The following is a 46,755-nucleotide window of genomic DNA, read 5'->3' as shown; positions in this document are numbered from 1 at the left end:
CCCCGCGGCGGGTGGTGTCGTGGGCCGTCAGCCGTCAGCCGTCAGCCGTCAGCCGTCAGCCGTCAGCCGTCAGCCGTCAGCCGTCAGCCGTCAGGCCGCCCGGACCTCGTATGCCGTGATGTGCACCGTCTCGTCGTCCAGGCACTGGCCGCTCCGCAGGTCGAAGCGCTGCTTGAGGAGGGGCGAGGCGACGAAGGGACGGCCCTGGTGGGTGCCGGTGAGGCCGCGGGAGAGGACGGCGGCGCCGCCGAAGGGGTCGCGGTTGTCGATGGCGTACAGCTCGCCCTTGCGGTCGCGGAACAGGGCGACCTGGCGGCCGTCCGGCAGCAGGGCGGCCACGCCCCGGCCGGGGACGAGCTGGTGCAGGTCGCAGACCGTGAACCAGTCGTCTGCCGGGGAGTCCAGCTTCAGCTGGACCTTCAGGTCGGTCGTCTCGGGTGCCAGGGTCATCGCTGGGCGGTTCCTTCCAGGACGTCTTCCGTGGGTCGCATGCCGATGGAGAGCAGCGGCAGGTCGGGCTTGATCTGGTCGCGCTCGGGGACGAAGCCGACGACCGGGTCGGGGGTGTCGGGGGCGTTCACGAAGGAGACGAAGCGGGAGAGCTTCTCGGGGTCGTTGATGGTCTCCGCCCACTCGTCGCGGTAGTTCGCCACGTGGGCCGCCATCAGGGACTCCAGCTCCTCGCAGATGCCGAGGGAGTCCTCCACGACCACGTCGCGCACGTGGTCCAGGCCGCCGGGGATGCGCTCCAGCCAGGTCGAGGTGCGCTCCAGGCGGTCGGCGGTGCGGATGTAGAACATCAGGAAGCGGTCGATCAGGCGGATCAGCTCGGCGTCGGACAGGTCCTGGGCCAGCAGGTCCGCGTGGCGCGGGGTGGCGCCGCCGTTGCCGCCGACGTACAGGTTCCAGCCGTTGGCGGTGGCGATGACGCCGAAGTCCTTCGACTGGGCCTCCGCGCACTCGCGCTGGCAGCCGGAGACCGCCGACTTCAGCTTGTGCGGGGAGCGCAGGCCCCGGTAGCGCAGCTCCAGGTCGATCGCCATGCGGACGGAGTCCTGGACGCCGTAGCGGCACCAGGTCTGGCCGACGCAGGACTTCACCGTGCGCAGGGCCTTGCCGTAGGCGTGGCCGGACTCGAAGCCGGCGTCGACCAACCGGGCCCAGATCAGCGGGAGTTGCTCGACCCGCGCACCGAACAGGTCGATCCGCTGACCGCCGGTGATCTTCGTGTAGAGGCCGAAGTCGCGGGCGACCTCGCCGATCACGATCAGCTTCTCCGGGGTGATCTCACCGCCGGGGATGCGCGGCACGATCGAGTACGAGCCGTTCTTCTGCAGGTTGGCGAGGAAGTGGTCGTTGCTGTCCTGCAGAGCCGCCTGCTCGCCGTCCAGGACGTATCCGCTCGCGCCGATCGTGGGGGCGAGGGAGGCGATGATCGAGCCCACCGCCGGCTTGCAGATCTCGCAGCCGTCGCCGCCCTTGGCGCCGTCGCGGCCGTAGCGGTCGAGCAGGTCCTGGTAGGTGTTGATGCGCAGGGCGAGGACGATCTCGTACAGCTCCTCGCGGGTCTGCGAGAAGCAGCCGCACAGGCCCTTGTCGACCTCGACGCCGCTGGCCTCCAGCTCGGCGGTGACCAGCTGGCCGAGGACCTTGACGCAACTGCCGCACGTCGTGCCGGCCTTGGTGCACTTCTTCACCTCGGGCACGGTGGTGCACTGGTGGTCGGTGACCGCGGCGCGGATCGTGCCCTTGCGGACGTTGTTGCAGGAGCAGATGATCGCGTCGTCCGGCAGTGCGGCCGGGCCGAGCTGGGCGGGCGCGCCGGCGCCGGCCGGCAGGACGAGCGACTCGGGCGAGACCGGCGGGACCGAGCCGGTGAAGGCCTTCAGCGTGCCGTACGCCTCCGCGTCACCGACCAGGATGCCGCCGAGCAGCGTGCCGTCGCGGCCGATGACCAGCTTCTTGTACAGGCCCGAGCGGGAGTCGGAGTAGACGACGTCCAGGCAGTCCTCGGCGGTGCCGTGCGCGTCACCGAAGGAGGCCACGTCCACGCCGAGCAGCTTCAGCTTGGTGGACAGGTCGGCGCCGGTGAACGTCAACTGCTCGGCCTCGTCCGCGGCGATCGTGGCGGCGGCCGTCTCGGCCTGCTCGTAACCCGGCGCGACCAGGCCGTACACCCGGCCGTCCGCGGCCAGCGCGCACTCGCCGATCGCGAAGACGTGCGGGTCGGAGACCGTCCGGCACTGCTCGTCGACGCTGATGCCGCCGCGCTCGCCGACCGTCAGGCCGCAGTCGCGGGCCAGCTGGTCGCGGGGGCGGACACCGGCGGAGAACACCACCATGTCGGTGGCCAGTTCGGAACCGTCGGACAGCTTCATACCGGTGACCGCGCCGTCCTCGCCGACCACGATCTCCTGCGTGCCGACACCGGTGTGGACGGACAGGCCCATGTCCTCGATGGTGCGCAGCAGCGCCGCGCCACCGCCCTCGTCGACCTGGACGGGCATCAGCCGGGGCGCGAACTCCACGATGTGGGCGTCGAGTCCGAGACCCTTGAGCGCACCGGCCGCCTCGAGTCCCAGCAGACCGCCGCCGACCACCGCACCGGTGGTCGCCCTCGTCTTCGCGTACTCCTCGATCGCGAGCAGGTCCTCGATCGTGCGGTAGACGAAACAGCCGGCGGCGTCCTTGTTCGGGACCGGAGGGACGAAGGGGTACGAGCCGGTGGCGAGGACGAGGACGTCGTACTCGAAGACCTGGCCGGACCTGGCGGTGACCTTCTTCGCCTCGCGGTCGACGGTCTCCGCCGGGTCACCGATGTACAGCTCGATGCCGTGGTCCTTGATGAACTCCATGTCGGTCATCGAGAGGTCCTCGGGGGTCTTCCCCGAGAAGTACGAGGTGAGGGCGACGCGGTCGTACGCAGGGCGCGGCTCCTCGCACAGGACGACCACGCGGTGCGTGGCGGTCAGGCCGCGCTCGGCGAGCGCTTCGAGGAAGCGCTGGCCGACCATGCCGTGGCCGACGAGCACGATCGTGGGGGTGGCCCCCAGGGTGGCGGTCATCAGGAGCCTCCATCGTTGGTGAGCAGGTGGAGCAGCGGGCCGTTGTCGGGGAGCGGCTCTGCTCCCTCCCAGGCGCGGGCGAGCGCGCCGACGGTGCCGAGTTCGCCGACGAGCACGCCGCCGACCAGGCGGTCGTCGCGGACGACGACCTTGCGGTAGGTGCCGCGGGTGGCGTCGGCGAGCTGCACGACGTCGTCGCCGGGGCGTGCCTCGGTCTCGCCGAACGCGGCGAGGTCGAAGGCGGAGTGTCCGTTGAGCGTGAGCCGGGTCAGGGCCCTGGTGCCGCTGTACCGGGCGCTCGCGTTCCCGGTCAGCGCCTCGGCCAGCACGTCCGCCTGTTCGAGGGCGGGGGCGGCGAGGCCGTACACGGTGCCGTCGTGCTGGGCGCAGTCCCCGATCGCGCGGATGTGCGGGTCGGAGGTGCGCAGTTCGTCGTCGACGAGGACGCCCTTGTGGACGGCGAGCCCGGCGCTCTTGGCGAGACCGGCGCGCGGGGACACCCCGCAGGCCAGCACCACCAGGTCGGCGTCGAGGGCGTATCCGTCCGCCATCTCGACGGAGCGGACCGCGCCGCCGACGCAGCGCACGTCCCGCACCCGGCACTCGGTGTGCACCTCGACGCCGAGGTCCTTCAGGTGCCGCAGGACGAGCTGGGACGCCCCCGGGTCGAGCTGACGCTCCATGAGCCGCTCGGCCTGCTGGGCGAGGACGACCTGCGCGCCGCGCACCGCGAGGGCGCGGGCGGCGGAGACCCCGAGGAGCCCGCCGCCGATGACGACCGCCCGCACCCCCGGCCGGACCGCCTTGGACAGGCCCAGGCAGTCGTCCATGGTGCGGAACGCGTGGACGCCCTCGGGCAGCACGTGGTCCGGGGTGAACAGGCCGCGCAGCGGCGGCAGCACCGGGTTGGACCCGGTGGCCAGCACCAGCGTGTCGTATGCGATCTCCGAGCCGTCCGCGCAGGCCACGGTCCGCCGGTCGCGGTCGATGCCGGTGACCCGGGCCCGGACCAGCGCGGCGGGCGCGGGCAGCGCGATCACCTCGGGGGCGTACCGTCCGGCCAGCACCTCGGCGAGCAGGACCCGGTTGTACGGGAGGTGCTCCTCGTCGCCGATCAGTACCGCGGGCGCGCCGAGTTCACCGAGCCGCCGGGCGAGACGTACGCCCGCGAGGCCGGCGCCGATCACCACCACACGCGAATTCGAGGTCATGTCATCGAGCGTGCGGTGCGGACGTTACCCGGCAGCATCACGGTTGTTTCCCGCGAGGAACGCTGCCCTCAGCGGAGCCGGGGCGGGGATGTGAGGGTTTCCGGGGCCGGCGCCGGACGGCCTGTGAGGTGACGGGCGGGGACGTCCGGCGACGCCCCGCAACCTCAGAAGGGCCTCAGTTCGATGGACGGGGCATGTATCCGGTCCCGTACAGTCGCGATCATGCCCGACATATCGCTGACCATGGTCGCCGTCCTCTGTCTCGCCGCCCTCGCGGCCGGCTGGATCGACGCCGTGGTCGGCGGCGGCGGGCTCCTGCTGCTTCCGGCACTGCTGCTCGGACTGCCGGCCGGCACCCCGGCCGCGCACGCGCTCGGCACCAACAAGGCGGTGGCGATCGTCGGCACGGCCGGGGCGGCCGTGACCTACGCGCGCAAGGCGCCGGTCGATGTGGGTCTGGCCGTACGGATCGGACTCGCGGCACTCGCCGGCTCCTCGGCGGGGGCCTTCTTCGCGGCCGGGATGAGCACCGACGTCCTCAAGCCGGTGATCATGCTGGTGCTGCTCGGCGTGGCCGCCTTCGTCATCCTGCGCCCCGCCTTCGGCACCGCCCCCGCGACCGGCCCGGCGGGACCGCGCCGCGTCCTCGCCGCGATCGGCCTCGCCGGCCTCGGCATCGGCTTCTACGACGGCCTGATCGGCCCCGGCACCGGCACGTTCCTGGTCCTCGCCCTCACCGCCGTCCTCCACCTCGACCTCGTCACCGCCTCCGCCACCGCCAAGATCGTCAACTGCTGCACCAACGCCGGCGCGCTCGCCACCTTCGCCTGGCAGGGGGCGGTCCTGTGGCAACTGGCCGCCCTGATGGCGGTGTTCAACCTGGTGGGCGGCACCCTGGGCGCGCACACGGCCCTGAAGAAGGGCAGCGGTTTCGTGCGGGTGGTGCTGCTGACGGTGGTGTTCACACTGGTGGCGAAGCTGGCGTACGAGCAGTGGGTCGCCTGACCGGGTCTCACTCCCTGAGGGCCAGGGCGACCTGCCGTGCGTCGCCCGTCCGCTCAGCCCACGCGGCTCCCCGTGAGATGGGCGAACACCACCACGTTCCCCTGATATCCGGTCGCCCGCGAATACCCCCCGCCGCAGGTGATGACCCGCAACTCCGGCCGCTCGGCCGCTCCGTACACCTTGGCGTCGGGGAAGTTCCGTGCCTCGTACGTCTCGACCGCGTCCACCGTGAACACCGCGACGGTGCCGTCGCGCCGGTCCATCTCGATCGTTGCGCCCCGCTTCAGGGCGCCGAGGTCGTAGAAGACGGCGGGGCCGTCGGCGTTGTCGACGTGGCCGGCGACGATCGCGGTGCCGGTCTCACCGGGGGTCGTGCCGGCCTCGTACCAGCCGGCGAGGTTCTCGTTCTCGGGAGGCGGGACGTCGAGGCTGCCGGCCTCCGTCAGTCCCAGGCCCATCAGGGGGGCGTCCACATGGATCGACGGGATGCGGACGCGGTCGGGCGGGGAGGGCGGCAGCGCGGGGGCGGAGCGCGGGTCGGGGCGGCCCGGCCGGCCCTCGGCGGCGGCCGGCTGCGGCGGGGCGTGCGTCTCGGCGCCGCTGTGCAGCAGCCAGGCGCCGGAGCAGAGGGCTGTGACGGTGACGGCCGCTATCGCGGTGTTTCCGATCCTGCGCATCCAAGAACCCTCTCGGTCGGCGGAGCCCCGTGCCCCCCTCCGGGCCGCGAGGGGCGTCGGACCCGGAGGGGGAGGGGAGATGCGGTACCGGTGGACGGACAGCGGAGGGTGTCCGTCAGATCCCGTCGCCTCTCGCCCGGCGATGCAGGAGCCAGGTACCGCCCGCGGCGGCGACGGCGAGGGCCGCCACACCGGCCGCGGTCTGCACGGGATCGCGGCCCAGTGCGCCGCCGACCCCCGTCTTGACGCTTCCGTGCGGATACACCTGCTGCAGCTGGGAACTGAGCACCACCACCAGGTCCCCGGCGACCTTCCGCCCGTCCGCGGCGCACTCCGCGACGATCTCGTACGTCCCCGGCTGCGCGCTCGGCGGCACCCGGAACTGCCCGACCGCCTCGCCCCGGTGCGCGCTGGGCGCCAGTATGAAGCGGCCGGCGCCCACCGCCCCGGCGTCGCCCGCGGCCCCGCCGTTCGCGCACGCCGCCGTGTTCACGGTGACCTGGCCGCCCGGCACCGCGGTGGAGGGGTACACCTCCAGGCTGCCGGTCCCGCCGTCGGTGCCGTGCGCGGGTGCGGCCGCCCCGGCCGCGGCGGCGACGGCGAACGCGGTGCCGGTCAGCAGGCGCGCGGCGGTACGTCGCATCGGTGCTCCTCCGAGCTCGTCGAGGGCACGGCCCGCGGCACCCCCATGTGCCGCCGCCTCGGTCGCGTCCCTGCCCTTCCAGAGGTAAGTGGCAGCGGCGCGAGCGCGCTTCCTGAGGGCGCGTCAGGACTGGGACGAACGGGTGTCGGCGGCCCGGCGGAAGGGTTGCTCGTGCGGGCGTTTCGGCAGGTCATCGTCGTGCGCCGGATGCCCTGCGGAAAAGGGCCGTCAGGGGGTGTGAACGGGTGACCGCCCTCACGCACGGGCGTGCCCCGCTTCCGCGGGTGGCCCGGCTTGCACGGGTGACGCCGCTCTCGCCGTGCGGGTGACCCCGCTTCCGGGGGTGGCCCCGGCTGCCGGGGGTGGTCCCGCTTGCGCGGTGGCCCCGCTTTCGTGGACGTGCCTCGCTTGCGCGGGTGACCCCGCTTGCGCGGGTGACGCCGCTTGCGCGGGTGACGCCGCTTGCGCGGGTGGCCCCGCTCTCGCCGTGCGGGGATCCCGCTTCTGCCGCTCGGCTGCCCCGCTCCCGCGGGCGGCCGTCCGCGCCGTACGGCTCCCCGCCCCCGGGACGGCCGGCCTCGGGTCTTTCAGGGCGCGGGGCTGGCCCCCTGTGCGGCTTCGCCGCGTTGGGGGTCCCTCCCGCTCGAGCGAAGTCGAGAGTGGGGGAGCGACCAGCCCCTCGAACCCGCAGGCGCCGACGTCACCCGGGCAGCCGCCCCCTCACCGCACGCTCCCGCTGCGCCCCCGCCAGTCCCCGCCCTCGATCAGCTTCCCCCGTGCCCGCAGTCCCGCCGCCACCCCCGGCGCGGCGAGGTACACCCACGCCCGCACCGGCGGTTCGTCGCCGGCCCGGACCACCTCACGTGCCACCCGCTCGTACAGGTTGCGCGGGTCGCCCGGCCGGTACTCCTCCAGCTGGTCCAGCTCGGCGAGCAGGTGCCCGTACGTCTCCGGGAGCGCGGTGACGAGTTCCCCGGCCACGACTCCGCCGGGCTCCTCGACGACGTACGGATAGCCGGGGCCGTCGTAGAGCACCGCGTCCCGCAGCCGGGCGGGTTCCTCGGTGAGGGTGCGGCCGCGCAGGAAGAGGTCGTGGTTGACCTCGCCGGGGCGCAGGGTGCCGTAGACGAAGAAGGGGAGTTCCGGGGCGCTCACGGAAACGATTCTCTCCCCTCACCGCACCCGCACTCCTTCCGCACGCGGGGCTATGGACATGACATGTCATGCCCTCTTAAATCTCAGGACCAGGTCAGCGCCCCCACGCGCCCCCCGCACGCGCCCCCACGGCGCCTTCCCGAGGAGACCGATGAGCCGGATACGGCCGCACGTCCGAGGTTCCCGTCTCGCCACCGCCGGCATCGCCGCCACCACGGCCACCGTGCTGGCCGCCGTACTCACCCCCGCCGCCGAGGCGGCGGACCGTCCGAGCCGGGCCACCGCGCTGGACAACGCGGCCGCGGTCCTGGCCGAGCACGCCGTGAGCCTGGGGCTGACCGCAGCCCAGGGCACCACCGCCCGGGACGTCATCGTCGACGAGGACGGCACCCAGCACGTCCGCTACGACCGCACCTACCACCGACTGCCCGTCCTGGGCGGCGACTTCGTGGTCCACCTCGCCCCCGACGGCGCCTACCGCGGCGCGAACCGCGCGACGAGGACCGAGATATCGCTCCCCACGACCACCCCCGCCCTCTCCGCCCCCAAGGCCGCCGACGTCGCCGCGAACGCCCTGCGCGCCACGCACCTCGGCGAGACGCTGAAGAAGCTCACCGCCAAGCCCCGCCTGGTCGTCGACGCCCTGCACGGCGCACCCAGGCTGGCCTGGCAGACGAACGTCGCGGCCCTCGACTCCCTCGGCAACCCGGTCGCCCGCGCCGTCCTGACCGACGCCCGCACCGGCGCCCAGATCGACGCCTGGGACACCCTGGAGACGGCGACGGGCGACGGCAGGTCCCTCTACGGCGGCACGGTCCCGCTGGAGACGACCCTCTCGGGCTCGGCGTACCAGCTGAAAGACGCCACCCGGGGCAACACGTACACCGGCGACGCGGCCAACAAGACCGACCTGTGCTTCCTCGGCATCTGCGTCAGCCGCGCCCCCTCGACCGTCTTCACCGACGCCGACAACCACTGGGGCACCGGCACGACCGCCGACCGCGCCACCGCCGCCGTGGACGCCCAGTACGGCACGGACGTGACCTGGGACTACTACAAGAACGTCCACGGCCGCAACGGCATCGCGGGCGACGGCAAGGGCTCCTACAACCGCGTCCACTACGGCACCCGGTACAACAACGCCTTCTGGGACGACAGTTGCTTCTGCATGACCTACGGCGACGGTGACGGCACCCAGCTCGGCCCGCTGGTCTCCCTGGACGTCGCCGGCCACGAGATGACCCACGGCGTCACCTCGAAGACGGCCGCGCTGACCTACTCGGGGGAGTCCGGCGGCCTGAACGAGGCCACCTCCGACATCTTCGGCACGCTGGTGGAGTTCCACGCGAACAACGCCACCGACGCCGGCGACTACCTCATCGGCGAAAAGATCGTCCGCTCCGGCTTCGGCCGGGACGCCCTGCGCTACATGGACAAGCCCTCCAAGGACGGCAACTCCGCGGACTACTGGAGCAGCACGGTCGGCAACCTCGACGTCCACTACTCCTCGGGCGTCGCCAACCACTTCGCGTACCTCCTCGCGGAGGGCAGCGGCACGAGGACCGTCAACGGCGTCACCTACGACTCGCCGACCTTCAACGGCTCCACGGTGACCGGCATCGGCCGGGACAAGCTCGGCAGGATCTGGTACCGGGCCCTGACGGTCTACATGACGTCCTCGACGAACTACGCGGGAGCCCGGACGGCGACGCTGAACGCCGCCCGCGACCTCTACGGCGCCGGCAGCACCGAGTACGACGCGGTGGCCGCCGCGTGGAGCGCGGTGAACGTGAACTGACCGCCCGTACGGAACTTACGGGTGGGTAAACCTGCTTCCCCGTGAACCGATCACCCGTTAGGCTCCCCCGGCGCGCGCGTCCCGCGTGTGCTGGGGGACCAGGGTGACCAGGGGAAACCGGGGGTAACGGGGAAAATGACCGAGGAAGTCGCCGCGGCGGAGAAGAGCCCGAACGCGTGGGCGCAGGCCGTCGCGGCGTTGGCGCTGATCGGGGCGCTCGGGGGCGGGCTGTGGGCGCAGGACGAATTCGCCGGGGGAGCGGACCCGAACGCGCCGGCGGTCTGCTCGGCCGACGAGGACGCCGAGCCGTCGAAGCGGATCTCCGGAGCGCAGCTGTGCACGGCCCTGAACCGCACGGACCTGCCGACGCTCCTCGGCACCCCCAGGGAGCAGGCGAGGACGGCTTACGGCAGCGACAGCTCGGTCAAGACGGCGTCCGGAACCGAGACGGCCACCCCCGAGGCGACCGTCAAGTTCGACACCTACACCGTGCAGCTCTCGCGCTCCTACGACGACCTCCGGGTCGCGGGGACGGAGGACCTGCTGAACAGCGCGGCGGCGAAGACGGTCCTGGGCCGACCCGCGGTCCTCTACTCCAGCCAGACGATCGCCATCCGCTTCAACCTCGGCGGCGGCGAGTCCGAGACCGGCCCCGGTGGCATCGCCCGCAGCCTGCTGGTGGCCCCGGACGCGAAGGACAGCGGCGGCTCCTACGAGCTCGCGATCTGGCGCGAGGACGCCTTCCCGCCCGACGACGCGGCGCTGCTCCGCGTCGCCGAGAAGGTGCTGCCCACGATCCCCGGCTGGACGGCCGCCGGCTGACGCCGGGAACCTGCGAAACGGCCGCCCCGGCGCGGGGGGGGGGGGGGGGGGGGGCCGGGGGGCCCCCCCCCCCCCGCCCCCCGCCCCCCCGCGGGCCCCCCCCCTTCTCGGGAGCGAGAGCGGAAGCAGGAGCGGAACCGGTCAGGCGACCGTCACCGGAAGGGCTCCTCGAAGGGCTCCTCGCACATGTTCACAGCCCTGGTACGAGCCTGACCACCGTCACGGTCAGCACGGAGCCGGAGACGTAGTAGAGCACGATGGCGCCGAGGACGGTGGCCTCCCGGCGGTCCCGTTCGCCTCTGACCGCGGCTGACCCGTGCCCGTAGGGATCACGGCCGATCGTTCGCACCATGGCGTCCCGGAACGCCTCGGCGTTCCGCATCTTCGCCAGGGTGACGTCGGCCGGCGGTGCATAGGTGATGCGGTAGTTCAAGCGACGCCCCGCCTCTCGGCCTCCTCGGCGGCGAGACGCGTCAGCAGGGCTTCGGCCTCGGAGTCGGGGACGGCTTCCAGCATCCAGTGCCGCATGACGCCGTGGATCTCATGCACCCCGGCCTCGCTGATGGCCCGGTCGAAATCCTCACGCCTCCTCTCCGGGAGGGCGGCGCGGATGGCGGGGATGCTGTTGGGAACCTCGACCTCGACGCCGTCGACGAAGGTCTTCAATGGTTCGGCCATGGTCGTCCTCCTCGGTCGGGGTGGTTCGCTGCCGTCACGGTAGTGGGCCGGGGCCGCCCGGCGTACGACGTCCAGCTCACACCAGACGGCCTTGCCGACGGGCAGTTGGCGGATGCCCCAGCGGTCGGCGACCTGCCCGACGATCAGCAGCCCGCGCCCGAACATGTCGTCCGAGGTCGCCTCACGAAGGCTCGGCCGTAACTCACCCTTCGGGTCGGACACGGAGATCCGCAGGGCGCGCTCGGTGAGGGTGAGCTCGACTCGGAAGAGCCGGTCGCGGAGGCATCCGTGGAGTACGGCGTTGCCACCCAACTCGGACACCAACAGGGCGGTGTCAGCTGCGAGTTCGGGGTGACCCCACTCGGTGAGGAGACGGTGGGCTCTTCGACGGGCCAGGGTCACGCTCCTGGGGAGCGGGGTGTAGTCGAGGCGGTCGTGACGCAGGGGCTCTTCGGGGGCGGTCATGCCGCGCACCTCCACTGGTCTGTGATCGGTGCGTCACTGACGGTAGGAGATGGCTCGCGATGCGGGCAAGTTAACCCCGGAACAATTAATCCGAACGAGGTTTGCGGGGTGGATCCGGGTCACGCGAGACTGGCAGCGCACTGACGCCAGGAGGAGCGCAACGTGACCGCAAGTCAACCGATGCTGGGCAACAGCACATCCTCGGTGTTGGGGCGTCGACTGGGCGGTGAACTCGTCAAGTTGCGCACTGCGGCCGGACTGACGCAGAGCCATGCGGCCAAGGCCCTGACCTCGTCCATCACGAAGGTCACCAAGATGGAGCGCGGCTGGGTCCCCATGCGCGACCCGGACATCCGCGCATTGTGCGAGCTGTACGGAGTCCGTGACCCTGGGACAGTCGGCGGGCTCTTGGAACTGGCCGGAGTCGACCGTGAACGTCGTAAGGCGAAGGGGTGGTGGGACGACTACAGCATCCAAGGCGTGATGCAGGAGTACGTCGCACTGGAGAGCGCGGCGACAGTCATCAGAGCGTGGCAGCCCGCGTTCGTTCCAGGTCTACTCCAGACGCCAGAGTACGTAAGGGCGTTGAGGGAGGCCCCGGCGGCTGTGGTGACGAAGAGCGCGCTGCCGGATGACGAGTTCATCGAGGCTCGGCTCGCTCGTCGGCGCCGTCTGTTCGAGACTCCGCCGCTGTCGCTGCGGGTGTTGATCTATGAAGCGGTGCTTCGCAACTTCCCCGGCGGTGCGGCGACGGCCGGAGTCCAACTCGAAGAGTTGCGGCGGGTGGCCGACCTGCCCAACGTCAGCCTGCGAGTCTTTCCGTTCGCTGCCGGTACTCACGCGGGCCTCAACGGTTCGTTCAACATCATCTCGTTCGCCGCTCCGGGAGCCATGGACGTCGTTTATGTGGAGGCTCCCTTCGTGCAGCGATGGGTGGAGGGAGGAGAGGGCGCAGCTGCCTACGGTGCGTTGTTCGAGAGGATCGCAGAACATTCCCTGGACGAGGGGGAATCGGTGGCGTTCCTCGACAAGCTGCGCAAGGAGTTGTGAGTCATGCCTGATTTTGAGTACCGCAAGTCCAGCTACAGCGACGACGTGGCCGAGTGCGTAGAGATAGCCACTAACGTCCCCACCACCGTCGCCATCCGCGACTCCAAGAACCCCGCCGGCCCTTTCCTCTGCCTCAGAGCGACAGCATGGGATTCCTTCCGGGTGGCCATTCGCGAGGGAGTGCTGTGACCTGGCCTGTCACCCGCGGCCCTGGGCGCGCTCGTGGAGGGTGCGGCCGGTGCGGGTCTCGAGCAGGCGTTGCAGCGTGAGTTGGGGAACGTCGCCGACGGTTTGCTAGCCGTACCCGGCCAGCGTCGCGGCCGTCCTCGTACGAGGACGGCCATGTCCGGCCCTGACCCGCTGACCGCGGCACGCGTACCCGCGAGCGGGCCACGCTGTGGAGTGCGTCGCGTCAGAGTGAGCCGGATCACGCACTGGTCGCTGCATCCCTTTGTGTAACTGATGGGTCGGATCAGCGAACCGGAATGCTAAAGGAGATGTAAAGGTGACCAATCGTACCCTTCTGGCTGCGGCGGCCCTGTGCGCGACGGCAGTAGTGACGCTCACGGCGTGCGGAGGTGACAAGAAGGCCGACGCCAAGGAGGCGGGCACCCCTGCCCCTACCTCTGCCACGCCGTCGCCCGCGAAGCCGTTAGAGGGCCTGACCCCGGCCCAAATCGCCGAAGAGTCCCGGCTGGCCATGACGAAGCTGAAGTCGTTCAAGGTCAAGGGCGGCGTGTCCAGCGACGGCGAGGAGATGACCGTCGACTTCACTGTCGCCGCGAAGGGCAGCTGCCAGGGGACCTTCACCAGCGGGGGCGCGTCCGCCGATATCCGGAAGGTCGGTGGCGCGATGTACATGAAGGGCGACGAGAAGTTCTGGCAGCAGACAGGCAGCGAAGAGGGCTCGTCGTCCGAGGAGACGAATGCCCTCACCGAGTTGCTCAAGGGACGCTGGTTCAAGCTGCCGGCGGGGGATGCGAAGGCGGACGAGTTCCCCTTCTGTGACGTCACCATGCTGTTCGAGAAGGACACGGACGAAATCCCTATCACCAGAGGTGCGGAAGCCGAGGTCAACGGCACGCACGCCGTGACGCTCACGAGGAAGGACGGCGCCGAGACGATGACGCTCCTCGTATCCGCTGAGGAGGAGCCCTACGCGCTGAGGATGACCAACGAGGGCGGCAAACAGCCTGGCTCGCTCGAGTTCTCGGCATTCAATGAGCCGGTGACCGTCACGCCTCCGCCAGCCAGCGAGGTCATAGACTCGGAGAAGCTCAAGGGATGACCCCCGGCTCGCTGCCGTTGTTGGGCCCGACCGGCGCAACGGCCCGATTCAGGGCCTCAATTGCTGTGTCACCCTCTTGTCTCGGACACCGGCGGACTGCTTTGACACTGCCCCAACGGGGGCCGCATCTCATCCGTCGAATGGCATACGGCCTGTCTCAGACGCCTTCCGCTTACTGTTCGGCAGGCTTGATCAGTCGAAAAGGGTTCCTGTTGGGGTGATCTCCCGGTGGTCGGGGCATAGCGGCAGGGCCTCTTGGTAGCTCGGTTTTGCGATCCCAACCGAGCAGTGCCAGGAGGCCCTGTTGTCGCAACCTGTCGCGCTTGCGTCTGTGGAGTCCAACGCGCCGTCACGGCAGGCGTACGGGGCGCTGCCGGCGAACTCCCCACGGCCGGAAGGCCGGTGCCTTGGGAAGGCACCGGCCCGGGAGCGAAGGGGGAGCGTCAGGCGGCCAGCTCCCGCTCCTCCACCGGGGACTCGTCCTCCTGCCGTGCCGGCTTCTTGTCCCGCATCACCAGCGTCGCCAGCACCGCCGCCACGAGGACGCCGATCGCGCTGACCGTGAAGGTCGTCGCCATGGAGGTGGTGAAGGCCTCGCGGGCCGTCCGGACCAGGGCGGTGTCCTCGCCGGCCACCGCCAGGGCGCCGGCGAGGGACTGGCGGGCGGCCTCGGGGGCGTCGGCGGGCATCTCGGCGGCGAAGCCGCTGGTCAGCAGGGAGCCGAGGATCGCGATGCCGAGGGCGGTGCCGGCCTGCTGGATGGTGTCGTTCAGGGCCGAGCCGACGCCCGCCTTGTCCTCGGGGATGGTCCCCATCAGGGCCGCGACGGCCGCCGGCATGGCGAGGCCCGCGCCGAGGCCGAGCAGACCCAGCGCCACGGCCGGGACCGTGAAGCCGCTGTCCGCCGTGACCGTCGTCAGCAGGGCGAAGGAGGCCACCATCACCAGCATGCCGGTGAGGATCACGAAGCGGTTGCCGATCTTCGCGGCGAGCTTGACGCCGCTGCCGTTGCCGATGAGCGCGGTGATCGCCAGGGGAAGGAAGGCCAGGCCCGCCTTGACGGGGGAGTAGCCGAGGACGAACTGCAGGTACTGGGTGAGGACCAGCAGCAGGCCGCCGTTGCCGATCTGGACCAGGGCGAGGGAGAGCGAACCGCCGCTGAAGTTGCGCTGCTTGAACAGGACCAGCGGGACCATCGGGGACTTGGTGACGTTCTCCCAGACCACGAAGCCGACGAGGGCGACGACGGCCACGGTGAGGCTGATCGCGGAGCGTCCGCCGAACGCGCCGTGCTGCGGAATCTCGATGATCCACCAGACCAGGGCGGTCATACCGGCCGCGGACAGCACCGCGCCCAGCGGGTCCGGCTTCTGGTACGGGGCCTTCGACTCCGGCATCAGCAGGACACCGGCGAGCAGGGCCAGCGCGACGATCGGGACGTTGATCAGAAAGATCGACTGCCAGGAGAAGTGGTCGATCAGGACACCGCCGAGCACCGGGCTGCCGACCAGACCGAGCATCGACACCGAGCCCCAGGCCGCCATCGCCTTGCCGCGCTCCTCCTCGTCGAAGACGGTGATGAGGATCGAGAGCGTGGACGGCATGATCAGCGCCCCGCCGACACCCATCGCGACGCGCACGGCGATCACTTCACCGGGATCGGCGCAGAAGGTCGCCGCCATCGAGGCCGCTCCGAAGAGCAGGAGCCCGATCACCATCACCTTCCGCCGGCCGAAGCGGTCGCCCAGGCTGCCGGAGGTGAGCAGGAGACCCGCGAAGACCAGGATGTAGGAGTCCAGGATCCACTGCGTGTCCTGGGCGCTCGCGCCGAGGTCCTCGGTCATCGAGGGCACCGCGACGGTCAGCGCCATGCTGTCGACGACCAGCACCAGCGTGCTGAGGCAGAGCACGACGAGGATCCACCAGCGACGTGGATTGCGGGTTTCCATGGGGCTTCCCTTCGCTCCCTGAGCGGCCTGCGAACACCGTTCCTTCGTTGCGAACACTGTACGCAGAGCGGAACAGTGTGCGCAACCCTTGAACTCTGTACGCTGGATGCGAACGATGTACGCCGTCGTCCTGTCCCCGACCCCGAGGAGCCGCCGCCATGGCCACCAAGGCGAAGCCGAACCCCATCCCGTCCGTCTGGGCCCGCGAACGGCGCGAGCCCGACCAGCCCGCGCTGAGCAGGAACGCGATCGTGCGGGAGGCGGTCGCGATGCTGGACGCCGACGGCGTCGAGGCCCTGAGCATGCGCAAGCTCGGCGCCCGCCTGAACGCCGGCGCGACCTCCCTCTACCGGCACGTCGCCACCAAGGACGAGCTGATGGAGCTCGCCGTGGACGAGGTCGCCGCCGAGATCCACGTACCGGACGCGGACGCACCCGACTGGCGCGCCGCCGTCACCGAGGCCGCGAGCTCCTTCCGGGCGACCGCCCTGCGCCACCCCTGGCTGTCATCGGTGCTCGGCCAGGCGGGGCTCGCCTACCTGGGCCCCAACCTGATGTCGTACTCCGAGCGCCTGGCGGCCCTGTTCACCGCGGTCGGCTTCCCCGAGCCGGCCGGCGCGCTCGACACGGTCCTGTCGTACGTCATCGGCATGAGCACCACCGAGGCCGCCTGGCTCATCACGGTCGCCCGCTCCGGCGAGACCGAGGCCGACTTCATCGCCCGCCTCCTGCCCGCCGCCCAGGAGGCCGCCGCCGGCCACGACCACCTGGCCGCCTCCTACGCCGAGACGGAACCCGCCGCCACCACGGACCCGGCAGCCCTGCGCGAGGCCAAGTTCACCTACGGCCTGGAGGTCGTCCTGGACGGCCTGTCCCTGCGCCTGCCGCGCGAGACGTCCTAGGACGAGGCGTTCTCCACCCGCACCGCGCACACCTTGAACTCGGGCATGCGGGAGGTCGGGTCCAGGGCCGGGTTGGTCAGGGTGTTGGCGCGGCCCTCGCCCGGCCAGTGGAAGGGCATGAAGACGGTGTCGGGGCGGATGCCGGTGGTGATCCGGGCCGGGGCCACCGCCCGGCCCCGCCGCGACACGACGGCCACCGGGTCGCCCTCCGCCGCTCCGAGCCGGGCCGCGAGGCGGGGGTGCAGTTCGACGAACGGACCGGGCGCGGCGGCGTTGAGCTCGTCCACGCGGCGGGTCTGGGCGCCGGACTGGTACTGGGCGACGACCCGGCCGGTGGTGAGCAGCACGGGGTACTCGTCGTCGGGTTCCTCGGCGGCGGGCCGGTGCGCGACGGGGACGAAGCGGGCCCGGCCGTCGGGGGTGGCGAACCGGTCGAGGAAGAGGCGGGGCGTGCCGGGATGCACGGCCGGCACACGCGGGTCGTCGTCCCGCGCGGGATCGTCAGCGCCCGCGTCCAGCGAGGCGTCCTCACAGTCGTCCGTGGCGGCTGTGGCATCCGTGGCTGCTGCGGGACCTGTGGCAGTGGCACCTGCGGCACCTGCGGCAGTGGCATGCGCGGCGCCCCTGGCGCCTGTGGTCGGCGTGGCCCCTGTGATGCCCGCCATGGCGCCCGTGGCCTCCGCGGCGCCCGCGGCAGCCGTAGCGGCCGCCGGCTCCGCGGCCTCCGCGGCGCCCGTGGCCTGAGTGGTGGCCGTCGCATCAGTGCCCGTGGCGCCAACAGCCGCCGTGTCGTCGGTCGCCGGGCAGGGCCAGAACACCCCGTTCTCCTCGGCCAGCCGACGGTAGGTGATCCCGGAGTAGTCGGCGGGCCCGCCCGCGCTGGCGCGGCGCAGCTCCTCGAAGACCTCCTCGGGGTCGGTCGGGAAGCCCTTCTCCACGCCCAGCCGGGCGGCCAGCTCGTGCATGACCTCCAGGTCGCTGCGCACGCCCTCGGGCGGGGTGATCGCCCGCCGCCGCAGCAGCACCCGCCCCTCCAGGTTGGTCGTGGTCCCGGTCTCCTCCGCCCACTGGGTGACGGGCAGGACGACGTCCGCGAGCGCGGCCGTCTCGGACAGCACGACGTCACAGACGGCGAGGAACTCGAGGGACTTCAGCCGCTCCTCGATATGCGCCGCGCGCGGCGCGGACACCACCGGATTCGACGCCATCAGCAGCAGGGACCTGATGTCGGTCCCCAGCGCGTCCAGCAGCTCGTACGCGCTGCGTCCCGGCCCGGGCAGCGAGTCGGGGTCCACGCCCCACACCTCGGCCACGTGCCGCCGCGCCGCCGGGTCGTCCAGCTTGCGGTAGCCGGGCAGCTGGTCGGCCTTCTGGCCGTGCTCGCGTCCGCCCTGCCCGTTGCCCTGCCCGGTCAGACAGCCGTAGCCGCTCAGCGGCCGCCCGGCCCGGCCCGTCGCCAGGCACAGGTTGATCCAGGCGCCCACGGTGTCGGTGCCCTTGGACTGCTGCTCGGGCCCGCGCGCGGTGAGCACCATCGCGGACTCGGGCTCGCAGAACAGCCGTACCGTCTCCCGGAGCTGAGGAACGGACACCCCCGTGATCCGCTCCACGTACTCCGGCCAGTGGGCCATCGCCGCCGCCCGGGCGTCCTCCCAGCCGACGGTCCGCTCCCGGACGTACTCCTCGTCGACCCGCCCCTCGGCGACGACCAGGTGCAGCAGCCCGAGCGCCAGCGCGAGATCCGTCCCGGGCCGGGGCATCAGGTGCAGGTCGGCCTGCTCGGCGGTCTTCGTGCGGCGCGGGTCGACGACGATCAGGGTGCCGCCGTTCTCGCGCAGCTCGGTGAAGAAGCGGAGCGAGGGCGGCATCGTCTCCGCGGGATTGGACCCGACGAGGATCACGCACCCCGACTTCGGGATGTCCTCCAGCGGAAACGGCAGCCCGCGGTCGAGCCCGAACGCCTTGATGCCGCCGGCCGCGGCGGACGACATGCAGAAGCGGCCGTTGTAGTCGATCTGCGAGGTGCCGAGCACGACCCGCGCGAACTTGCCGAGCGTGTACGCCTTCTCGTTGGTCAGCCCGCCCCCGCCGAACACCCCGAGCGCGTCCGGCCCGTGCTCCGCGCGCACGCGCGTCAGCTCGGCGGCGATCCGGTCCAGTGCCTCGTCCCAGGTGGCCGGCACGAGCGTGCCGCCGGAGCGCACCAGCGGGGAGGTCAGCCGCACCCGGGACGACAGCACCTGCGGCGCCGTACGGCCCTTGCCGCACAGCGCGCCCCGGTTCACCGGGAAGTCGGCGCGCTCGGTCACCTCGACGCCCCCCTCCGGCGTGGGCGACAGGTTCATCCCGCACTGCAGGGCGCAGTACGGGCAGTGGGTGGGCGTCGAGGTGGTCCGCATACCGTTCAGCCTGCTTCGGCCGTGTTACGCGCCGTGCGGTGTCCTGTTACGGCGGTGTGCTGGTGACCTCCCCGACGCCGCCCGTCCGGCGTGAGGCACGGCACGGCCCACCCCCGAGTCGTCGCCGCATGCCACCCGAGTTGCCGTTGTTGTGCGAGCCGCCACATGTGGCTCATTCCGCTTCGTACTTGGCCGATCCGGCCTCGTTGAGAGTTGAAGCAGCGCTACTACAGTCGTTCAGCGCAAGGGCGTGTCCCCGACAGACGTGCCCCAGGCCCCGCACGGCGTTCGAACACCGGGCATGCCGCTGTCCCCCGGACATGTCACCCGACTCTCGAAGCAGCCTGGAGGTGCCCCACCCATGCCTCTGCGTCACCTCACCCCCCACGACCGGCGACTCTTCCACCGGTACGGCCGCGGTCCGACCGTTGCCGTCCCGGACCCGCTGATCCACCGTGCCGTCGAACGGCACGCCAGGGCCACCCCGCACGCCGTCGCCGCCGAGCACCAGGGCGCGACCCTCACCTACGGCGAGCTGAACCGCTACGCCGACGCCCTCGCCGCCCGCCTGGCTCGCGAGGGCGTCCGGCCCGGCGACCATGTCGGCCTCTTCGTCCGCCGCTCCCTGCCGATGCTGGTCGGCCTGCTCGGCATCCTGAAGGCGGGCGCCGCCTACGTCCCCCAGGACGTCGGCCTGGCGCCTCCCGCCCAGCTCACCCACGTCGTCCGCACCGCCGCCACCCGCGTCGTCCTCACCCAGGCCGAGTACGCGCTCCGGGTGCCGAGGGGCCCACGTGTGATCGCCCTCGACGAGCCGCTGCCGTACGAGCCCGCCGTACCGCTCCCGGCCCCCGCGCCCGACGACGGCTGCTACGTCCTGTTCACCTCGGGCACCACCGGCCGGCCCAACGGCGTGAAGGTCACCCACCGCAACGTCGCCAACGTCCTCCTCACCGAACCCGGCGCCCTCGGCATCCGCCCCGGCGACCGGGTGGCCCAGCTCCTCAACATCGCCTTCGACATGGCGGCCTGGGAGATCCTCGGCTGCCTCGCCCACGGCGCCACCCTGGTCGTCCGCGGCAAGGACATCCCCGCCGCCGCCCACACGGCCACCGTGCTCATCGCCACCCCGACCGTGCTGTCCGGCATCGTCCCGGCCGACTGCCCGCGGGTGCGCGCGGTCGCCGTCGCCGGCGAGCCCTGCCCGCGCCCCCTCGCGGACGCCTGGGCGCGCCGAGCCGCCTTCCACAACTGCTGCGGTCCGACGGAGACGACCATCGTCAACACGATGGCCCGCCACGACCCCTCCGCCCCGCTCCTCACCATCGGCCGCCCCACCCCCAACAACACCGTCTACGTCCTCGACGCCGACCGCCGCCCGCTGCCCGTCGGCGAGGTCGGCGAGATGTGGGCGGGCGGCGACTGCGTCTCGGCCGGCTATCTCGACAACGACGAGCTGAACGCCGAACGCTACGCCCCCGACCCGTTCCTCGGCGGCGGCCGCCGGATGTTCCGCACCCGCGACCTCGGCCGCTGGACCCCCGACGGACACCTGGAGCACCTCGGCCGCACCGACGACCAGGTCAAGGTGCGCGGCTTCCGGGTCGAACTCGACTCCGTCTCCGCCGTCCTCGAACGGCTGCCCGGCTGCGCCCGCGCGGTCACCCTCAAGCGGGACGACCGCAGCCTGGTCTCCTTCGTCTGCCCGGCCGACGTCGACCCCGGCGCGGCCCGGCAGGCGGTCGCCGAGGCGCTGCCGTACTACTGCGTGCCCGAGGATGTCATGCCCCTGACATCAATGCCGGAGACCGACCGAGGCAAGATCGACAAGGGGGCGCTGCTGCGACTGGCCCACGAGCGCGTGGCGGTGGCCCGGTGACCACCTCCCTCGATCGCGCGGCGGCCGTGGAACTCCCCCCGCCCACCTCCGTGGCGCGGCGCCTGCTCAAGCACCCCCGCCTCATGCACTACAACCGCCTGGCGGCCCTGGTGCTCCTCGCCAACGCGGCCTTCGCGTGGGCCGCCTGGCCCCTCGCCGACCGCACCCTGGCCCACACGGCCCTCGCCAACCTCGCGCTCGCCGTCGTCGTCCGTCAGCAGTACGTCATCAACCTCCTCTTCCGGCTGGCGACCTCGGCCCCCACGAACTGGCCGCTGCGGCTGCGCTGGACGCTCGGCAAGGTCTACCACTTCGGCGGTCTGCACGTGGGCGGGGCGCTGGCGGGAGCGGGCTGGTTCCTGGCACTGACGATCAGGTCGACCGCCGACGGCTCGCACGCACCGGCCACCTGCGTGGGATGGACCCTGACGGCCCTCCTCGCCCTCATCGTCGCCACCGCCCTCCCACCGTTCCGCACCCGCCACCACGACCACTTCGAGAAGATCCACCGCTTCGGCGGCTGGAGCGCCCTCGCCCTCTTCTGGACCCACACCCTGTTGTCCGCCCCCGGCCCGGTGCCGGTGACCGTCCTGGCGGTCGTCACCTTCAGCGTCGCCCTGCCCTGGATGCGGCTGCGCAAGGTCGACGTACGTGTCGAACGCCCCTCCCCGCACGTCGTGCTGGCCCGCTTCGACCACGGCGAGACTCCCTTCGCCGGCTCCTCCACCGCGATCAGCCGCAGCCCCCTCAAGGAGTGGCACTCCTTCGCCAACGTCCCCGCACCCGGCGAGCCCGGCTTCCGGCTCACCATCTCGCGGGCCGGTGACTGGACGGGCTCCTTCATCGACGACCTGCCGTCCCGGGTGTGGGTGAAGGGCATCACCACCGCCGGAGTCGCCAACATCGAGGTCCTGTTCAAGAAGGTGGTGTACGTGGCGACCGGCAGCGGCATCGGCCCGTGCCTGCCGCATCTGCTCGCCGCCGAGGTCCCCTCCCGCCTGGTCTGGGCGACCCGCGACCCCCGCGCCACCTACGGCGACGCCCTCGTCGACGAGATCCTCGCCGTCCAGCCGCACGCCGTCGTCTGGGACACCTCCCGCCACGGCAAACCCGACATGGTGCGCCTCGCGTACGCGGCGTACCGCGACTTCGGGGCGGAGGCGGTGATCTGCATCTCCAACAAGAAGCTGACCTGGCAGGTGGTGCACGGACTGGAACGACGGGGGATTCCGGCGTACGGCGCCATCTGGGACTCGTAGACCTCGGAGGGGAGAACGATGAACCACCTGAAGCTGGACCGCCAGGGCGCGGTCGTGACCGTCCGCCTGCACCGCCCGCAGGTCCTCAACGCGCTGAACTCCGAACTGCTGGCCGAACTCCTCGAGGTGCTGGCCCCGTTGGACCTGGATCCGGACGTCGGCTGCGTGGTCGTCACCGGCTCCGAGCGGGCCTTCGCCGCCGGCGCCGACATCAGGGAGATGGCCGGGAAGTCGGCCGTGGAGATGGCGGCGGAGGACTACTTCTCCGCCTGGGAGGACTTCGCCGACCTGCGCACCCCGAAGATCGCGGCCGTGGGCGGCCTCGCGCTGGGCGGCGGTTGCGAACTGGCGATGATGTGCGACCTGGTGATCGCGGGGGAGTCCGCGGTCTTCGGCCAGCCGGAGATCAAGCTCGGCGTGATCCCGGGCATCGGCGGCACCCAGCGCCTGACCCGCCTGATCGGCAGGGCGAAGGCGATGGACCTGATTCTCACGGGCCGCACGATGGACGCACGGGAGGCTGAGGCAGCCGGACTCGTCTCCCGGGTCGTCCCCGACGACCGGGTCCTGGCCGAGGCCCTGGCGGCGGCCGAGACCGTCGCCTCCTACGGCCGTACGGCCGTCAGGGCGGCCCGCGAGTGCGTCGACCGTGCCCTGGAGACCGGCCTGCGGGACGGCATCCGTTACGAACGCCGGATCTTCCACGCCCTGTTCGCGACCGAGGACCAGAAGGAGGGCATGACCGCGTTCCTGGAGAAACGGAAGGCCGCTTTCACGGGCCGCTGACCCGGACCGGGGCGGTGGAGTCCGGCGAAGACCCCGCAACCACCGCCCCGCCCGCCCGGGAGCCTGCGTCGCCGAGTCCGCACCAGTAGGCGGGCCGGCGGCTACCTGCCGGACGCCAACGCCCTCGCGATGCCCGGTTCCTCGGGCCCCAGGAACCGCGGATCCGGCTCGAACACCGCGTCCAGCGCCGCCTTGCCCGCCGCGAAGATCTCCCGGGCGCCGCCGTAGTACCAGGTCACGTCATGCACGGCGTCCACCCCGACGCCGTACGACTCCACACCCGCCGCCTGGCACAGCGCGACCGCCCGCCGGATGTGGAAGCCCTGGCTGATGAGGACGGCCCGGTCCACCCCGAAGATCTTCTTGGCGCGCACACAGGAGTCCCAGGTGTCGAAGCCCGCGTAGTCGCTGACGATGCGTGCGTCGGGCACCCCGTGTCGGGTCAGGTAGGCCCGCATGGCGTCGGGCTCGTCGTAGTCCTCCCGGCTGTTGTCGCCGGTGACGAGCACGACCTCGACGCGCCCCTCCTTGTACAGCTCGGCCGCCGCGTCCAGCCGGTGCGCGAGATACGGCGACGGCTCGCCGGCCCACAGACCGGCGCCGAAGACGACGGCGACCTCGGTGCGCGGCGCGTCGTCCGTCGTGCCCAGCCGGTCCGCCGTCGACACGAACAGCCACGTCGCCGGCAACAGCCCGAGCACACACCCGGCCATCACGCCCTGCACCAGCCGCCGCCACCCCGCACGGGTGCGCGGCAGCCGCGGTCGACGCATCTTCATGTGTCCCCCCGGTTCGCTGCCCCTCCGGCCCGGGAAGACGCGCGTCAGGAAGATCCGGTTCTCCGCGCCGCTCCTCACACCGCCCCCACGCTCGCGGTGAACGACCGGAAAAAATACTCGTGACGGCCACGCAACGGGGGTGCAACGTCCCGCCGCCAGGATCGATTCATGACGGCTTCGACAGGACGGCGCACCTCATGAACCGGATCAGCACCCAGCTCGCCGGCCGGCCCGGCCTCGTCCAGCTCGACGGCCGCCGGCGCCCCGGCCCGCCCGCCCTGGTCGTCGTCGCCCACGGCAGCCGCGACCCGCGCGCCCTGAGCACCGTCCGCACACTCCTCGACGGCGTCCGCGAGCTGCGCCCGGGCCTGCCCGTGCACCTCGGGCACATCGAGCTCAACGAGCCCCTACTCAGCGACACGCTCGCCGGCCTGGAAGCCCGCGGCACCGCGCAGGCCGTCCTCGTCCCGCTCCTCCTCAGCCGCGGCTACCACGTCAAGCGCGACATCCCCGAGATGGCGGACGCCGTGTCGGTGCGCACACGCGTGGCGGCCCCGCTCGGTCCCCACCCCCTCCTCGTGGACACCCTGTACGCCCGCCTGGTCGAGGCCGGCTGGCGCACCGGCATGACGGAGTCCGAGCGCCGCGAGAGCGCGGTGGTCCTCGCGGCGGCCGGCTCCCGCGACCCCGACTCCGCCGTCGACACCCGCCGCACGGCCCAGCTCCTCGCCGGTCGCCTCGGCGTCCCGGTCGTCCCCGCCTACGCCACCACGGCCACCCCGACGGTCCCCACGGCCGTCCGCGCCCTGACCGCCCGAGGCCGCCACCGCATCGCCGTGGCCTCCTGTTTCACAGCCCCCGGCCGCTTCGCGACGGAGTGCGCGCAAGCGGCCCCGTGGATCGCCTCGGCCCCACTGGGCACGCACGAGGCGATGGCCCGCCTGGTACTGCACCGCTACGACCAGGCGGCGGCGACTCCGGCGACCACGGCCCCGGAACTGGCGTCGGCCTAGAACGAGGGGACGGACCGCACCCCAAGGGGCGCGGGGCCGTATCGGCATGCGGCTCCGCCGCGTGGGCGCGAGAAACCACATATGACCCGCACCCGCGCAATCACGGAACAAGACAGACGCACAGGCGCATTGTCACCCCATGCCTTTACTGTCGAGACATGGAAGGCACCCGCACCCCCCACCCCCACGCGAACCACATCCCACCCCCCGCCTACGACCCCACGTCAGTGGCCCGCTGGGCCCCGGAGCCCGACAAGCGCCCCGGCCGCACCGCCTTCCAGAGGGACCGCGCCCGCATACTCCACTCCTCCGCCCTGAGGCGCCTCGCCGGCAAGACCCAGGTGGTCACCCCGGGCGCCAGCGACCAGGCCTGGGACGCCACCCCCCGCACCCGCCTCACCCACTCGCTCGAATGCGCCCAGGTCGGCCGCGAACTCGGCGCGGCCCTCGGCTGCGACCCCGACCTCGTCGAAGCCGCCTGCCTCGCCCACGACCTCGGCCATCCCCCCTTCGGCCACAACGGCGAAGAGGCCCTGAACGCCTTCGCGCAGGACTGCGGCGGCTTCGAGGGCAACGCCCAGTCCCTCCGCCTCCTCACCCGCATCGAACCCAAACGGTTCGTCACGGACCCGGAGACCGGCGGAGTCGTCAGCGTGGGCCTCAACCTCACCCGCGCCACCCTCGACGCCGCCACCAAGTACCCCTGGCCCCGAGGCGCCCACCCCACCGACCCCACGTCACGGAAGTTCGGTGTCTACGAGGACGACCGCCCCGTCTTCGACTGGGTCCGAGAGGAGGCCCCCGGCACCCGCACCTGCTTCGAGGCACAGGTCATGGACTGGTCCGACGACGTGGCGTACTCCGTGCACGACGTGGAGGACGGCCTGCACGCCGGCCACATCGACCCCAACTGCCTGCACGCCGAGCCGGAACGCCAGGAGATCTTCCGGGTGGCCGTCGGCCGGTACGTCCCCGCCGGCACCGACCCGGCCGAACTCGCCGCCGCCCTCGACCGTCTCCAGGACCAGGAGTGGTGGCCGCACGGCTACGACGGCACGGCCGTGGCCCAGGCCCGGCTGAAGGACGCCACGAGCCAGCTCATCGGCCGCTTCTGCCTCGCCGCCGAGACCGCCACGCGCGCGCGATGGGGGTACCTCCCAGGCCGTTCAGGTCCTGGGGGAGGCTCCGGTCCCCTCACCCGGTACGCCGCCGAACTCGTCGTACCCCACGAGACACGCCTGGAGTGCGCGGTCCTCAAGGCCGTCGCCGACCGGTACGTCATGCAGCGCGCCGAGCAGGCACGGCTCCGCGCAGACCAGCGTGTCGTCATCACCGAGCTGGCCGAGGCGCTCACCGCCCGCGCCCCCGACGGCCTCGACCCCCAGTTCCGCGCGCTGTTCGACCGGGCCGCCGACGACCGGGCCCGCAAACGGGTGGTCGTCGACCAGATCGCCTCCCTCACCGACGCCTCGGCCCGCTCACTCCACGCCCGGCTGACGGGGCGCACGTGAGGTGACGGGGGGATCCGGTGTCGCAAGAGAGGTCGGAGTCGGGGCACGAGGTCAGAGTCGGGGCACGAGGTCAGAGTCGGGGCGGGAGAGGTCGGAGTCGGGGCGGGAGAGGTCAGAGTTACATAAGGGACCAGAGTTGAGATAAGAGACCAGTGCGCCCAAACGGGCCCGAACGTGACGCTGCGTGGCCTGATCGGGTCACGTCCTCTTCCCCCCTCACGCTGCGTGCGGGACGCTCATGTGGCGGCACCCGCAGCGTTCACTGGGGGGACACCCCCCAGACCCCCGTAGGAGGCATCACGTGGTCGACGCGGATCAGACATTCGTCATCGTCGGAGGAGGCCTGGCCGGCGCCAAGGCGGCCGAGACGCTGCGCGCGGAGGGCTTCACCGGCCGCGTGATACTGATCGGCGACGAACGCGACCACCCCTACGAACGCCCACCGCTCTCCAAGGGCTACCTGCTCGGCAAGGAGACCCGCGAGAGCGTCTTCGTGCACGAGCCCGCCTGGTACGCGCAGAACGACATCGAGCTGCACCTCGGCCAGGCCGTCGACGCCATCGACCGTACGGCGAAGACGGTCCGCTTCGGCGACGACGGCACGCTCGTCCACTACGACAAGCTGCTCCTGGCCACCGGCGCCGAACCCCGCCGCCTGGACATCCCCGGCACCGACCTCGCCGGCGTCCACCATCTGCGCCGCCTGGCCCACGCCGAGCGCCTCAAGAACGTCCTGACCGCCCTGGGCCGCGACAACGGCCACATCGTCATCGCCGGCGCCGGCTGGATCGGCCTGGAGGTCGCGGCGGCGGCCCGCGAGTACGGCGCGGAGGTCACCGTCGTGGAGCCCGAACCCACGCCGCTCCACGGCGTCCTCGGGCCCGAGCTCGGCAACGTCTTCGCCGAACTCCACCGCGAGCACGGCGTCCGCTTCCACTTCGGCGTCCGGCTCACCGAGATCGTCGGCCAGGACGGCATGGTCCTCGCCGCCCGCACGGACGACGGCGAGGAACACCCGGCGCACGACGTCCTCGCCGCGATCGGGGCGGCCCCCCGTACCGGGCTGGCGGAGGCCGCGGGGCTGCGGCTGGCCGACCGGGCGCACGGCGGCGGTGTCGCGGTGGACGAGCGGTTGCGGACGTCCGACCCGGACATCCACGCCGCGGGCGACGTCGCGTCCTTCCCGCTCCCGCTGTTCGACACGTCGCTGCGCGTCGAACACTGGGCCAACGCCCTGAACGGCGGGCCCGCCGCCGCCCGCGCGATGCTAGGCCAGGACGTCACCTACGACCGGGTGCCCTACTTCTTCACCGACCAGTACGACCTGGGGATGGAGTACAGCGGGTGGGCGCCGCCGGGGTCGTACGACGAGGTGGTGATCCGCGGCGACGCGGGCAAGCGGGAGTTCATCGCGTTCTGGGTGAAGGAGGGGAGGGTGCTGGCGGGGATGAACGTGAACGTGTGGGACGTCACAGAGCCGATCCAGCAGCTGATCCGCGCGGGCGTTCCGGTCGACACCGAGGCACTGGCCGATCCTCATGTGCCGCTCACGGGACTGGTCGCCTAGAACCTCTCCCCCCGGGGATGTCGGTCCACCCCCGTGCTGCGATCCCCCGGGGGCGACCGCCGGACCCCCGGCCGAGGGTCGGCTCGACTCAGGAGTGTCGGTCCGCCCCCGTAGAATCTCCTCGTGGCTGGACGGATCAACGACGAGGACGTGAAGGCGGTACGGGACGCCGTCCCGATCGACGCCGTGGTGTCCGAGTACCTCCAGCTGCGCAACGCGGGCGGCGGCAACCTCAAGGGCCTGTGCCCGTTCCACGACGAGAAGTCGCCGTCCTTCCAGGTCAGCCCCAGCAAGGGCCTCTTCCACTGCTTCGGCTGCCAGGAGGGTGGCGACACCATCACGTTCGTGATGAAGGTCGACCACCTCACCTTCTCCGAGGCGGTCGAGCGCCTGGCCGCCCAGGCCGGCATCACCCTGCGCTACGAGGAGGGCGGCTACAACCCCTCCCACCAGCGCGGCGAGCGCATCCGCCTGGTCGAGGCCCACAAGATCGCCGCCGAGTGGTACGCGGAACAGCTCGCCGTCAGCCCCGAGGCCGACACCGGCCGGATCTTCCTCGCCGAGCGCGGCTTCGACCAGGCCGCCGCCGTCCACTTCGGCGTCGGCTACAGCCCCCAGGGCTGGGACCACCTCACCCGCTATCTGCGCGGCAAGGGCTTCTCCGACAAGGAGCTGCTCCTGTCCGGCCTCGCCCAGGAGGGCCGCCGCGGCCCCATCGACCGCTTCCGCGGCCGCCTGATGTGGCCCATCCGCGACATCGGCGGGGACGTCGTCGGCTTCGGCGCCCGCAAGCTCTACGAGGCCGACACCGGACCCAAGTACCTCAACACCCCCGACACGGCGATCTACCGCAAGTCCCAGGTCCTCTACGGCATCGACCTCGCGAAGAAGGAGATCGCCAAGACGTCCCGCGCGGTCGTCGTCGAGGGCTACACGGACGTCATGGCCTGCCATCTCGCCGGCGTCACCACCGCCATCGCCACCTGCGGCACGGCCTTCGGCGGCGACCACATCAAGATCCTCCGCCGGCTGCTGATGGACAACGGCAGCGCGCGCGTCATCTTCACCTTCGACGGCGACGCCGCCGGCCAGAAGGCGGCCCTGCGCGCCTTCGAGGACGACCAGAAGTTCGCCGCCGAGACCTACATCGCGATCGCGCCCGACGGCATGGACCCCTGCGACCTGCGCCTGACCAAGGGCGACGACGCCGTCGCCGACCTGGTCCAACCCCGCACCCCGCTCTTCGAGTTCGCGCTCCGCCAGATCGTGCGCCGCTACGACCTGGACACCCCGGCAGGGCGCGCCGCCGCCCTGGACGAGGCCGCTCCCGTCGTCGCCCGCATCAAGAACAGCGGCGCCCAGCACGAGGTCGCCGTCCAGCTCGCCGGCATGCTCGGCATCCTCGACACGCAGTTCGTCGTCAAGCGGGTGGCGCAGCTCGCCCGTTGGGCCCGCGAACGCGGCGGCAAGGCCCCCGCCCCGGCCCGCCCCGGCCACGCCCAGCCGTACGAGGCGGCCCCCCGCCCCACCACCGCCGGCCCCGCCCTCACCCTCCGCAACCCCGTCTACGCCACCGAACGAGAACTCCTCAAACTCGCCCTCCAGCGCCCCGAGTTGGTCTCCCCGGCCTTCGACGCGTACGGCGTCGACGAGTTCACCGCCGCGCCCTACGCCGCCGTACGCCAGGCGATCCTGGACGCGGGCGGCGCCGAGTACGGCACTCAGGACCCGCAGGACTACCTCGTCCGCGTCCGCGAGGCCGCCCCCGACGACACCGTCCGAGCGATGGTGACGGAGCTGGCGGTCGAGGCGATCATGCGCAAGACGGTGGACGAGGTGTACGCCGGCGCCCAGCTGGTCACCGTCCGCCGCCGCGCCGTCGAACGCCGGGTCCGTGACGTCCAGTCCCAGCTGGCCCGCCTCGCCGCGGGCGGCGACCCGGCCCAACTGGCCGCCGTGCAGAACGAACTGTGGGTCCTTCAGCAGTACGACCAGGCGCTGCGGGAGCACGGAGCCGCCGCCCTCTGAGGCTGCCGTGACCAGCACGGTCACCACGCGGTCACGGGCCGGACGCAAAAAGTCATCGCACGCCCCTCGTGGCGGCCATGTGTCGTACTCCACACTGGGTTCCGGTGCCTGAGTCCTCGGAGCGCGGCCGATCCGTCCCCAGCGGGTCCCACACCCCCGCGGTTCCGCTCATCGCGTACGGGACGGACAGCGGCGAGGCCGCCGACTCCGCTCCCGAAGCAGCGCTGCCGCACACCTCAGCAGCGATCATCCTGGAGGTCGCCCCCGTGCAGACCCAGACCCTCACCCAGACCGACACGCGTACCGACGGCACGGAACCGGACGCCGACACGGACGTCCTGGTCGCGGTCCCGCCGCAGAACCGTGCCGTGCACCACCCCGAAACGCACACCGAGGCGGAGCCGGCGCCCGGCGCCGAGCCGGAGGGCCCGCCCGCCGAGGCCCTGGAGGAGGCCCCCGAGCCGGTGGAGACGCCCGCCCCGCGCGCCACCGAGACGGCCGGCCCCTCCTCGGACCTGTTCCGCCAGTACCTGCGCGAGATCGGCCGGATCCCGCTCCTCACCGCGGCCGAGGAGGTGGAACTGGCCCGCCGTGTCGAGGCCGGCCTCTTCGCCGAGGAGAAGCTGAGCAACACCCCCGACCTCGACAGCGACCTCGCCTTCGACCTCGACCGGCTCGTCGTCATGGGCCGCATGGCCAAACGCCGCCTCATCGAGGCCAACCTGCGGCTCGTGGTGTCGGTGGCCAAGCGGTACGTGGGCCGCGGGCTCACCATGCTCGACCTCGTCCAGGAGGGCAATCTGGGGCTGATCAGGGCGGTCGAGAAGTTCGACTACGCCCGCGGCTACAAGTTCTCCACCTACGCCACCTGGTGGATCCGCCAGGCCATGTCCCGCGCCCTCGCCGACCAGGCCCGCACCATCCGCGTCCCCGTCCATGTCGTCGAGCTGATCAACCGGGTCGTCCGCGTCCAGCGCCGCATGCTCCAGGAACGCGGCTACGAACCGACCGCCGACGACGTCGCCGCCCAGCTGGACCTCCCCCCGGAGCGCGTCGGCGAGGTCCTCCGCCTCGCCCAGGAGCCGGTCTCCCTCCACGCCCCGGTGGGCGAGGAGGACGACGTGGCCCTCGGCGACCTCATCGAGGACGGCGACGCGGCCAGCCCGGTCGAGTCGGCGGCGTTCCTCCTGCTCAGGGAGCACCTGGAGGCGGTCCTGTCGACCCTCGGCGAACGCGAACGCAAGGTCGTCCAACTCCGCTACGGCCTCGCCGACGGCCGCCCCCGCACCCTGGAGGAGATCGGCCGCATCTTCGGCGTCACCCGGGAACGGATAAGGCAGATCGAGTCCAAGACCCTCAACAAACTCAGGGACCACGCCTTCGCGGACCAGTTGAGGGGCTACCTGGACTGAGCGGGGCCGCCCTCCGGGGCGGCCCCGGCCTGCCTAGTCCACCTCGGCCACCGCCTGCGCGAACTGCGCCTTGTACAGGCGCGCGTACGCCCCGTCGGCCGCCAGCAGATCGCCGTGCGCCCCCTGCTCCACGATCGACCCGTTCTCCATCACCAGAATCGTGTCGGCGTCCCGGATCGTCGACAGCCGGTGCGCGATCACGAACGACGTCCGCCCGTGCGCCAGCTTCGCCATCGCCTTCTGGATGAGCACCTCGGTCCGGGTGTCGACGGAGCTGGTCGCCTCGTCGAGGACGAGGATCACCGGGTCGGACAGGAACGCCCGCGCGATGGTGATCAGCTGCTTCTCACCGGCGCTGACCCCACTGCCCTCGTCGTCGATCACGGTGTCGTAGCCGTCGGGCAGCGTCCGGATGAACCGGTCCGCGTGGGCCGCCCGCGCCGCCTCCTCGATCTCGCCCCGGGTGACCTCCCGGGACGCCCCGTACGCGATGTTCTCCGCGATGGTGCCGCCGAACAGCCAGGTGTCCTGGAGGACCATGCCGATCCCGGCGCGCAGCTCGTCGCGGGACATCTCGGCGACGTCGACGCCGTCGAGGGTGATGCGCCCGCCGGAGACGTCGTAGAACCGCATGAGCAGGTTGACCAGTGTGGTCTTGCCCGCGCCCGTGGGACCGACGATCGCGACCGTGTGGCCGGGCTCGACGACCAGCGACAGGTCCTCGATCAGCGGCTTGTCGGGGTCGTAGCGGAACGAGACGTGCTCCAGCGCCACCCGCCCGCGCAGTTCCTCGGGCCGTACGCCCGCCACTGGGTCGGGCTCCTGCTCCTCCGCGTCGAGCAGCTCGAAGATCCGCTCGGCGGAGGCGACACCCGACTGCACGAGGTTCGCCATCGACGCGACCTGCGTCAGCGGCATGGAGAACTGGCGCGAGTACTGGATGAAGGCCTGCACGTCACCGATCGACAGCGAGCCGGACGCCACCCGCAGACCGCCGACGACGGCCACCAGCACGTAGTTGATGTTCGACACGAACATCATCAGCGGCTGCATGATCCCGCTGTTGAACTGCGCCTTGAACCCGGCCTCGTACAGCGCCTCGTTCTGCTCGGCGAACTGCTTCGCCGACTCCTCCTGCCGGCCGAACACCTTCACCAGCGTGTGGCCGGTGTACATCTCCTCGATGTGCGCGTTCAGCTTGCCGGTGGAGCGCCACTGCTGCACGAAGTGCGGCTGCGACCGCTTGCCGACCCGGGTGGCCACGACCGCCGACAGCGGCACGGTGACCAGCGCCACCAGAGCGAGGATCCAGGACACCCAGAACATCATCGCCAGCACGCCGACGATGGTCAGCAGCGAGTTGATGAGCTGGCCCATCGACTGCTGGAGCGTCTGCCCGATGTTGTCGATGTCGTTCGTCGCCCGCGACAGCACCTCACCGCGCTGCCGCTTGTCGAAGTACGACAGCGGCAGCCGGGACATCTTCGTCTGCACGTCCTCGCGCATCCGGTACATGGTGCGGTTGACGGTCGCGTTGACCAGCCGGGTCGCCACCGCCATCAGCAGACCGGCGACGAGGAACACCACGAGCGCGAACAGCAGGACGTTCCCGACCGAGCCGAAGTCGATGCCCTTTCCGGGAGTGAAGTCCGTACCGCGGAGCATGTCGGCGACCTCGCCGTCGCCGCGCTCGCGCATCGAGTCGAGGACCTGCTCCTTGCTCGCCCCCTCCGGCATCTCCCTCCCGATGATGCCGGCGAAGACCAGGTCGGTGGCCTTGCCGAGGATCTTCGGCCCGATCACGTTGAGGCCGACGCTCATGACCACGCAGAACAGCATCGCGCAGAGGGTGAGCCGCTCCGGTTCGAACCGGGCGAGCAGCCGCCGCCCGGACACCTTGAAGTCCAGCGAGCGGTTCTCCGGGCCGGTCCCGGCCATCATCCGCCCCATGGGCCCCGCCATCAGGCAGCCTCCGCTTCCGTCAGCTGGGAGAGCACGATCTCCCGGTAGGTCTCGTTGTCCGCCATCAGTTCCTGGTGCGTGCCCGTGCCGACGACCCGGCCCTCGTCGAGGACGACGATCCGGTCGGCGTCCCGGATGGTGGCGACACGCTGGGCGACGATGACGACGGTCGCCTCCGCGGTCTCCCGCGCGAGCGCCGCCCGCAGCGCCGCGTCCGTGGCGTAGTCGAGGGCGGAGAAGGAGTCGTCGAAGAGGTAGATCTCCGGCCGCTGCACCAGGGTGCGGGCGATGGCGAGCCGCTGCCGCTGACCGCCGGAGACGTTGGTGCCGCCCTGCGCGATCGGCGAGTCCAGCCCGTTCTCGAGATTCCGGACGAACTCCTTGGCCTGCGCCACCTCCAGCGCGTGCCACAGCTCCTCGTCGGTGGCGTCGGGATTGCCGTAGCGCAGGTTGGTGGCGACCGTCCCCGCGAACAGATACGGCTTCTGCGGTACGAGCCCGACGGTCCGTGCCAGCAGCTCCGGGTCGAGGTCGGCCACCGGCACCCCGTCGACGAGCACCTCGCCGTCGGTGGCGTCGAACAGCCGGGGGACCAGCCCGAGCAGCGTGGACTTGCCGCTGCCGGTCGAGCCGATGACGGCGGTCGTCTCACCGGGCCGCGCCACCAGGTCGATGGCCTTCAGCACCGGCTCCTCGGCACCCGGATAGCGGAAGCCGGCCCCGCGGATCTCCAACTGTCCGTGCCGGCGCAGCTCGCGCACCGGCGACACCGGCGGCACGACGCTCGACTCGGTGTCCAGGACCTCCTGGACGCGCTCGGCGCACACCTCCGCGCGCGGCACCATCATGAACATGAAGGTGGCCATCATCACGGACATGACGATCTGCATGAGGTAGGCGAGGAAGGCGGTCAGATCACCGATCTGCATGCCACCGCTGTCGATCCGGTGGGCGCCGAACCACACCACCGCGATCGACGACAGGTTCACCGTCGTCATGACCACCGGGAACATCAGCGCGAGCAGGTTGCCGGTCTTCAGCGAGATGCCGGTGAGGTCCGCGTTGGCCTTCCGGAAGCGCTGCTCCTCGTACTCGTCCCGGACGAAGGCGCGGATGACCCGGTTGCCGGTGATCTGCTCGCGCAGCACCCGGTTCACCGTGTCCAGACGCGTCTGCATGGACCGGAACAACGGCCGCAGCCGCCGTACGATCAGCGTCACGCAGATGCCCAGCACCGGCACCACGGCGACCAGCACGCCGGACAGCGGCACGTCCAGGCCGAGCGCCAGCACGACACCGCCCACGCACATGATCGGCGCCGACACCATCAGCGTGAACGTCATCAGGGCCAGCATCTGGATCTGCTGGACGTCGTTCGTCGTCCGTGTGATCAGTGAGGGCGCGCCGAAGTGAGCGACCTCCCGCGCGGAGAAGGACTGCACCCGGTCGAAGACGGCCGCCCGTACGTCCCGGCCGAGCGCCGACGCGGTCCTCGCGCCGTAGTACACGGCGCCGACATTGCACACGACCTGCGCCAGCGAGATGCCGATCATCAGGCCGCCGTAGGACAGGATGTATCCCGTGTCCCCGTTCACCACACCGTCGTCGATGATGTCGGCGTTCAGCGTGGGCAGGTAGAGGGTGGCGCAGGTCTGCAGGAACTGCAGCAGCACCAGCAGGGTGATGGGTTTCTTGTAGGGCCTGAGGTAGGTCCGCAGAAGTCGTATGAGCACGCTACGTCTCTCGGAGTCGGCGGTAGGGGCATTGGTTGCCCGTGGCCCCTATCGTCGAACACTCCACCCGCGTTACCTCAACTGATTAACCCGACAGGGGCGTGCTATGGAGCCGCCCTCACCGGAACGCCGCCGGATGCGTCTGCTCCCGCACCGACACGAACTGCTGCCGCACCGCCTGCCCCACGGCCAGCTCCTCACCCGGCTCCAGCACCTGCGCCGCCGCCCCGTGCCAGGCCGGCGGCGTCCGCGGATCGAGCGTCCCCTGCGACACCCCGAGCGCCCAGGCGGCCTGCCGCGCCGCCCCGATCGCCGCGTAGTCGGCCGGCTGCGGTACGACGACCTGCGCCCCGAAGAGCGCGGGCGCGGCCGCCTGCACGGCCGGCAGCTCGGCCGCCGCCCCGAGCAGGAAGATCCGCCGCACCTCCACGCCCCGCCCGCGCAGCACGTCGAGCGCGTCCGCGAGCCCGCACAGCATGCCCTCGAACGCGGCCCGCGCGAAGTGCTCCGGCTTCATCGACTCCCGCCGCAGCCCGGCCAGCGTGCCCGCCGTGTGCGGCAGGTTCGGTGTGCGCTCACCTTCCAGATAGGGCAGCAGCACCAGCCCGTGCGATCCCGGCGTCGACTTCATCGCCAGCTCGGACAGACTCTCCAGATCCGGCACCCCGAGCAGCTCGGCGGCCCCGCGCAGGGTCCGTACGGCGTTCAGGGTGGTGACGACCGGCAGGTGCATGCCCGTCGCGTCCGCCAGGGAGGTGATCATCCCGCTCTGGTCGAGGAGCGCCTCGGGATGCACGGCCATCACGGAACCGGAGGCCCCGAGCGACACGACGGCGTCGCCGACGCCGAGCCCCAGCCCGAGCGCGGCCGCCATGGTCTCACCGGTCCCGGCGGAGATCAGCAGGCCCTCAGGGGTCGTACCGGCCGCGTCGGAGGGGCCGATCACCTCGGGCAGCATCGCCTGATGGCCGAGCGCCAGCTCGACCAGGTCGGGCCGGTAGCCGCCGGTGGCGGCCGACCAGTATCCGGTCCCGGAGGCCCCGCCCCGGTCGGTGGTTCTGCGCACCGGCCGCCCGAGCAACTGCCACACCAGCCAGTCGTGGGCCTGCATCAGCACGGCGGTCCGCAGTGCCGCGTCCGGCTCGTTCTTCGCCAGCCAGCGCAGCTTGGTCACCGGCTGCGCGGCCTGCGGCACGCACCCCACCGCCTGCGCCCAGGCCTCGCGCCCTCCGAGGGCGTCGATCAGATCGGCCGCCGCGACCTGCGCCCGCTTGTCCCCGCCGACCAGCGCGGGCCGCACGGTGTTGCCCTGCGCGTCCAGCGGCACGACCGCGTTCTGCTGCGAGGACACACCGATGGCCTGCACCCCTTCGAGCAGCCCGCCGCCGGCGGCCTCCCCGAGGGACAGCAGCCAGGCCTGAGGATCGACGTCGCTGGGCCGCCCCCCACCCTGAGAACCTTCCACCGGATGCGGCGCATACCCCTGCCTGAGCACGGCCCCCGTGTCCGTGTCGCAGACGACGATACGAGTGAAATCGGGTGAACTGTCCAACCCGGCGACTATCCCCATGTCGAAAATTCTGCCGCACGCTCCGCCGGGGTTGGGCCGCGGAGACCGCGGGGGTGGGCTCGGGGGCGCGGGCCCGGGAGCGTCGTGGCTGGTCGCACACTCCCGCGCGCCCCCGGGGTGGGATTCCGCACCCCTCCCCACGTCCTGCCCAGGTCATGTCCACGTGACCGTCCACGCGACGGGTCATGCCCGCGTGACCGTCCTCGCGATGTCCACGAGACGTCTACGGGTTGTTCGTGCCCCAGTCGTCCTGGCCGCCGTCGTGGGCGCTGCGCTCCCGCAGCGAGCGTACGCGGCTCGCGACCGACTCGGGCATCCGCTCGCCGACCCTGTCGCTCACCACGTGGTACGCCCTGCCCGCGAACTGGCGGCCCTGTTGGGCGGCCGTCTCCGCGGTGTTGCGGACGGCGGGGTTCTGCGCGACCTGCCGCGCGGACTTCTTCAACTGCTCGTAGCGTTCGCGCCCGGCCCGTGTGCCCAGCACGTAACCCAGGGCGAGTCCGACGACGAACGTGAGCCGGTAGCGCATGACGGCCACCCTTCCCTCGTATAGGTCTCTGGTGCGGCATCGGTGCTGGAGGGAACCGATTGGCGGAGCACCCCCCTGCTTGCGCTAATGTATGTGTCGCAGCGAGCGCCCGCCCTCTGGCGAATACCCAGGTAGGTGCGTTCGATGCAACGAGGCATTCCTCCGTAGCTCAATTGGCAGAGCAGCCGGCTGTTAACCGGCAGGTTACTGGTTCGAGTCCAGTCGGGGGAGCTCGGTCCTCCGTAGCTCAATTGGCAGAGCAGCCGGCTGTTAACCGGCAGGTTACTGGTTCGAGTCCAGTCGGGGGAGCATCGTGATCGAGGACCCCGTAGGGGTCCTTTTTCATGTCCGCGGGAACCACGCAGGTCGCGGCAGGGGTCCTCAGGGGCGTGCGACGTCGGACCAGGCGGAGCGTGAGATCGTATGAGCGGCTATGCTGCGGCAGACGGCGCGCACACATGTACGCGACACGCCGCTATGGGGCGGTAGCTCAGCCGGTTAGAGCAGCGGACTCATAATCCGTCGGCCGTGGGTTCGAGTCCCACCCGCCCCACCACTCGCTACGCGAGAAGAATCGATCTGACCAGCAGCTATGCGAACTGGGCAGCGAGTTGAGGGACGCTCGTAGAGTGTCTCGATGCGTGTTTCATGATCGACAGGACAGATTCGGGACGCCGATTACGGTCAAGTCGGTCATAGGCCCCATGGGGTGATTCGTGTCGGGGTGCAGCAGGCCCCGCTGATCCGTCCTGCGTCGGGAAGCAGTCCGAATGGAAACGCCTCGGCATCCTGCCCGCCTCCCCTGAGCGGTCTTTTGCGGTCGGTCGTCGCATGCGATGTTGGCGATGTATCTTGAATGCATACATTGCGTATGTTGGAGGTGTCTCCGGTGTCTGTGACTCAGATTGATCTCGACGACGAGGCGCTGGCCGAGGCCATGCGGCTCATGGGTGCCACGACGAAGAAGGAGACCGTCAACGCGGCGCTTCGGGACTACGTGGCGCGGATCAAGAGGCTTGAGGCCGCGGAGAAGCTGGCCGCGCGAGGTGAGCGCGGCGAGTTCGAGCAGGCCGCAGCGGCGCATGAAGCCGAGAAGCGTGCGCGGCGCGAGGCCTTCGAGTGATCACGTACCTGGTGGACACCTCGGCTCTGTGGCATCTGTTCCGTACCCCAGGTGCGCTGCGCCCCTGGGAGGGACACATCGCCGCCGGGGTGTTCCACATCTGCGAGCCGACACGTGCCGAATTCCTCTACTCGGCGACCAGCCCGTCTCACCGAGATGAGCTGGCCGAGGAACTGGACGCGCTCTGTCTGCTCTCCCCGGTTCCGAAGAACGCCTGGCGGTGGGTCGACACCGCCCAGTACAAACTGACCCAGAGGGGCCAGCATCGGGCGGCGGGAGCGATCGACCTGTTGGTGTGTGCGACAGCTGTACACCATGGGCACACCGTCCTCCACGTGGACAATGACTTCGCGACGGTGGCCGGAGTCCTCAAGGAAGTCCAGCAGCGAGACGCACGAGCCTGATCTCCGGAGGCAGGAACACGTCTGTCGGCTTCTGACCTCGGTGATTGATGTCTCCGGGGCGCATCACTACGACCTAGCCCTGCATGCGCGAGGCCGACAGCTTCGGCGCACCGAACGCGCCCGCCACCTTGGAGCTATCCCCACGTGCGCGGGGCCGACTGGCGGGCATTCGGAGGCGGCAGGAAGAACATGGAGCTATCCCCGCCTACGTGGGGCCGACCTGCAGTTCAACCAACCGGGCAAGGCGGACAAGGAGCTATCCCCGCGTGCGCGGGGTCCACTACGTGCGCGCAGTGACGGTGACGACGGGCGGAGAGCTATTCCCGCGTGTGCGGGGCCAACGCCGTTCAGACCGCGTACGACAAGCAGTTCGAGGAGCTATCCCCGCGGGTGGCGGGCCCATGGCCACGAGGCGGTCGGCAGCACGGTCGTGGGGGAGCCATTCCCGCGTGTGCGAGGCCTACGTGTGCAGGTCGTCCAGCGTCGTGGCGACGTAGGAGTTATCCCCGCGTACGCGGGGCCGAAGGTCAGAATGGACGCGCTCTTGACCTATGCCCGTGTGGGGCCAGGGAAGCACCCTAGCCGTTGCGGGTCCGCTGGCTGAACTACTTGTCGTGGTCACCTGGTCAAGCCGGTGACGGGATTGCAGGTGATGCCGGTGGGGCCGCTGATGCAAACCCCAGTGCTGGGGTTCAACAGGGCGACGTAGCGGTTTCTCAGTGCCGGGCGGGGGACTGTCGGCCAGGTCTCGGGCGGAGGGAGGGCGTTGATTCCGGTGAACCAGTGTGCGGGCAGGGACGCGGTGTTGAGGAGGAGGTCTTGTTGTTGTCGGCGGCGGGCGGGGGAGTCGGCGCTATGGCGGGTGAGGTCAGCGCGTCGCTGTCCGGATGGGTCGTAGGTGAGGGTGCCGTTTGGCTGCTTGTACAGGAGGATGGCGTCGATCGGAGGCTCACTGAGGCGCGAGATGCCGCGGATGCCGGCGATGCCGTCGCTGTCGCCGGAACCGTGGCTCTTGCCGGATGCGAGGTCGGTCACGGGAATTGACCTGCCGCGGCGGGTGAAGGGGCGGAACGCACGGCTGAGGGACTGGCCCTCCTCGTTGCCGTAGTCGGTTTGCAGGCGGCGAGATGTGCGGTCGAGAAGCTCGCCGAGGGCGCCGACGGCGGTGGGTTTTGGGCCGTAGACCTCTTCGATAAATGGGGTGGTGTCTGCGGGCGTGATGAGATGCACGGTGCCGTCCTGACCGGCGCGTTGGATGAGGGCGTACCAGGTGGCGGCCAAGAGGTAGGGGGAATACACGTGGCCGTCGGGGTTGCCCTGAGACTGTGCTTCGCCTGGGTTCGGGGGTTCGACCATGGGCAGTTCGTCGGAGCCGGGCTGGGTGAGGATGGTCATGCGCGGCTTGCGGAACGCGTCGGGCCGTGAGGAGTCGTTGACTTGGTGCCGGTGGATACGGCCGCGACGCTGGATGAGGACGTCGATCGGCGCGAGGTCGGTGTAGATCCGGTCGAAGTCGATGTCGAGGGACTGCTCAGCAACTTGCGTGGCGATGACCAGAAGACGGTCTGGCCGCTCGGGGTTGCGGTGGGTACGGTCCTTGCCCGGGCCGAGGCGTCTGGTCAGTAGATCTTCACCAGGGAGGCGGTAGCGGGGCAGGTTCTGGCCGTGCAGGAGCACGATATCTCTCGGTGACCATCCGTGTGTCTGGGCGCAGTGTGTGGCGACCCTGTACAAGTCGACGGCTGTGGCCACGCGGTTGCGGATCACCACGGTGATCCCGCCTTTTCCGGCCTCGTGCATGAGGCGGGCAGCGAGGGCGGCGGCGCCGGGATCGGGCAGGAAATCGATGAAGGTGTGCAGTTCTGCGGGGGCGGTCCGGTCGCTTTGGCTGCTTTGGTCGGTGTTGTTGGTTTGGCCGGTGTGCGTGATGGTGCCGTGTTGGTCAACGACGGTGATGGGGCCGGTCTGATCCGTGTGTGCCGTGGGGACGCGGTGGCCGTCGCACCACGCGCGGACGAGGGCGGTGCGTACGGCGCTGGGCAGGGTCGCGGATAGGACGACGACGGAGGCGCCGGCGTCGGCGAGCCATGCGATGGCGGCTTCGAGAAGTCCTTGCTGGAAGAGCTCGTATGCGTGGGCCTCGTCGATGATGAGTGTCTTGGCGGCGAGGCCGAACATGCGCAGCATCCAGTGATGACTGGGCTGGGCGGCGAGGGCCACTTGGTCGATGGTGCCGATGGCGAAGGGGGCGATCAGGCCCAGGCAGCGGCGCAGGTACCAGGGGCTGAGGACGGCCCGGCGCTGTAGGGGGTCGTCGGGCGCGGGAGTGGAGATGAAATCTTCGAGCCCTTCGAGTGCCGCCTGAGTCCGGGTGCGCCCGGCATCGAGGAGCTGGTGGACGAAGTCGGTGGCCTCCGCCGTGCTGTGGACGACGGCGAGGTTGGCCGTGTTCTGCTCGCCGAGGGCCCGGTCCATGAAGGCGGCGATCTCGCGGGCCGTTTGGTTGGCGGCGGCCCGGGTCGGCATGGCCATGTATAGGCCCTGGTATCCGCAGGTAACGGCGAGGTGGTGGGCGCACCACAGGGCGAGGCGGGTCTTTCCCGATCCGGTGTCGGATTCGACGATGACGAGCGCGGGACCGGTAGCGGGCAGGGCGGCCATGGCGGCGGACTGGAAGGGGCGCGGTGCGGTGTTGGGGAACAGGTCGCTCCAGTCGGCGGCGGGCTCGGGCTGCCAGGCGTCCAGCCGTAGTCGCGTGACCGCGTCGCGTGCCTGCTTGCTGGAGGCGTGCCACCACTGGGACGGGCTGGTGGTGAGGGTGCGGTAGGTGAAGTGGGATTCATCGGAGGCGATCCAGTCGGCGAGGATCACCAGCCCGGCGAACAGCACAAGTGCGCTGGGGCGTTCGGGCGTCACCAACTGGGGGAGGGTGGTGAGATCGACTCCGATCAGGTCGGCTGTGTCCTGGATGAGTTCTGAGTAGATCGGTAGCCAGTCAGTGATGTCGGCAGCCATGGCCGCGCGGCCGATGGTGTCGGGGCTGGGGATATCTCCGTGGTGGCCGCCGAGGAGGGCAGCGGTGGTGTGGAGTCCGGCTGATGGCGAGCCGGTCCCGCCGCAGCCCTCGCAGATGCAGCCGAGGAGCCGTGGCAGATGTACGGCGGTGATGTGCTCATGTCGCGCGCCAGGCTGGGCGTCGAGATCCTTACCCAGGGGAAGACCGGCAGCGCGGGCCTGACGCTCCCATTCAGTACGGGCCTGCCGCAGATAGGGGCCGTCCCAGCGGCTGGCGCCGAACATGTGAAGGAAGCACCCGGAGCCCTTCCCGAGGTCGTGCAGGGCGGCCAGGAACATCACCACTCGGCGGGCCGTGTCCTCACGGCCGCCGCCGAACGCGTCGGCGAGCCGGGCCCAGGCCGTGAGGGGGAGATACCGGTCCCACAGCTGAGCGACGCAGGCAGCTGTGTCGAGAGCGTGAGCGAGCAGCGGATTCCACGCCGGGCCGCCCCCACGATGACTGATTCTGTACCGGTCTGTCTTGGCCCAGATGAACAAGTGCCGTCGTACTGACCAATTATGACTAGTCGTCATATCCCTCCCCAGATAGTGCTACTGTCCCCATCCGCAACGGTGCTGCCCAACAGAGCGCGTTCTTTTTGAAGCCAACTCCGTCTGGAAGGAGGTGGAAGCACGATGCGGTGGGAACCGCGAGCCCAAGCATGCATCCCGGTACTGACAACCGGCCCTGACCTGCGGCGAGTCAAGATGAACCTGGTCGATGTGTTCCGCCGGGCCGATGAACTGGCCGCTGTCTGCGGTGACACCCCAGGTGAAACAGCCGCGCTGATCGACTGGCTAGTCGGCCTGATCTACGCGGCGGATCAGCATCCCGAGACCTCCGACGAGTGGCTGTCGTGGGTTACCGACCGCACACCGCTGAACAAGGTGGCCGACTGGATCGCAAGTCACTCCGGATGCTGGGACCTCTTCGACCCCGAGCGGCCCCTCGGCCAGAACCCCGCCCTCCGCCCTCACCTCGACGACTACGGTGTCGGGCCCGCACAGCTCTTCCTGGAACGGGTCGGGGACTACAACCAGTTCTTCAACCTCCACCATCTCCACCACCCGGAGCCCGTACCGGCGGATGCCGCATGGCGTGCGATGCTCACCCAGCACGCGTACGGGATCGGGATGCGCGGCAGGATCAAGGCCAAGGACATGGGACTGCCGGGGACCTTCACCAACCTCGGCACCAACCGGCTGGCCACCCGCCTGAAGGTCATCGCCCGCCCGGCCTGGCCAGGAGCCACCCTCGGTGACCTGCTGCGCCTCAACACCGCCCCGTGGCCGGACGAACCTGGGCCGCTCAACCTGACGTGGAACCAAGGCGAGCCCTCCCGACGAGACTTCACACGCCCGGGACCACAGCAAACCCGCACTCCGCGGGGACCGGCTGATCTCCACACCGTGCTCGGCCGCTCGATCGCATTGCGCCCAACCGTCCTTCCCGACGGCTGCGTTGGAGTCGACCGGGTACTTATCGGCGCCGGTGAAACCCTTGCCGAGTTGCCCGCAACGTACCTACAGGACGCCGTCACCTTCGAAAGTCCGGGCGGGAAGAAGACCCTGCTCAAGCCGTCCCCCACGAGGGAGCTATGGCGGGAGTCCCACGCTCTGTACGCGGCCGTCGCCGAGCGCGACAAGGGCACCGATCTGTACGGCCGCATCGCAATGCTGCACGGCCGCCGCGTACACCTGTGGGCCATCGGCCTGCTCGCCACCCAGGGCAAGCTCACTACATGGTTGTCTGACGAGTTCCCGTACGTGCCCGGCCGGGAGACCCAGCTGCGTCACGCCGCCGAGCAGGGCTCGGCGATCTGCGAGTACACCGCGCGCTCCCTCTATCTGGTGGCCGCGGTCGCACGCGAGATCGCCTATCCCAATCCCAAGCCGGACGACAAGGCTGCCCAACTCGCCCGCTTCAACGGCGAACCGGAGATGTGGGCCGGGGCTGGCGACTTGTTCCACCACCTGCTGGACCAGGTTGCCGACACCGGCGCCGCCATCGAGGCCCTGGCAACCTTCGGCCGCGACATCCGCGCCCTGGCCATCACGTCCCTCGACGGGCGCCTGACCAGCCTGCCCCCAGGAGGCACCGGACTGCAGGCCCGCATCACCGCGCGCGCCCGGCTCCGCGCCCTTCTCCGCCACAGCAAAGCGCCTGTCCAGTTGAAGGAACCCGCAGATGTCTGACCTTGCCCCGACAGCCGACGCCAAGCCGCCCGGCACCCAGCTCACGGACTGGCTGTGCGGCCTGGTCCGCACGCACAATCTCGGTGCTCTCGCAGCCCTGCGCAGACCAGACCCACCCCGCCGTACCGAGGCCCACCACCTTGCCGTGGCGTTCGCCCCGTCCGAGGAAGAGCAGCAGATCTACCAGTTCACCGCGTTCCTCTTCGCTCGCTACCATGCCGGAGCCCTCCGCCCGCACTACGGATACGGCGACATGGGCACAGCCATGCGGAAGATCGGCAGCGGTGCCGGCCGCGGCCCCGCCGACCCTGGGGCCAAGCGGCTGCTGGACCGGATCACCGCATCCCGCGAGATCCCCTGGCGGCATCTGCAGCACGCCATCGAACGGGCCCGCGCCTGCGACACCACCCCGCCGTCCTGGGCCCAGCTCCCCGAGGACCTGGCCCGCTGGAAGAGCCGCGACCGGTTGAAGAGCCGAGACAGGTCCGTCGCCGATACCTGGGGCGCCTCCTTCTACACGCCCACCTACACGAAGAGGACAACCACGTGACCGCCCTCCCCACCCCGGCCGCAGAGCTTCTCACCGGTGACCAGTACCTCTCCCTGCACCTGCTGGAGACATTCACTGCCGCGCTTCCCGTACGCGACGAGAACGGCATGCCCAAGCAGTTCGTCTTCGGCGGCGACGCCCGTACGATGATCACCGCACAAGCACGGCGACGTGCCGAACGCACCCACAGCCGCGAGCGCGCCAACGCCGGCCAGGGACCACTCGCCGGATACACCATGGGCATCCGCACCCGCGAATGGGCCAAACTCACCGCCAAGGCGCTCGCCGACCGGTACGGATGGGACCGGGCCGATGCGCTGGCCACCGCCAAGGCCCTACTCGAAGGCGTCGGCCTGAAGTTCGGTGCCAAGCCCACCACTCGCGACCTGACCCAGGTGCTGCTGTTCGCGCCCGAGGACGCCGGACAAGTCATCGCCGACTGGATCCAGGAACACCGTGCCGAAGTGACCGCCTGGACCAGCGACTACCTCACGGCCAAGGAAGCGGGGGCCGCCGCCGAGGCCGCGAAGAAAGCCGCGGCCGCGGCCGCCAGAAAGGCGAAGAAGAACGGCACAGATGCCCCCGCCCCAGCTGCCGATGACAACCAGCCCAACAACGAGGAGCAGCTCCCGTCCGTACCCCGAAAGATCCGCGAAGCGATCCTGTCGGCGCTCGCTCCCCGCGACGCCATCGACATCGCCCTCTACGGCCGGTTCCTCGCCGAGATCGCCGACTCGCCCAACGTGGACGGCGCCATCCAGACCGCGCACGCTTTCACCGTCCATGCCGCCGAGCACATCGACGACTTCTACGCCGCCGCCGATGACGCCAAGCTCCACCGCAAGGCCCACGCCCTGGACTACATCGACGCCGCCGACGACTCCGGCGCAGGCATGACCGGCTACCAGTCGCTCATCTCCGGCACCTTCTACCGCCACGCGGTCCTCGACCGCTACAAGCTGCGGATCAACCTGCTCGCCTCCGGCATGAAGCCCGACCAGGTACAGGCCGCCGCCGAAGCCGCCGAACTCGAATTCGTCGAGGCGTTCGCCAACGCCATCCCCCAGGCCAAGAAGAACACCACGGCTGCAACCGGCGTCCTGCCCAAGCTGGTCATGGCCTTCACTGGGGCCCGGCCCTTCAACTACGCCGGGATTTTCGAGAAGCCGATCGCCGAAGAGACCGATGGCGTGGCATCCGTCGCAGCCGCCGACCGCCTCCTGAACCAGCACGCTCTCGTTCTGCGAAAGCGCACGGACATCTCACCCGCCCAGGTGCTCACCTACGACCTCGACGTACAGGAACTCATCGACTCCCGTACGGCCGCCGGCACCCTGCCCGGAGTGGAAGCCAACAGCATCGAGGAGCTGACCAGCCGGTGACCTCCGTGCTTCTGCTACGCCTGGCCGGTCCCCTCCAGTCGTGGGGAGCCCTGGCCCGGTTCGACCGTCGCGACACCCTCAACCGGCCGACGAAGTCCGGCGTGACCGGACTCATCGCCGCCGCCCTCGGCCTGGACCGAGCAGACGACCTCGGCGCGCTCACCGACCTGCGCTTCGCCGTAAGGGCCGACCGTCCCGGCACCGCCGTCCGAGACTTCCACATCGTCGGGAGCGGCACTTACCCGCTACGCCCCCGCGACTTGATCACCGACCACCGTCGGGCCGAAAAGGCCGCTGCCGCTCTCGAAACCAGCACCGGTCCCGTGTTCGGACACCTCGCCGCCCGCTCCGTCACCAAGTGGTACGGCGCCCCGAAGGAAATCGCCCCGGACCCGAAGACCGGCGTTCTGCTGGCAGGCAACATCACGCGCGATGCAATGATGACGACCCGCTGGTACCTGGCGGACGCAGCATTCGTCGCGGCTGTCGAGCACCCGGACCAGGATCTCCTGCACCGCATCAGCCACGCCGTGGAGCGCCCCAAACGCCTCCTCTGGCTCGGCCGCAAGTCCTGCCCCCCGAGCGGCACCATCTCCGGCGGAGTCCATTCAGGAACTGCCGAGACGATTCTCACCGCGACCGCGCTCCTGCCCAACGCCACCAGTCCACAGCCATGGGCCTGGATCGAAGCCGCCCCCGGCACCCCCGGCGCCGCACAGAGAACAGACCAGCCCGTCACCTACCACCCCGAACACCGCACCCACACGGCACGGTGGGAGACCCGCACCCGGATCAGCCCCGAGCCGACCATCGGATGGGACATCATCCCGTGAGCACCTCCCGACTGATCACCTGTCAGAGCATCATCCAACTCGATCTCAACCACACCTATGCCGCGCCCGCGCTCA

At 70.8% G+C, this 46,755-nt stretch carries 38 protein-coding genes, 3 tRNA genes and 1 pseudogene (1 of these 42 running past the window's edge); 25 read left to right on the top strand and 17 right to left on the bottom strand.

Annotated elements, in window-relative coordinates; genetic code table 11:
* Nucleotides 1–90: 90 nt before the first annotated feature.
* The 3 genes from nirD to ACPT94_RS33360 are packed head-to-tail and all read right to left on the bottom strand — an operon-like array spanning nucleotide 91 to nucleotide 4,276.
* The gene (nirD, locus tag ACPT94_RS33370; protein ID WP_360344809.1) at nucleotides 91–450 is read right to left on the bottom strand and encodes a nitrite reductase small subunit NirD; all 360 of its coding nucleotides are present in this window, start codon (nucleotides 448–450) and stop codon (nucleotides 91–93) included.
* Complete coding sequence (nirB, locus tag ACPT94_RS33365; protein ID WP_360344811.1) at nucleotides 447–3,065, bottom strand: nitrite reductase large subunit NirB; 2,619 nt, start codon at nucleotides 3,063–3,065, stop codon at nucleotides 447–449. The genes nirD and nirB overlap by 4 nt, the downstream gene beginning before the upstream one ends.
* Nucleotides 3,065–4,276 (bottom strand): NAD(P)/FAD-dependent oxidoreductase, encoded by a 1,212-nt coding sequence (locus ACPT94_RS33360; RefSeq protein ID WP_425247540.1) that lies wholly within the window; start codon nucleotides 4,274–4,276, stop codon nucleotides 3,065–3,067. Before ACPT94_RS33360 ends, nirB begins: the two co-directional genes overlap by 1 nt.
* A 222-nt stretch (nucleotides 4,277–4,498) precedes the next feature.
* Here ACPT94_RS33360 and ACPT94_RS33355 point away from each other — a divergent pair, with 222 nt between their 5' ends.
* Nucleotides 4,499–5,281, top strand: a complete 783-nt coding sequence (locus tag ACPT94_RS33355) for a sulfite exporter TauE/SafE family protein (protein WP_425247539.1) — start codon at nucleotides 4,499–4,501, stop codon at nucleotides 5,279–5,281.
* 53 nt (nucleotides 5,282–5,334) lie between these two features.
* Here ACPT94_RS33355 and ACPT94_RS33350 read toward each other — a convergent pair whose 3' ends face one another.
* From ACPT94_RS33350 to ACPT94_RS33340, 3 genes are all read right to left on the bottom strand, one after another.
* A complete protein-coding gene (locus ACPT94_RS33350) occupies nucleotides 5,335–5,958 on the bottom strand; it encodes a class F sortase (protein ID WP_360344817.1) in 624 nt (207 codons plus the stop codon).
* Between the two features lie 115 nt (nucleotides 5,959–6,073).
* The gene (locus ACPT94_RS33345) at nucleotides 6,074–6,601 is read right to left on the bottom strand and encodes a GVDTG sorting domain-containing protein (RefSeq protein WP_425247538.1); all 528 of its coding nucleotides are present in this window, start codon (nucleotides 6,599–6,601) and stop codon (nucleotides 6,074–6,076) included.
* A gap of 720 nt (nucleotides 6,602–7,321) precedes the next feature.
* Nucleotides 7,322–7,756, bottom strand: coding sequence for a gamma-glutamylcyclotransferase family protein (locus tag ACPT94_RS33340; protein WP_360344821.1), 435 nt, complete (start codon nucleotides 7,754–7,756; stop codon nucleotides 7,322–7,324).
* A gap of 151 nt (nucleotides 7,757–7,907) precedes the next feature.
* Here ACPT94_RS33340 and ACPT94_RS33335 point away from each other — a divergent pair, with 151 nt between their 5' ends.
* The gene (locus ACPT94_RS33335) at nucleotides 7,908–9,554 is read left to right on the top strand and encodes a M4 family metallopeptidase (RefSeq protein WP_425247537.1); all 1,647 of its coding nucleotides are present in this window, start codon (nucleotides 7,908–7,910) and stop codon (nucleotides 9,552–9,554) included.
* Between the two features lie 135 nt (nucleotides 9,555–9,689).
* Nucleotides 9,690–10,376 (top strand): DUF6215 domain-containing protein, encoded by a 687-nt coding sequence (locus tag ACPT94_RS33330; protein WP_425247536.1) that lies wholly within the window; start codon nucleotides 9,690–9,692, stop codon nucleotides 10,374–10,376.
* Nucleotides 10,377–10,566: 190 nt separating this feature from the next.
* Here ACPT94_RS33330 and ACPT94_RS33325 read toward each other — a convergent pair whose 3' ends face one another.
* The 3 genes and pseudogenes from ACPT94_RS33325 to ACPT94_RS33315 all read right to left on the bottom strand — a co-directional run.
* Nucleotides 10,567–10,809: a hypothetical protein gene (locus ACPT94_RS33325; protein ID WP_425247535.1), complete on the bottom strand. Its 243-nt coding sequence runs from the start codon at nucleotides 10,807–10,809 to the stop codon at nucleotides 10,567–10,569.
* On the bottom strand, nucleotides 10,806–11,054 hold the full coding sequence (locus ACPT94_RS33320) for a hypothetical protein (protein WP_425247543.1): 249 nt from the start codon (nucleotides 11,052–11,054) through the stop codon (nucleotides 10,806–10,808). Before ACPT94_RS33320 ends, ACPT94_RS33325 begins: the two co-directional genes overlap by 4 nt.
* A gap of 93 nt (nucleotides 11,055–11,147) precedes the next feature.
* Nucleotides 11,148–11,519, bottom strand: a pseudogene (locus tag ACPT94_RS33315) (ATP-binding protein); the annotation flags it as partial.
* 162 nt (nucleotides 11,520–11,681) lie between these two features.
* Here ACPT94_RS33315 and ACPT94_RS33310 point away from each other — a divergent pair.
* The 3 genes from ACPT94_RS33310 to ACPT94_RS33300 all read left to right on the top strand — a co-directional run bounded on the left by ACPT94_RS33310 (nucleotide 11,682) and on the right by ACPT94_RS33300 (nucleotide 13,857).
* The gene (locus ACPT94_RS33310; RefSeq protein ID WP_425247534.1) at nucleotides 11,682–12,569 is read left to right on the top strand and encodes a helix-turn-helix domain-containing protein; all 888 of its coding nucleotides are present in this window, start codon (nucleotides 11,682–11,684) and stop codon (nucleotides 12,567–12,569) included.
* Nucleotides 12,570–12,572: 3 nt separating this feature from the next.
* Nucleotides 12,573–12,758, top strand: coding sequence for a DUF397 domain-containing protein (locus ACPT94_RS33305; protein ID WP_425247533.1), 186 nt, complete (start codon nucleotides 12,573–12,575; stop codon nucleotides 12,756–12,758).
* Between the two features lie 316 nt (nucleotides 12,759–13,074).
* The gene (locus ACPT94_RS33300; protein ID WP_360344831.1) at nucleotides 13,075–13,857 is read left to right on the top strand and encodes a hypothetical protein; all 783 of its coding nucleotides are present in this window, start codon (nucleotides 13,075–13,077) and stop codon (nucleotides 13,855–13,857) included.
* Nucleotides 13,858–14,300: 443 nt separating this feature from the next.
* Here the strand turns inward: ACPT94_RS33300 and ACPT94_RS33295 are convergent, their stop codons facing one another.
* Nucleotides 14,301–15,806 (bottom strand): MFS transporter, encoded by a 1,506-nt coding sequence (locus tag ACPT94_RS33295; RefSeq protein WP_425247532.1) that lies wholly within the window; start codon nucleotides 15,804–15,806, stop codon nucleotides 14,301–14,303.
* Between the two features lie 158 nt (nucleotides 15,807–15,964).
* Between ACPT94_RS33295 and ACPT94_RS33290 the strand changes: the two genes are divergently transcribed.
* The gene (locus ACPT94_RS33290; RefSeq protein WP_425247531.1) at nucleotides 15,965–16,708 is read left to right on the top strand and encodes a TetR/AcrR family transcriptional regulator; all 744 of its coding nucleotides are present in this window, start codon (nucleotides 15,965–15,967) and stop codon (nucleotides 16,706–16,708) included.
* Here ACPT94_RS33290 and ACPT94_RS33285 read toward each other — a convergent pair.
* Complete coding sequence (locus ACPT94_RS33285) at nucleotides 16,705–19,107, bottom strand: molybdopterin oxidoreductase family protein (RefSeq protein WP_425247530.1); 2,403 nt, start codon at nucleotides 19,105–19,107, stop codon at nucleotides 16,705–16,707. The two genes, ACPT94_RS33290 and ACPT94_RS33285, sit on opposite strands and share 4 nt — an antisense overlap.
* A gap of 361 nt (nucleotides 19,108–19,468) precedes the next feature.
* On the opposite strand from ACPT94_RS33285, the gene ACPT94_RS33280 reads away from it, so the two are divergent.
* Genes ACPT94_RS33280 through ACPT94_RS33270 form a run of 3 tightly spaced genes read left to right on the top strand, consistent with a single transcriptional unit; the run spans nucleotide 19,469 to nucleotide 23,031 of the window.
* Nucleotides 19,469–20,986, top strand: a complete 1,518-nt coding sequence (locus tag ACPT94_RS33280) for an amino acid adenylation domain-containing protein (protein ID WP_425247529.1) — start codon at nucleotides 19,469–19,471, stop codon at nucleotides 20,984–20,986.
* Complete coding sequence (locus ACPT94_RS33275) at nucleotides 20,983–22,245, top strand: ferredoxin reductase domain-containing protein (RefSeq protein ID WP_360344841.1); 1,263 nt, start codon at nucleotides 20,983–20,985, stop codon at nucleotides 22,243–22,245. Before ACPT94_RS33280 ends, ACPT94_RS33275 begins: the two co-directional genes overlap by 4 nt.
* Before the next feature lie 18 nt (nucleotides 22,246–22,263).
* Nucleotides 22,264–23,031, top strand: coding sequence for an enoyl-CoA hydratase-related protein (locus ACPT94_RS33270; protein ID WP_360344843.1), 768 nt, complete (start codon nucleotides 22,264–22,266; stop codon nucleotides 23,029–23,031).
* A gap of 101 nt (nucleotides 23,032–23,132) precedes the next feature.
* Here the strand turns inward: ACPT94_RS33270 and ACPT94_RS33265 are convergent, their stop codons facing one another.
* The gene (locus ACPT94_RS33265) at nucleotides 23,133–23,810 is read right to left on the bottom strand and encodes a SanA/YdcF family protein (protein WP_360344845.1); all 678 of its coding nucleotides are present in this window, start codon (nucleotides 23,808–23,810) and stop codon (nucleotides 23,133–23,135) included.
* A gap of 197 nt (nucleotides 23,811–24,007) precedes the next feature.
* Here ACPT94_RS33265 and ACPT94_RS33260 point away from each other — a divergent pair, with 197 nt between their 5' ends.
* The 5 genes from ACPT94_RS33260 to ACPT94_RS33240 all read left to right on the top strand — a co-directional run bounded on the left by ACPT94_RS33260 (nucleotide 24,008) and on the right by ACPT94_RS33240 (nucleotide 31,341).
* Nucleotides 24,008–24,823, top strand: a complete 816-nt coding sequence (locus ACPT94_RS33260; RefSeq protein ID WP_360344847.1) for a sirohydrochlorin chelatase — start codon at nucleotides 24,008–24,010, stop codon at nucleotides 24,821–24,823.
* Nucleotides 24,824–24,981: 158 nt separating this feature from the next.
* Nucleotides 24,982–26,334, top strand: a complete 1,353-nt coding sequence (locus ACPT94_RS33255) for a deoxyguanosinetriphosphate triphosphohydrolase (RefSeq protein ID WP_425247528.1) — start codon at nucleotides 24,982–24,984, stop codon at nucleotides 26,332–26,334.
* 301 nt (nucleotides 26,335–26,635) lie between these two features.
* The gene (locus ACPT94_RS33250) at nucleotides 26,636–27,901 is read left to right on the top strand and encodes an NAD(P)/FAD-dependent oxidoreductase (RefSeq protein WP_425247527.1); all 1,266 of its coding nucleotides are present in this window, start codon (nucleotides 26,636–26,638) and stop codon (nucleotides 27,899–27,901) included.
* Nucleotides 27,902–28,024: 123 nt separating this feature from the next.
* Nucleotides 28,025–29,929: a DNA primase gene (dnaG, locus tag ACPT94_RS33245; protein WP_425247526.1), complete on the top strand. Its 1,905-nt coding sequence runs from the start codon at nucleotides 28,025–28,027 to the stop codon at nucleotides 29,927–29,929.
* 104 nt (nucleotides 29,930–30,033) lie between these two features.
* Complete coding sequence (locus ACPT94_RS33240; protein ID WP_360344855.1) at nucleotides 30,034–31,341, top strand: RNA polymerase sigma factor; 1,308 nt, start codon at nucleotides 30,034–30,036, stop codon at nucleotides 31,339–31,341.
* 33 nt (nucleotides 31,342–31,374) lie between these two features.
* Here ACPT94_RS33240 and ACPT94_RS33235 read toward each other — a convergent pair whose 3' ends face one another.
* The 4 genes from ACPT94_RS33235 to ACPT94_RS33220 form a co-directional block, all read right to left on the bottom strand.
* A complete protein-coding gene (locus tag ACPT94_RS33235) occupies nucleotides 31,375–33,303 on the bottom strand; it encodes an ABC transporter ATP-binding protein (RefSeq protein WP_425247525.1) in 1,929 nt (642 codons plus the stop codon).
* Nucleotides 33,303–35,036, bottom strand: coding sequence for an ABC transporter ATP-binding protein (locus tag ACPT94_RS33230; RefSeq protein WP_360344859.1), 1,734 nt, complete (start codon nucleotides 35,034–35,036; stop codon nucleotides 33,303–33,305). Before ACPT94_RS33230 ends, ACPT94_RS33235 begins: the two co-directional genes overlap by 1 nt.
* Nucleotides 35,037–35,154: 118 nt before the next feature.
* The gene (locus ACPT94_RS33225; RefSeq protein ID WP_360344861.1) at nucleotides 35,155–36,606 is read right to left on the bottom strand and encodes a xylulokinase; all 1,452 of its coding nucleotides are present in this window, start codon (nucleotides 36,604–36,606) and stop codon (nucleotides 35,155–35,157) included.
* Nucleotides 36,607–36,829: 223 nt separating this feature from the next.
* Nucleotides 36,830–37,135, bottom strand: a complete 306-nt coding sequence (locus ACPT94_RS33220) for a YtxH domain-containing protein (protein ID WP_360344863.1) — start codon at nucleotides 37,133–37,135, stop codon at nucleotides 36,830–36,832.
* Between the two features lie 158 nt (nucleotides 37,136–37,293).
* Here ACPT94_RS33220 and ACPT94_RS33215 point away from each other — a divergent pair.
* The 5 genes from ACPT94_RS33215 to ACPT94_RS33195 all read left to right on the top strand — a co-directional run bounded on the left by ACPT94_RS33215 (nucleotide 37,294) and on the right by ACPT94_RS33195 (nucleotide 38,662).
* A tRNA-Asn gene (locus ACPT94_RS33215) sits at nucleotides 37,294–37,366 on the top strand.
* Nucleotides 37,367–37,371: 5 nt separating this feature from the next.
* Nucleotides 37,372–37,444, top strand: a tRNA-Asn gene (locus tag ACPT94_RS33210).
* Between the two features lie 170 nt (nucleotides 37,445–37,614).
* A tRNA-Ile gene (locus ACPT94_RS33205) sits at nucleotides 37,615–37,691 on the top strand.
* A gap of 333 nt (nucleotides 37,692–38,024) precedes the next feature.
* Entirely contained in the window at nucleotides 38,025–38,258 is a 234-nt protein-coding gene (locus ACPT94_RS33200; RefSeq protein WP_031111806.1) for a type II toxin-antitoxin system VapB family antitoxin, read from the top strand.
* Complete coding sequence (locus ACPT94_RS33195; RefSeq protein ID WP_425247524.1) at nucleotides 38,255–38,662, top strand: PIN domain nuclease; 408 nt, start codon at nucleotides 38,255–38,257, stop codon at nucleotides 38,660–38,662. Before ACPT94_RS33200 ends, ACPT94_RS33195 begins: the two co-directional genes overlap by 4 nt.
* 618 nt (nucleotides 38,663–39,280) lie before the next feature.
* Here the strand turns inward: ACPT94_RS33195 and cas3 are convergent.
* Entirely contained in the window at nucleotides 39,281–42,253 is a 2,973-nt protein-coding gene (cas3, locus tag ACPT94_RS33190) for a CRISPR-associated helicase Cas3' (RefSeq protein ID WP_425247522.1), read from the bottom strand.
* 102 nt (nucleotides 42,254–42,355) lie between these two features.
* Here cas3 and ACPT94_RS33185 point away from each other — a divergent pair, with 102 nt between their 5' ends.
* The 5 genes in view from ACPT94_RS33185 to cas6e are tightly spaced (each overlapping or abutting the next) and all read left to right on the top strand, a layout consistent with a single transcriptional unit that may run on beyond the window.
* Nucleotides 42,356–43,915 (top strand): type I-E CRISPR-associated protein Cse1/CasA, encoded by a 1,560-nt coding sequence (locus ACPT94_RS33185; protein ID WP_425247521.1) that lies wholly within the window; start codon nucleotides 42,356–42,358, stop codon nucleotides 43,913–43,915.
* The gene (gene casB, locus ACPT94_RS33180; RefSeq protein ID WP_425247520.1) at nucleotides 43,908–44,465 is read left to right on the top strand and encodes a type I-E CRISPR-associated protein Cse2/CasB; all 558 of its coding nucleotides are present in this window, start codon (nucleotides 43,908–43,910) and stop codon (nucleotides 44,463–44,465) included. Before ACPT94_RS33185 ends, casB begins: the two co-directional genes overlap by 8 nt.
* Complete coding sequence (locus ACPT94_RS33175; RefSeq protein ID WP_425247519.1) at nucleotides 44,462–45,847, top strand: type I-E CRISPR-associated protein Cas7/Cse4/CasC; 1,386 nt, start codon at nucleotides 44,462–44,464, stop codon at nucleotides 45,845–45,847. Before casB ends, ACPT94_RS33175 begins: the two co-directional genes overlap by 4 nt.
* Nucleotides 45,844–46,680 carry a type I-E CRISPR-associated protein Cas5/CasD gene (cas5e, locus tag ACPT94_RS33170; RefSeq protein WP_425247518.1) on the top strand — a complete coding sequence of 279 codons (837 nt, stop codon included), beginning with the start codon at nucleotides 45,844–45,846 and terminating at the stop codon, nucleotides 46,678–46,680. Before ACPT94_RS33175 ends, cas5e begins: the two co-directional genes overlap by 4 nt.
* Nucleotides 46,677–46,755, top strand: partial view of a type I-E CRISPR-associated protein Cas6/Cse3/CasE gene (cas6e, locus tag ACPT94_RS33165; RefSeq protein ID WP_425247517.1) — the beginning only. The gene runs 680 nt beyond the window's last position; 79 of the gene's 759 nt are visible here — the first part of the coding sequence; its start codon is at nucleotides 46,677–46,679; its stop codon lies beyond the right edge, outside the window. The genes cas5e and cas6e overlap by 4 nt, the downstream gene beginning before the upstream one ends.

The sequence above is a fragment of the Streptomyces aurantiaciflavus genome (assembly GCF_049808595.1).
Lineage (GTDB): Bacteria > Actinomycetota > Actinomycetes > Streptomycetales > Streptomycetaceae > Streptomyces.
The sequence above is the reverse complement of the archived record's forward strand: the minus strand, read 5'-3'. Positions and strand labels throughout refer to the sequence as shown.

Coding starts and splice junctions, on each gene's coding strand:
- ACPT94_RS33225 (WP_360344861.1), bottom strand. CDS start 36,606: ATGGGGATAGTCGCCGGGTTGGACAGTTCACCCGATTTCACTCGTATC.
- cas3 (WP_425247522.1), bottom strand. CDS start 42,253: ATGACGACTAGTCATAATTGGTCAGTACGACGGCACTTGTTCATCTGG.
- ACPT94_RS33290 (WP_425247531.1), top strand. CDS start 15,965: ATGGCCACCAAGGCGAAGCCGAACCCCATCCCGTCCGTCTGGGCCCGC.
- ACPT94_RS33280 (WP_425247529.1), top strand. CDS start 19,469: ATGCCTCTGCGTCACCTCACCCCCCACGACCGGCGACTCTTCCACCGG.
- ACPT94_RS33255 (WP_425247528.1), top strand. CDS start 24,982: ATGGAAGGCACCCGCACCCCCCACCCCCACGCGAACCACATCCCACCC.
- nirD (WP_360344809.1), bottom strand. CDS start 450: ATGACCCTGGCACCCGAGACGACCGACCTGAAGGTCCAGCTGAAGCTG.
- ACPT94_RS33235 (WP_425247525.1), bottom strand. CDS start 33,303: ATGGCGGGGCCCATGGGGCGGATGATGGCCGGGACCGGCCCGGAGAAC.
- ACPT94_RS33320 (WP_425247543.1), bottom strand. CDS start 11,054: ATGGCCGAACCATTGAAGACCTTCGTCGACGGCGTCGAGGTCGAGGTT.
- ACPT94_RS33355 (WP_425247539.1), top strand. CDS start 4,499: ATGCCCGACATATCGCTGACCATGGTCGCCGTCCTCTGTCTCGCCGCC.
- ACPT94_RS33265 (WP_360344845.1), bottom strand. CDS start 23,810: ATGAAGATGCGTCGACCGCGGCTGCCGCGCACCCGTGCGGGGTGGCGG.
- ACPT94_RS33295 (WP_425247532.1), bottom strand. CDS start 15,806: ATGGAAACCCGCAATCCACGTCGCTGGTGGATCCTCGTCGTGCTCTGC.
- ACPT94_RS33345 (WP_425247538.1), bottom strand. CDS start 6,601: ATGCGACGTACCGCCGCGCGCCTGCTGACCGGCACCGCGTTCGCCGTC.
- ACPT94_RS33260 (WP_360344847.1), top strand. CDS start 24,008: ATGAACCGGATCAGCACCCAGCTCGCCGGCCGGCCCGGCCTCGTCCAG.
- casB (WP_425247520.1), top strand. CDS start 43,908: ATGTCTGACCTTGCCCCGACAGCCGACGCCAAGCCGCCCGGCACCCAG.
- ACPT94_RS33285 (WP_425247530.1), bottom strand. CDS start 19,107: ATGCGGACCACCTCGACGCCCACCCACTGCCCGTACTGCGCCCTGCAG.
- ACPT94_RS33360 (WP_425247540.1), bottom strand. CDS start 4,276: ATGACCTCGAATTCGCGTGTGGTGGTGATCGGCGCCGGCCTCGCGGGC.
- ACPT94_RS33185 (WP_425247521.1), top strand. CDS start 42,356: ATGCGGTGGGAACCGCGAGCCCAAGCATGCATCCCGGTACTGACAACC.
- ACPT94_RS33335 (WP_425247537.1), top strand. CDS start 7,908: ATGAGCCGGATACGGCCGCACGTCCGAGGTTCCCGTCTCGCCACCGCC.
- ACPT94_RS33305 (WP_425247533.1), top strand. CDS start 12,573: ATGCCTGATTTTGAGTACCGCAAGTCCAGCTACAGCGACGACGTGGCC.
- nirB (WP_360344811.1), bottom strand. CDS start 3,065: ATGACCGCCACCCTGGGGGCCACCCCCACGATCGTGCTCGTCGGCCAC.
- ACPT94_RS33270 (WP_360344843.1), top strand. CDS start 22,264: ATGAACCACCTGAAGCTGGACCGCCAGGGCGCGGTCGTGACCGTCCGC.
- ACPT94_RS33350 (WP_360344817.1), bottom strand. CDS start 5,958: ATGCGCAGGATCGGAAACACCGCGATAGCGGCCGTCACCGTCACAGCC.
- ACPT94_RS33330 (WP_425247536.1), top strand. CDS start 9,690: ATGACCGAGGAAGTCGCCGCGGCGGAGAAGAGCCCGAACGCGTGGGCG.
- ACPT94_RS33220 (WP_360344863.1), bottom strand. CDS start 37,135: ATGCGCTACCGGCTCACGTTCGTCGTCGGACTCGCCCTGGGTTACGTG.